Source organism: Pseudomonas sp. H11T01 (assembly GCF_048515765.1).
Taxonomy (GTDB): Bacteria; Pseudomonadota; Gammaproteobacteria; order Pseudomonadales; family Pseudomonadaceae; genus Aquipseudomonas.
Genome location: NZ_JBLYED010000020.1, coordinates 54,257 through 111,927 on the forward strand (window position 1 = coordinate 54,257; position 57,671 = coordinate 111,927).

At 58.7% G+C, this 57,671-nt stretch carries 50 protein-coding genes and 5 pseudogenes (2 of these 55 running past the window's edge); 16 read left to right on the forward strand and 39 right to left on the reverse strand.

Going from position 1 to position 57,671, the window contains the following annotated elements; translation table 11 throughout:
• From tnpC to ACN1C3_RS24045, 16 genes are all read right to left on the reverse strand, one after another.
• A protein-coding gene (tnpC, locus tag ACN1C3_RS23970) for an IS66 family transposase (protein WP_419118226.1) crosses the window boundary here: on the reverse strand, nt 1-916 show its 5' portion. 884 nt of this gene lie to the left of the window's left edge; 916 of the gene's 1,800 nt are visible here — the first part of the coding sequence; it begins with the start codon at nt 914-916; the stop codon falls past the left edge of the window.
• Nucleotides 917-978: 62 nt separating this feature from the next.
• The gene (gene tnpB, locus ACN1C3_RS23975) at nt 979-1,314 is read right to left on the reverse strand and encodes an IS66 family insertion sequence element accessory protein TnpB (protein ID WP_419118227.1); all 336 of its coding nucleotides are present in this window, start codon (nt 1,312-1,314) and stop codon (nt 979-981) included.
• The gene (gene tnpA, locus ACN1C3_RS23980) at nt 1,311-1,634 is read right to left on the reverse strand and encodes an IS66-like element accessory protein TnpA (protein ID WP_419118228.1); all 324 of its coding nucleotides are present in this window, start codon (nt 1,632-1,634) and stop codon (nt 1,311-1,313) included. The genes tnpB and tnpA overlap by 4 nt, the downstream gene beginning before the upstream one ends.
• 819 nt (nt 1,635-2,453) lie before the next feature.
• Nucleotides 2,454-3,920 (reverse strand): FAD-dependent tricarballylate dehydrogenase TcuA, encoded by a 1,467-nt coding sequence (gene tcuA / locus ACN1C3_RS23985; protein WP_419118229.1) that lies wholly within the window; start codon nt 3,918-3,920, stop codon nt 2,454-2,456.
• Nucleotides 3,921-4,031: 111 nt separating this feature from the next.
• Nucleotides 4,032-4,877 (reverse strand): alpha/beta fold hydrolase, encoded by an 846-nt coding sequence (locus ACN1C3_RS23990; protein WP_419118230.1) that lies wholly within the window; start codon nt 4,875-4,877, stop codon nt 4,032-4,034.
• Nucleotides 4,878-4,905: 28 nt separating this feature from the next.
• Nucleotides 4,906-5,934 (reverse strand): 4-hydroxy-2-oxovalerate aldolase, encoded by a 1,029-nt coding sequence (dmpG, locus tag ACN1C3_RS23995; RefSeq protein WP_419118231.1) that lies wholly within the window; start codon nt 5,932-5,934, stop codon nt 4,906-4,908.
• An 11-nt stretch (nt 5,935-5,945) separates the two neighbouring features.
• Nucleotides 5,946-6,884 (reverse strand): acetaldehyde dehydrogenase (acetylating), encoded by a 939-nt coding sequence (locus ACN1C3_RS24000; protein WP_419118232.1) that lies wholly within the window; start codon nt 6,882-6,884, stop codon nt 5,946-5,948.
• Nucleotides 6,885-6,902: 18 nt separating this feature from the next.
• On the reverse strand, nt 6,903-7,661 hold the full coding sequence (gene dmpE, locus ACN1C3_RS24005) for a 2-oxopent-4-enoate hydratase (RefSeq protein ID WP_419118289.1): 759 nt from the start codon (nt 7,659-7,661) through the stop codon (nt 6,903-6,905).
• 60 nt (nt 7,662-7,721) lie between these two features.
• Nucleotides 7,722-8,189 (reverse strand): GlcG/HbpS family heme-binding protein, encoded by a 468-nt coding sequence (locus ACN1C3_RS24010; protein ID WP_419118233.1) that lies wholly within the window; start codon nt 8,187-8,189, stop codon nt 7,722-7,724.
• On the reverse strand, nt 8,186-10,606 hold the full coding sequence (locus ACN1C3_RS24015; protein ID WP_419118234.1) for an efflux RND transporter permease subunit: 2,421 nt from the start codon (nt 10,604-10,606) through the stop codon (nt 8,186-8,188). Before ACN1C3_RS24015 ends, ACN1C3_RS24010 begins: the two co-directional genes overlap by 4 nt.
• A 27-nt stretch (nt 10,607-10,633) precedes the next feature.
• Nucleotides 10,634-11,704: a WD40/YVTN/BNR-like repeat-containing protein gene (locus ACN1C3_RS24020; protein ID WP_419118235.1), complete on the reverse strand. Its 1,071-nt coding sequence runs from the start codon at nt 11,702-11,704 to the stop codon at nt 10,634-10,636.
• A 61-nt stretch (nt 11,705-11,765) separates the two neighbouring features.
• Entirely contained in the window at nt 11,766-13,136 is a 1,371-nt protein-coding gene (locus tag ACN1C3_RS24025; protein WP_419118236.1) for a DUF1329 domain-containing protein, read from the reverse strand.
• Between the two features lie 9 nt (nt 13,137-13,145).
• Nucleotides 13,146-14,828, reverse strand: a complete 1,683-nt coding sequence (locus tag ACN1C3_RS24030) for a DUF1302 domain-containing protein (RefSeq protein WP_419118290.1) — start codon at nt 14,826-14,828, stop codon at nt 13,146-13,148.
• Between the two features lie 104 nt (nt 14,829-14,932).
• Nucleotides 14,933-16,153 carry an acyl-CoA dehydrogenase family protein gene (locus ACN1C3_RS24035; RefSeq protein WP_419118237.1) on the reverse strand — a complete coding sequence of 407 codons (1,221 nt, stop codon included), beginning with the start codon at nt 16,151-16,153 and terminating at the stop codon, nt 14,933-14,935.
• 55 nt (nt 16,154-16,208) lie between these two features.
• Nucleotides 16,209-16,745, reverse strand: coding sequence for a flavin reductase family protein (locus tag ACN1C3_RS24040; protein ID WP_419118238.1), 537 nt, complete (start codon nt 16,743-16,745; stop codon nt 16,209-16,211).
• An 84-nt stretch (nt 16,746-16,829) separates the two neighbouring features.
• Complete coding sequence (locus ACN1C3_RS24045; RefSeq protein WP_419118239.1) at nt 16,830-17,720, reverse strand: VOC family protein; 891 nt, start codon at nt 17,718-17,720, stop codon at nt 16,830-16,832.
• A gap of 422 nt (nt 17,721-18,142) precedes the next feature.
• Here ACN1C3_RS24045 and ACN1C3_RS24050 point away from each other — a divergent pair, with 422 nt between their 5' ends.
• Nucleotides 18,143-19,993, forward strand: a complete 1,851-nt coding sequence (locus ACN1C3_RS24050) for a sigma 54-interacting transcriptional regulator (protein ID WP_419118240.1) — start codon at nt 18,143-18,145, stop codon at nt 19,991-19,993.
• Nucleotides 19,994-20,037: 44 nt separating this feature from the next.
• Here ACN1C3_RS24050 and ACN1C3_RS24055 read toward each other — a convergent pair whose 3' ends face one another.
• From ACN1C3_RS24055 to ACN1C3_RS24065, 3 genes are read right to left on the reverse strand one after another with little or no spacing between them, the layout of a single operon-like run.
• The gene (locus ACN1C3_RS24055) at nt 20,038-20,631 is read right to left on the reverse strand and encodes an isochorismatase family cysteine hydrolase (protein WP_419118241.1); all 594 of its coding nucleotides are present in this window, start codon (nt 20,629-20,631) and stop codon (nt 20,038-20,040) included.
• 23 nt (nt 20,632-20,654) lie between these two features.
• A complete protein-coding gene (locus ACN1C3_RS24060; protein ID WP_419118242.1) occupies nt 20,655-21,386 on the reverse strand; it encodes an SDR family NAD(P)-dependent oxidoreductase in 732 nt (243 codons plus the stop codon).
• The gene (locus ACN1C3_RS24065) at nt 21,383-22,837 is read right to left on the reverse strand and encodes an FAD-dependent oxidoreductase (protein ID WP_419118243.1); all 1,455 of its coding nucleotides are present in this window, start codon (nt 22,835-22,837) and stop codon (nt 21,383-21,385) included. The genes ACN1C3_RS24060 and ACN1C3_RS24065 overlap by 4 nt, the downstream gene beginning before the upstream one ends.
• A 99-nt stretch (nt 22,838-22,936) precedes the next feature.
• On the opposite strand from ACN1C3_RS24065, the gene ACN1C3_RS24070 reads away from it, so the two are divergent.
• Nucleotides 22,937-23,887, forward strand: coding sequence for a LysR substrate-binding domain-containing protein (locus tag ACN1C3_RS24070; RefSeq protein ID WP_419118244.1), 951 nt, complete (start codon nt 22,937-22,939; stop codon nt 23,885-23,887).
• Between the two features lie 69 nt (nt 23,888-23,956).
• Here the strand turns inward: ACN1C3_RS24070 and ACN1C3_RS24075 are convergent, their stop codons facing one another.
• Genes ACN1C3_RS24075 through ACN1C3_RS24090 form a run of 4 tightly spaced genes read right to left on the reverse strand, consistent with a single transcriptional unit; the run spans nt 23,957 to nt 27,913 of the window.
• On the reverse strand, nt 23,957-24,922 hold the full coding sequence (locus tag ACN1C3_RS24075) for an electron transfer flavoprotein subunit alpha/FixB family protein (RefSeq protein ID WP_419118245.1): 966 nt from the start codon (nt 24,920-24,922) through the stop codon (nt 23,957-23,959).
• A complete protein-coding gene (locus ACN1C3_RS24080; RefSeq protein ID WP_419118246.1) occupies nt 24,919-25,707 on the reverse strand; it encodes an electron transfer flavoprotein subunit beta/FixA family protein in 789 nt (262 codons plus the stop codon). The genes ACN1C3_RS24075 and ACN1C3_RS24080 overlap by 4 nt, the downstream gene beginning before the upstream one ends.
• Nucleotides 25,708-25,720: 13 nt before the next feature.
• Nucleotides 25,721-27,091 carry a flavocytochrome c gene (locus ACN1C3_RS24085; protein WP_419118247.1) on the reverse strand — a complete coding sequence of 457 codons (1,371 nt, stop codon included), beginning with the start codon at nt 27,089-27,091 and terminating at the stop codon, nt 25,721-25,723.
• Nucleotides 27,092-27,094: 3 nt separating this feature from the next.
• Nucleotides 27,095-27,913 (reverse strand): aspartate/glutamate racemase family protein, encoded by an 819-nt coding sequence (locus ACN1C3_RS24090; RefSeq protein ID WP_419118248.1) that lies wholly within the window; start codon nt 27,911-27,913, stop codon nt 27,095-27,097.
• Between the two features lie 300 nt (nt 27,914-28,213).
• On the opposite strand from ACN1C3_RS24090, the pseudogene ACN1C3_RS24095 reads away from it, so the two are divergent.
• Nucleotides 28,214-28,408 (forward strand): annotated as a pseudogene (locus ACN1C3_RS24095) (transposase); the annotation flags it as partial.
• Here ACN1C3_RS24095 and ACN1C3_RS24100 read toward each other — a convergent pair.
• The 9 genes and pseudogenes from ACN1C3_RS24100 to glcC all read right to left on the reverse strand — a co-directional run.
• Nucleotides 28,409-28,522, reverse strand: a pseudogene (locus tag ACN1C3_RS24100) (homogentisate 1,2-dioxygenase domain-containing protein); the annotation flags it as partial.
• A 16-nt stretch (nt 28,523-28,538) separates the two neighbouring features.
• A complete protein-coding gene (hppD, locus tag ACN1C3_RS24105; protein ID WP_419118249.1) occupies nt 28,539-29,615 on the reverse strand; it encodes a 4-hydroxyphenylpyruvate dioxygenase in 1,077 nt (358 codons plus the stop codon).
• Between the two features lie 78 nt (nt 29,616-29,693).
• Nucleotides 29,694-30,980 (reverse strand): OprD family porin, encoded by a 1,287-nt coding sequence (locus ACN1C3_RS24110; protein ID WP_419118250.1) that lies wholly within the window; start codon nt 30,978-30,980, stop codon nt 29,694-29,696.
• Between the two features lie 54 nt (nt 30,981-31,034).
• Nucleotides 31,035-32,351 (reverse strand): MFS transporter, encoded by a 1,317-nt coding sequence (locus ACN1C3_RS24115; protein ID WP_419118251.1) that lies wholly within the window; start codon nt 32,349-32,351, stop codon nt 31,035-31,037.
• 65 nt (nt 32,352-32,416) lie between these two features.
• The gene (locus ACN1C3_RS24120; protein WP_419118252.1) at nt 32,417-32,941 is read right to left on the reverse strand and encodes a gamma carbonic anhydrase family protein; all 525 of its coding nucleotides are present in this window, start codon (nt 32,939-32,941) and stop codon (nt 32,417-32,419) included.
• 12 nt (nt 32,942-32,953) lie between these two features.
• Nucleotides 32,954-34,144: a CaiB/BaiF CoA transferase family protein gene (locus tag ACN1C3_RS24125; protein WP_419118253.1), complete on the reverse strand. Its 1,191-nt coding sequence runs from the start codon at nt 34,142-34,144 to the stop codon at nt 32,954-32,956.
• Between the two features lie 25 nt (nt 34,145-34,169).
• Nucleotides 34,170-35,099: a hydroxymethylglutaryl-CoA lyase gene (locus ACN1C3_RS24130; protein ID WP_419118254.1), complete on the reverse strand. Its 930-nt coding sequence runs from the start codon at nt 35,097-35,099 to the stop codon at nt 34,170-34,172.
• Nucleotides 35,100-35,211: 112 nt separating this feature from the next.
• Nucleotides 35,212-36,123, reverse strand: coding sequence for a LysR family transcriptional regulator (locus ACN1C3_RS24135; protein ID WP_419118255.1), 912 nt, complete (start codon nt 36,121-36,123; stop codon nt 35,212-35,214).
• Nucleotides 36,123-36,890 (reverse strand): transcriptional regulator GlcC, encoded by a 768-nt coding sequence (gene glcC / locus ACN1C3_RS24140; protein ID WP_419118256.1) that lies wholly within the window; start codon nt 36,888-36,890, stop codon nt 36,123-36,125. Before glcC ends, ACN1C3_RS24135 begins: the two co-directional genes overlap by 1 nt.
• 234 nt (nt 36,891-37,124) lie before the next feature.
• On the opposite strand from glcC, the gene ACN1C3_RS24145 reads away from it, so the two are divergent.
• On the forward strand, nt 37,125-38,138 hold the full coding sequence (locus ACN1C3_RS24145) for an FAD-binding protein (RefSeq protein WP_419118257.1): 1,014 nt from the start codon (nt 37,125-37,127) through the stop codon (nt 38,136-38,138).
• Nucleotides 38,138-39,115: pseudogene (gene glcE / locus ACN1C3_RS24150) on the forward strand (glycolate oxidase subunit GlcE); the annotation flags it as partial. The gene ACN1C3_RS24145 and the pseudogene glcE, both read left to right, overlap by 1 nt.
• A gap of 1 nt (nt 39,116) precedes the next feature.
• Here glcE and ACN1C3_RS24155 read toward each other — a convergent pair.
• Nucleotides 39,117-39,416 (reverse strand): annotated as a pseudogene (locus ACN1C3_RS24155) (group II intron maturase-specific domain-containing protein); the annotation flags it as partial.
• Between the two features lie 5 nt (nt 39,417-39,421).
• Between ACN1C3_RS24155 and ACN1C3_RS24160 the strand changes: the two are divergent.
• Both ACN1C3_RS24160 and ACN1C3_RS24165 read left to right on the forward strand, forming a co-directional pair.
• Nucleotides 39,422-39,759: pseudogene (locus ACN1C3_RS24160) on the forward strand (integrase core domain-containing protein); the annotation flags it as partial.
• Nucleotides 39,760-39,866: 107 nt separating this feature from the next.
• On the forward strand, nt 39,867-40,310 hold the full coding sequence (locus tag ACN1C3_RS24165) for a hypothetical protein (RefSeq protein ID WP_419118258.1): 444 nt from the start codon (nt 39,867-39,869) through the stop codon (nt 40,308-40,310).
• A 527-nt stretch (nt 40,311-40,837) separates the two neighbouring features.
• Here ACN1C3_RS24165 and cysQ read toward each other — a convergent pair.
• Nucleotides 40,838-41,602 (reverse strand): 3'(2'),5'-bisphosphate nucleotidase CysQ, encoded by a 765-nt coding sequence (cysQ, locus tag ACN1C3_RS24170; RefSeq protein ID WP_419118259.1) that lies wholly within the window; start codon nt 41,600-41,602, stop codon nt 40,838-40,840.
• Nucleotides 41,603-42,654: 1,052 nt separating this feature from the next.
• Here cysQ and cysD point away from each other — a divergent pair.
• The 9 genes from cysD to ACN1C3_RS24215 all read left to right on the forward strand — a co-directional run bounded on the left by cysD (nt 42,655) and on the right by ACN1C3_RS24215 (nt 51,089).
• Entirely contained in the window at nt 42,655-43,641 is a 987-nt protein-coding gene (cysD, locus tag ACN1C3_RS24175; protein WP_419118291.1) for a sulfate adenylyltransferase subunit CysD, read from the forward strand.
• A complete protein-coding gene (gene cysN, locus ACN1C3_RS24180) occupies nt 43,641-45,551 on the forward strand; it encodes a sulfate adenylyltransferase subunit CysN (protein WP_419118260.1) in 1,911 nt (636 codons plus the stop codon). Before cysD ends, cysN begins: the two co-directional genes overlap by 1 nt.
• 165 nt (nt 45,552-45,716) lie before the next feature.
• Nucleotides 45,717-46,829 (forward strand): DUF1214 domain-containing protein, encoded by a 1,113-nt coding sequence (locus ACN1C3_RS24185; RefSeq protein ID WP_419118261.1) that lies wholly within the window; start codon nt 45,717-45,719, stop codon nt 46,827-46,829.
• Nucleotides 46,826-48,013 (forward strand): sulfotransferase family protein, encoded by a 1,188-nt coding sequence (locus tag ACN1C3_RS24190; RefSeq protein ID WP_419118262.1) that lies wholly within the window; start codon nt 46,826-46,828, stop codon nt 48,011-48,013. The genes ACN1C3_RS24185 and ACN1C3_RS24190 overlap by 4 nt, the downstream gene beginning before the upstream one ends.
• Before the next feature lie 18 nt (nt 48,014-48,031).
• Nucleotides 48,032-48,748 carry a hypothetical protein gene (locus tag ACN1C3_RS24195; protein ID WP_419118263.1) on the forward strand — a complete coding sequence of 239 codons (717 nt, stop codon included), beginning with the start codon at nt 48,032-48,034 and terminating at the stop codon, nt 48,746-48,748.
• Between the two features lie 22 nt (nt 48,749-48,770).
• Entirely contained in the window at nt 48,771-49,226 is a 456-nt protein-coding gene (locus ACN1C3_RS24200; RefSeq protein ID WP_419118264.1) for a nuclear transport factor 2 family protein, read from the forward strand.
• A gap of 20 nt (nt 49,227-49,246) precedes the next feature.
• Nucleotides 49,247-49,714, forward strand: coding sequence for an SRPBCC domain-containing protein (locus ACN1C3_RS24205; RefSeq protein WP_419118265.1), 468 nt, complete (start codon nt 49,247-49,249; stop codon nt 49,712-49,714).
• A gap of 40 nt (nt 49,715-49,754) precedes the next feature.
• Nucleotides 49,755-50,546 (forward strand): SDR family oxidoreductase, encoded by a 792-nt coding sequence (locus ACN1C3_RS24210; protein ID WP_419118266.1) that lies wholly within the window; start codon nt 49,755-49,757, stop codon nt 50,544-50,546.
• A gap of 87 nt (nt 50,547-50,633) precedes the next feature.
• Nucleotides 50,634-51,089, forward strand: a complete 456-nt coding sequence (locus tag ACN1C3_RS24215; protein ID WP_419118267.1) for a nuclear transport factor 2 family protein — start codon at nt 50,634-50,636, stop codon at nt 51,087-51,089.
• A 248-nt stretch (nt 51,090-51,337) separates the two neighbouring features.
• Here the strand turns inward: ACN1C3_RS24215 and ACN1C3_RS24220 are convergent, their stop codons facing one another.
• The 5 genes from ACN1C3_RS24220 to ACN1C3_RS24240 all read right to left on the reverse strand — a co-directional run.
• Nucleotides 51,338-51,511: a hypothetical protein gene (locus tag ACN1C3_RS24220; RefSeq protein ID WP_419118268.1), complete on the reverse strand. Its 174-nt coding sequence runs from the start codon at nt 51,509-51,511 to the stop codon at nt 51,338-51,340.
• Nucleotides 51,512-51,648: 137 nt separating this feature from the next.
• Entirely contained in the window at nt 51,649-52,689 is a 1,041-nt protein-coding gene (locus ACN1C3_RS24225; protein WP_419118269.1) for a Rieske 2Fe-2S domain-containing protein, read from the reverse strand.
• Nucleotides 52,690-52,870: 181 nt separating this feature from the next.
• On the reverse strand, nt 52,871-54,283 hold the full coding sequence (locus tag ACN1C3_RS24230; RefSeq protein WP_419118270.1) for a DUF1329 domain-containing protein: 1,413 nt from the start codon (nt 54,281-54,283) through the stop codon (nt 52,871-52,873).
• A gap of 122 nt (nt 54,284-54,405) precedes the next feature.
• The gene (locus ACN1C3_RS24235; protein ID WP_419118271.1) at nt 54,406-55,602 is read right to left on the reverse strand and encodes a LuxR C-terminal-related transcriptional regulator; all 1,197 of its coding nucleotides are present in this window, start codon (nt 55,600-55,602) and stop codon (nt 54,406-54,408) included.
• Between the two features lie 72 nt (nt 55,603-55,674).
• A protein-coding gene (locus tag ACN1C3_RS24240; protein ID WP_419118272.1) for an efflux RND transporter permease subunit crosses the window boundary here: on the reverse strand, nt 55,675-57,671 show its 3' portion. The gene runs 412 nt beyond the window's last position; the window shows 1,997 of its 2,409 coding nt (coding positions 413-2,409); its start codon lies off the right edge, out of view; the stop codon is at nt 55,675-55,677.

The following is a 57,671-nucleotide window of genomic DNA, read 5'->3' on the forward strand; positions in this document are numbered from 1 at the left end:
TACCGCTCCAGGAGCCGAGGAAGTTACGCGCATGCTCCCCAGCTCGGCTTGGGCTGAAGTCATAAACCACAGCCTTGAGCGCCGAAAACGGCGTAGTGCAGTAAGCCCAGACATAGGCGCGATGGGTTTTCTTTTCACCGGGTGCGAGCATCTGCACCGGTGTTTCGTCGGCGTGAACAACGCGTTGTGCCAGCACGGCTTCTCGTAGAGCATCCACCAGAGCCTGAAGCTGTACTCCCGTATGTCCAACCCATTGGGCCAGTGTCGAACGGGGGATCGCTAAACCGGCTCGTCCAAATATTTTTTCTTGTCGATAAAGCGGCAAGTGGTCAGCGAACTTGGCCACCATCACATGAGCCAGCAGCCCTGCGGTGGGAATTCCCTTATCGACGACTTGAGCCGGTACCGGTGCCTGGATCAGGGTTTCACACTGGCGGCAGGCCCATTTTCCACGCACATGTTGTTCGACGGTGAACACGCCCGGCGTGTAATCCAGCTTCTCGCTCACATCCTCGCCGACGCGCTCAAGTTGGCAACCGCAAGAGCACTCGGTGTTTTCCGGTTCGTGACGAATCACGGTACGTGGAAACTGCGGTGGCAGCGGTGCACGCTTGGGTTTTTTAGGCGGCTCACCTGGGGCTGGAGCCGGCCGAAGTGCTTTCAACTCGGCATCGATAGCCTCAAGATCAGTATCAATCAGATCGTCGAGCAAGCTGCCTTGTTCAGGGCTGATCTGCTCGCTGCGCTTGGCAAATCTGTGCCGCTTGAGGATGGCGATCTCGTGAGTCAACTGCTCGATGATGGTTTGATCGCGATGGATCTTGATGCCCATGGAGTCGACCTTCGACATCAACTGCGCAGCTAACGTGCGTAGTTGATCGGGAGTCAATTGGTCGAGGTTGGGGAAGGAAGTCATGCTTTGGATTTTACCAAAGCAGATGGCTGGCGACAGCCAGCCAAGAAGCTATTCACTGCTTTCTAAAGCAGCGTGATGGCGCCGCCAGCACCTACACATTGCCAAGGAAGGCCGAGCACCAAGGCCTGAAGTTGTTCGGCATCCAGTTCCATCTCGCAGCCACGCCGGATTCCTGGCCACTGGAACTTGCCTTTATTCAAACGCCGTGCAGCCAGCCAGACACCAATGCCGTCATGAACCAGGACTTTCATCCGGTTGGCACGGCGGTTAGCAAAGAGATAAGCACAGTGCGGCTTTGCCGCACCGAAAACCGAAATGACTCTGGCCAGCGCCGTCTCGGTGCCGGCGCGCATATCCATCGGTTCGGTCGCGAGCCAGATGGCGTCGATGCGGATCACTGGGCAAGCTCACGGATAAAACGAGCACATCCCTCAGGATCTGAGGATGGCCAATTCACGGTAAGTTTTTGCTGCCCGAAAGGGATCAAGATGCTGACAAGCATTTGCTGATCAGGCCGAGCCGCAGACTCCAGTTTCAGCGGAACGAAAGCGGGCAACACCGACGCTTCTGGATCACGATGAACGGGTATCCACTTTCTAACCAGATTAGCGTTGATGCCGTGGCGAAGGGCGACACTGGCCATGGACACGCCAGGTTGCAGGCATTCCTGGACGACTTGAGCTTTAAAAGGTTTGGGATAGGAGGTTCGTTGGCGCATAGCAATCCCCCTTATGACTGGGATCGGGAAGGTGACTTGGCCGGACGCTTACAAACCTTCCAGCCCACACCCAGGATGAAGTATTGAATTTCGACCAGCGGCTAATTTTTCGAATGGTCTCTTGCCTACACCGACAGGCCTCAAGAACGGGTTTAGAGGCAGCTTCGGCAGGAAGGAAAACAGAGGCTGTGATCTCTCTTCGACGCAGCCCAACAAAACTACACGCAAACAAAAACGCCGCTCAGTGAGCGGCTTTTTTTTACGTTTTTGGAGAGGGAAACGAGACTCGCATCTAGCGTCCTACCCATTGTAAGGGGTTTCTTCTCTTGCCGAAGCAGGAAAAGACTCAATTCTGGACTTGTTTTCAGGGTGTATCAAGAACAAGAAAGGGAATAACTCCAAGCCATGCTATCGAGTTCTATCTACAGCCAATCGGAGGAGCAGTCATCAGGCCGACGGTATCAATTGCACTGGATTGGCTCGAAGGGCTCAGACCTCAACGAAAACGTGCCGGCTCAACGCCACTAAACACTTGGATATTTGTCGTAGGCCATGAGCCGTTCTTTCTATTGCGGCCATCCCTTAAACGTAACAGGCAGGCTGCAGGGGACGTTAAGGACTTGGCATATATATACCTGCCCTGCGAGGTTTTGCTTAGGTTCGAGACTTCCCAGCCAGAATGGCAGCGCCAACAATGCCAAGGCAAGTAACGTCAGAATTATTTTTTTTATGTTCATCCCTTATATCCAGCATGTAGTGCCCGGAAGTCGGGCCTTACTTGGCTAACTAAGGACCTGGGCAAGACATCCCTCTGGTCCGTCAAATCTGCAATCGGGCAGCTTCGGCACCGGCGATACGTCCCAGTACCGAGCCGGAAGTCAGGCCAGCGCCGCCAGCATATTTGACGTAGTAGAGGTTGCCGACCAACTCACCGGCGGCGTACAGGCCAGGAATCGGCTGGTCTTCCTCATCGATGACCTGCGCCTGGTTGTTCACCTTCAACCCACCGAAGGTGAAGGTGATGCCACACGTCACCGCATAGGCGACGTAGGGCGGTCGATCCAGTGGGTTTGCCCAGTTAGACTTTGGCATCGCCAGCCCTTGAGTCGAGCGACCATCACGCACTGCCGGGTTGAAAAGAATCTCCTGGTTCACCGCCGTGTTGTATTCACGGAGGGTTTCGAGCAGTGCATTGGCATTGGCGCCTTCGAGTTTCGCAGCCAACTCTTCGAGGGTGTCAGCCTGGATGCGCGTGGCCTGACGTACGCGATATTCGTCCGGCAGCAGGTCGTGGCTGTGTTGGTCAAATATCTGCCAGGCGACACCACCCGGCTGCTGCATCACTTTGGCGCCCATCCCCGAGTAGGTGTAGTTGCGAAAATCCAGGCCTTCGTCGATAAAACGCTTGCCGTCGCTGTTGACCACCACGCCAAGGTGGAAATAGTTTTTCTGCTGGTTGAGCCGGTTGATATCGCCAATTTCCGGCGCATTGACGTCGTAGAACACCGCGTGGCAGCCGGACCAGTTGCCATGCGCCACAGCCCCGCTCTCCAGGGCCATGCGGATTCCGTCGCCGGTGTTGTAACGTGTCCCGCGCACCTTGGCCAGATCCCAACCCGGTCCCAGGTATTTGGCGCGCCACGCCAAATTGGCATGGAAGCCACCCGTGGCGATCACCACGGTTTTGGTCAGGAAGCGTCGACCATCGGCGCAGCGGATCATCCACTTCCCCGACTCGTCGCGAGCCAGACCCTGCGCTCGACAGCCGTAGTGCAGCTCAACACCGTCTTGTTCGGTGCGTCGCAGCAGCGCCTCGACCAAACCCAGTCCGCCGCCGGAGACCTCGATAGTCAGGCCTCCCCAGAAGCGGTACTTACCCTCCACTTTGAATGCCTGGCGACCGTAGATCGGCATGAACCGCACGCCCTTTCCGGTCATCCAGCGCAAGGTTGGCAAGCTCTGGGAGACGACCGTATCGAGGACTTCCGGATCGGAGCGGTACTGACTCAACGTGGCCAGTTCACCGAAGAACTCGTCCTGGGTGTAGCTGCCGAAATCGCTGTTTTCGATCTCGCTGTCGAGCAGGTCCGGCATCAACTGGCGCAGGTCATCCACGCCTTGATAGGCGACGCGAAAGGCGCCACCCGTGTGTGCTGAATTTCCCCCCCGATGCTCATGGGGCGCTCGTTCGAGCAGGGCCACTCGAGCCCCTTGTTCACGTGCGGAAAGTGCCGCGCAAAGCCCGGCGTTGCCACTGCCCAACACTATTACGTCGTAGTGGTGCATATCCGTTCCTGGTCTATCTGCTTGTGATGCAGGAGGTAAGTCATCCGTGCTCGATGCCCCCCTGCACGCAAGCGCACAGGGAGGCTTGAACAGCACTGTTCAGGCGAGGGTTTAGTGCTTGAGGAAGTCGATGACCAGACGGTTGAACGCAGGGGCATGTTCCCACTGCGCCCAGTGCCCGCATTGACTGAAGACGTGCAGACGCGAGTCAGGAATCCCGTTGAGCAGCTTCAGACTCCAGTCGATAGGTACAAAGCGGTCATCGCGGCCCCAGGTGATCAGGGTTTTGGCCTTGATATCGGGCAAGTTGTCGGTGAAATCACCCATCTGGAACTTGCTCAGGTCGACACTCTTCAGGAAATTTTCCAGGTGATGCGGTTTGTCCAGAATGCTCTTGAGGCGCAGGTCAATCAGCTCTTCGGTGAGAGCGCTCGAATCGTAGACAAAAACATTGAGCATTTTTTTCAGATTTACCAGGGTCGGCTCGCGGTAAACACCGAACAACAGCTTGATACCTTCCATGGGCAATGGCGTGAAGATACTGGTACGCCCTACCCCGCCCGATCCCATGAGGATCATTTTGTCCAGGCGCTCCGGCGAGGCCACGGCAAAGCCCAGTGCGGTGCCGCCGCCCATGGAGTTGCCAACCAAGTGTGCCTTGTCGATGTCCAACCCATCCATCAGCGCTTTTACCGCCCGGGCATTGATCACGAAACGTGGTTCGGCGGTGACCAAGGGGTCGGATTTACCGAACCCAGGGCAGTCCATGAGAATGACCCGATAACCCGCGTTGACGAAGTCATCCACGTTGCGATGGAAGTTGGCCCAACCTGTTGCCCCGGCGCCAGAACCGTGGATCATGATGACGGTTTCGCCCTCGCCGGCTTCGTTGTAGTGGATGTTCCACTCGGGGGTTTGCACGAACTTGCTGGTGGAGGCTTCGGTAAATGTGCTCATTGTTGTTTTCCTATTGTTGTGAGTGGATTCAGTGAGAAACGCTGTTGCGCAGATCGAGAGCGACATCAACGATCATGTCTTCCTGACCGCCGACCATGCGCCGCTTGCCTAGCTCAACCAGGATGTCGACGGTCTTGAGTCCGTACTTGGCGGCGGCGATTTCCGCGTGACGCAAGAAGCTCGAATAGACCCCGGCATACCCCAGCGCCAGGGATTCGCGGTCGACCCGCACCGGGCGGTCCTGCAGCGGACGAACGATGTCGTCCGCCGCATCCATCAGGGTGTAAAGGTCTGTGCCATGGTTCCAGCCCAGGCGTTCGGCCGCGGCGATGAACACTTCCAGCGGCGCGTTGCCGGCACCGGCGCCCATGCCCGCCAGGCTGGCATCGATACGATCGCAGCCCTCTTCCACCGCAGTGATCGAGTTGGCCACGCCCAGGCTCAAGTTATGGTGAGCGTGCATGCCGGTTTCGGTTTCCGGTTTGAGCACGGCCTTGAACGCACGGAAGCGCTCGCGCACGTCTTGCATGTTCATCGCCCCGCCGGAGTCGGCCATGTAGACGCAGGTGGCACCGTAGCTCTCCATCAACTTGGCCTGTGCGGCCAGTTGCTCGGCCGGGATCATGTGGCTCATCATCAGAAAGCCGACGGTGTCCATGCCCAGTTCGCGGGCGTATTCGATGTGCTGTTTCGAGACATCCGCTTCGGTGCAATGGGTGGCGATGCGCACCACCCGGGCACCGGCGTTGTAGGCCGCTTTCAAGTCATGCACCGTGCCGATGCCAGGTAACAGCAAGGTGGTGATCTTGGCGTGACTGATGACATCGGCCGCCGCTTCAATCCACTCCAGGTCGGTGTGGGCAGCAAAGCCGTAGTTGAAGCTCGAACCCTGTAAACCATCGCCGTGGGCGACTTCGATCGAGTCGACCTTGGCCTTGTCCAGGGCGCGGGCAATGTCCTGCACGTTCTGGATCGAATACTGATGGCGAATGGCATGACTGCCATCACGCAGGGTCACATCGGAGATGTAGAGTTTTTTGCCGGGATTGAAAGTCATCAAATAGCTCCTCAGGCGTTCAGCATCGACTGCGCCATGCGCTCGGCGGTGGCCAAGGCAGCGGAGGTCATGATGTCGAGGTTGCCGGCGTAGGCTGGCAGGTAGTGGGCGGCGCCTTCGACTTCGAGGAAGATCGAGGTCTTCAAGCCCGAGAAGCTGCCCATGCCCGGGATATGCAGCGGCGCGTCTTCTGGAATCACGTCGAACTGCACCTGCTGCTTCAGGCGATAGCCTGGTACATAGGCCTGCACGGCCGCCGCCATCTCGACAATGGAGGCTTCGACCAGCGCCTGATCAACGGCCTCGGACAGCACGAAAACCGTGTCGCGCATCATCAACGGCGGCTCGGCCGGGTTCATGACAATGATCGCCTTACCCTTGGCCGCACCGCCGATCACTTCGATAGCTTTGGAAGTGGTTTCGGTGAACTCGTCGATGTTGGCGCGGGTACCGGGACCTGCCGATTTACTCGCAATCGAGGCGACGATTTCGGCGTAGTGGACCTTGGCCACCCGAGACACCGCCGCCACCATTGGAATGGTGGCCTGACCGCCGCAGGTGACCATGTTGACGTTGAGCTGGCCCAGGTGTTCTTCCAGGTTAACCACCGGCACGCAGTACGGGCCGATGGCCGCCGGGGTCAGGTCGATCAGGCGGATATTCGGCTTGATCAACCGCAGGAAGGCATCGTTCTTGACATGAGCACCGGCCGACGTGGCGTCAAAGACAAAGTCGATTTCGTCGAATATCGGTAAGTTGACCAGCCCTTGAACCCCCTCATGGGTAATCGCCACGCCCATGCGGGCAGCGCGGGCCAGCCCATCCGAGGCGGGGTCGATACCGACCATTGCGCCCATTTCCAGGTACTTGGCATTACGCATCACTTTGATCATCAGGTCAGTGCCGATATTGCCCGGACCAATGATCGCGACCTTGAGTTTCTTACCCATCAATAATCTCCGAAAAAATCAGTCAAAACGCACAGAACAACCACCGATTCCGGCGATGCTCACACGCAAGTTGTCACCGGCGATAACCGGCACCATGGCTGAGAGTGCTCCCGACAGGATCACTTCCCCGGCCTTCAGACTCATGCCCAGGCGGCCGAGTGTGTTGGCCAGCCAGGCCACGGCAATCACCGGCGAACCCATGCTTGCAGCGCCGGCACCACAACCGACTACCCGACCGTTTTTTTCCAGGACCATGCCGGTGGTGTAGAGGTCGAGCTTGCGTGGATCGACCAGGCGATCACCCAGCACGATCACGCCACAGGAGGCGTTGTCGGCCACGGTGTCTTGAATTTTTATTTTCCAGTCGCGAATCCGCGAATCGACGATTTCGAAACACGCCATGACCCCCTCGGTCGCTCGCAGTACATCGGCAACCGTTACGCCAGGGCCGGCCAGATCGTGTTTAAGGATGAAGGCGATTTCCCCTTCGGCCTTGGGCTGAATCAAGGTGCGCATCGCTACTGATGTACCCTGCTCGACCACCATGGCGTCGGTCAGTTGACCAAAATCCGGCTGGTTGACGCCCAGCATGTCCATCACGGGTTGGCTGGTGACCCCGATTTTTTTCCCGATGATCCGCTCACCCCGTGCAAGGCGAAGGTCAATCAAATGCTGCTGGATGCGATACGCCTGTTCGATCGTCAAGCCTGGACAGGCTTCGGTCAGCGGCGCGATGGGCGCGGCCTGATTCAGCGCGGTGAACAGTTGACGGCCCATGCGCTCGATTTCTATGTCTAATTCGCTCACTCGATTGCTCCTGCCATGTCTGGCGAAAATTCATTGCTTATTCAGGACGACGGCCCGGTAGCCAGCGGCGGCGCATTCGTCGTCTTGCTCTTCGCTGGCACCGGAAACACCAATGGCCCCCACCAGACGTTCTCCAACCCTGAACGGCAGCGCCCCGCCCATCGGTACCAGGCGCGGACGTAACATCAAACAGCTGCGCACGTGATCCGGGGCATTACGCAGGCGCTCGCCAACGTCTGCGGTGGACATGCCGAACGAGACCGCCGTCAGCGCCTTGTCCTGAGCAATGTCGATGGTGTGCAACGGCGCCCCGGCACCCCGACCGAAGGCCAGCAGGTGCCCCCCGCCGTCGAGTACCGCAACACTGACCAACCAGCCATTTTTTTCAGCGTGTTGCAGAGCCGTATCCAGCGCCCGTCGGGCGACGCAGAGACTCAACGGGTCGGCTGCTTGCAGCTCGATATTCCGGCTTACCTGGTTAATACGTTCCTGGTTCATACAGTGGCTTCCTTGATGACCGTGATGGGTTCAGCAGCGGGCTTGGCGGGTGACAACAGGTAGCAGGCCAGTGCCGGCACCAGAATCAGCGCGACCAACATGTTGCAAAGGAACATGAAGGTCAGCAGAACGCCCATGTCGGCCTGAAACTTGATCGGGGAGAACACCCAGGTGACCACGCCCAGAGAGAGGGTCAAACCGGTAAACACCACCACTCGCCCGGTGAATAGAAGTGCCTGGCGGTAGGCCTGAGCCAGGCTGGCGCCACGCCGTAACCAAAACAGCGTGACGCTGAGGATGTACAACGCGTAGTCCACGCCAATGCCGACACCCAATGCCACCACCGGCAAGGTCGCGACCTTCAGGCCCATGTCTAACTTGACCATCAGCGCTTCGGCCAATAACGAGGTAAGGATCAGAGGAAGCACGGCGCAGAGCACGGCCCGCCAGGAGCGAAACGCAATGAAACACAGCAGCGTCACCACCAGATAAACGCCCAGGAGCATGTGCTCGTTGGCCGTTTTCACCACGATATTGGTCGCGCTTTCGATGCCCGCATTCCCCGCAGCCATGACGAAGCGCGCGTGTTCGTCGCTGTATTCACTGGAGAAGCGCTCGGAGGTCTGCACCACGGACGCCAGGGTGTCGGCCTTGTGGTCTTTGAGAAAGGCGTAGATCGACAGCAGGTCGCAGTTACCGTTAAACAGCTCGCGAGGCGAGCGCATGGCGGCCGCATTGATCATCGACTGGTTAGGGGGCAACTCGTCCCACTTAAAGTTGCCCTCGTTCATCCCCACGTTGATCGTGCGTGCCAAACCCGCAATTGAGTGGGTGGTCTCAACACCCGGCAACTGCCGCAGACGCCACTCCAGTTCCTCGACTTTGCGCAAGGTGGAATAGTCGACGCACTGACCCGGTGGGGTTTCAACCATGATGACGAACACATCGCTGCTCGCCTGGTAATGCTCGATCATGAAGTGGTTGTCGCGGTTGTAACGCGAGTCAGCACGTAACTCCGGGGCGCCAGGGTCGAGATCGCCGACCTTGAGGTCCTTGCCCACCCACAAAGCCCCCGCGGCAACACCCAACGCCAACACAATGGCCGCCGCGGCAGGACGCGGTCGCGTGAAACGTTCCAGCAGGCGCACCAGCAGACGTGGCCGGGCACCCTGTTCAACCGACTCCTGCTGCAGACTGCGTGCCGCGGCCCGAGGCGAAACACCGGTGAAGGACAGCATGATCGGCAGCAAGGCCAGGTTGGTGAAAACCAGGATGCCCACGCCGAGACTTGCGATCAGTGCCAGTTCTTTGATGACGGGTACGTCGACGATTGTCAGCACAGCAAAGCCGACCACATCGGCCAGCAACGCAGTGATACCTGCGGCGAACAAACGACGGAATGTGTAGCGCGCAGCGATCAGTGTGTGGGTGCCGCGTCCGACGTCCTGCATGATGCCGTTCATCTTCTGCGCCCCATGACTGACGCCGATGGCGTAGACCAGAAAAGGCACCAGAATCGAATAGGGATTGAGTTCGTAACCGAGCAACGGCAACAGGCCGAGCAGCCAGATAACCCCGATTAACGTGCAGACTTGAACCACCACTGTACTGCGTACACAACGGGTGAATAAATACAGGATAAGCGAGGTGATCAGCACCGCCACGGCAAAGAACGCCAGAACCGCATAGAGCCCTTCGATCAGGTCACCCATGACTTTCGCGAAACCGATGATGTGGATGTCGACACCCTTGGCCTGATAACGCTCACGCAGCTGCTCAAGACTGTCGGAAAGCACTTTGTAGTCCAGCGCTTGATGGGTCTTCGGATCGACCTCAAGCAACGGCAGATAAACAATGGTCGAGCGCAAGTCCTGCGCCACCAGTTGGCCGATTTCGCCGGAGCGCTCAACATTGACGCGCAGAGAATCCAGGCTCTTGGCGCTGCCGTCGAAGCCGTCGGGTACCACCGGGCCACCGTCGAAGCCCTCCTCGGTCACGCCCTGCCAACGGGTCGCCGGTGTCCAGAGCGAGCGCATGAAGGCGCGGTCCACGCCTGCCACCAGGTACAGGTCATCGTTGATCTGACGCAGCGTTTCCATGTACTCCGCACTGAAGATATCGCCTTCACCGCGCAGCGCCACGGAGATGCGCACAGCATTGCCTGCGCCCTTTAGATCATTCGCGTGCTTGAGGTAATTGAGCGTAAACGGGTGATGCTCGGGAATGGTCTTGAGGAAACTGGCGTTGAGCCGTACCTGGCTGGCGGCAATGCTCAACAGCAGGGTCAGCAGCAGACAAAATCCAATCACCCAGAATCGATGATTGAACAACAACCGCTCCAGGCGATTGCCAGAGTATTTGTCGAAGTCCGCCAGGGAGGCGATGGTGGTGAAGCCATCGGAAGAGCTGATAGCCATAGTCAGTAACCTTCTCTAGATGCGGGCTCAGCGCAAAGCGCCTGGCGAAAATCGAGTGATGCCCTGAATGCCGACCGCAAGGCTTCCACCATCACGGGTGGCCAGCAGGGCGACCAGGGGGAAGCGTTGTTCCGGGCTGACCTGTCTGAACGATCGGCCATCGTCGCGACTCAGCCAGCCCGCGCCAGACTCATCCGCCAGCAATACGCTGCCATCGGACAACAGGGTCGCGGCGGTGAGGCTTTTGCTGGTCGCCAGCGCCACCGCGTGCCAACTCGATCCACGGTCATCCGAGCGGAACAGGTGCCCCCGCAGGCCCAACGCCAGCAAGGTGTTGGATGGGGTGGCAAGCAGGCCAAAGAAGCTGCCGTCATAAGGCTCATCAAGCCGGGTGAAATGTTGTAAGTCGGCGTCAATACGCATCAGCCCGCCCAGCTCGCCCGCCAGATAAACCTGGCCGCCAAGCAGTTGAACGGCATTGAGATGGTGCGAATCGCTGCCAGCAAGTACCGAAAGCGCAGGCGTCCAATGCTCGCCATCGCCGGTAGCGAACGCCAATCCATAGGCGCCAACCGCCAGAGCGCGACCTGCGCCCATGCATTGCACAGCGAGGAATGGTTTGTCGGCCCCCTCATCGACCAGGCGACGAGCGTCATCCACATGTTCGGGATCGTCGTGGTATTGCTGCAGAATCGCTTGGGCGGCGCGAAAACCATCCAGTTGCCGCACCCAGTTCTGACCACCGTCCACGGTCTTCAGAATCACTCCGCGATGCCCGACCGCCCAACCGACAGCCTTGTCGTTGAAGCACAGGCTGGTCAGGCTGACCGATACGGGTACGTTGGCCTGTTTCCAGTGTTGGCCCTGGTCGTCGGAATACAGAATGGTTCCACGCACACCGGCCACCACCAGTCGCTCGCCAGCCGAGGCGGCGGTGTTCAGTGCCACACGGGACGTTTGTACAGAAATCACTGCTTTCTGTTCCAGCGTGTCCGCTACATCCCTGGACGTCGCAGTGTGGGCAAAACTCATCTGCCCGATCCAGCCGACCAGACACAGGGAGAGCACGCACGCAGCAGCATGATTTTTATTATTCAAGGCAAACCTCCGGTAAAGCAGACAGGCACTTTTCCTGAAAAAGAGAGCCTGTCCGCTCAGATCAACGTGCGCTCATTTTCGTCAGCGACTCTGGGGAAAAGTACGTTTCGCGACGACGCTCGACGATTGAAAATTGATCGTTACCGGAGTCGCCCATGGCGCAGTTGTACATCCAGGCCTTGGTACGATGATCGTGGAAGAAACCGGTACAGAAGTTCACAGTGGCCGGAATATCCGGGGCAACAAACGGGGTGCTCAACGAGGTGCGCCACAAGGTGCCTTCGGCATCCCAACCATCAATGATCGCGTTACCCCAGTTGTCTTCGTCGTAGTAATACATTCGCTTGGGCACCGCATGACGCTTGCCAGGTTTGAGCGTTGCCTCGACTTCCCAGACACGGTGTAGCTCCCAGCGCATGAATTCCGGTTTGACGTGCCGCTGCCCCATGACCTCCTCATCACCGTGCACCAACAACTCGTTGCTGTTGTAAGGAATGATCATTTCCTTCTTGCCCAACAGCTTCCAGTCGTAGCGTTCCGGAGAGCCTGTTCCGCCGTAGTTCTCATCGACGAAGTTAACGCCCGAAGCGACCATATTGGGCGTATCGAAGTTGATGCTCGGCGCGCGACGTACTCGGCGCTGTCCAGCCAGGTATTGCCAGAGCGTACGACCCTTCACGTAGTCGGTGACGTTGTGCACCATCAACGCCTCACCCGCACGAAACGCCGGGGCGTAAGTCAACTGGATGGCAAGCATGTAGTTCGGCTCCGTCACAGTCGCTGCCGATCCCTCTTTGTAGTAATAAGGGTATTGCGCCTCGTCCTCCGCAGCAGTGGCCAACACCCTCTGACCATCAGCCGTAGTGGTCCAGACCTTGTATTTGGCATGTGTGGACTCACCCCGCCACAGAGTTTGGTGGTTCCACTGCACTTCCATACCAGTCTTGGGTATCGGAAACGGCACACCGCCGTATGCGCCCTTCACCATCAAACCATCGCCATCCAACGTCGCATTGGTCGCGTTCTTGAACGTGTTGTCATAGATCCACTGCGGTGCTGCCGCCGTGCGGCGTGTCGGGTAGACGTCGATCCGGAAGGTCGACGGGTTGTCCTTGAGCATCTGTTTGACACCATCGGCCAACTTATCGGCGTACTGATTCATGTTGGCGGCAGTAATGCTGTACAGCGGTTTGTCATCTTTGAACGGGTCAAATTGACGATGACCCTGTTGGTAGCCAGCAGGTACTTGGGTATAACCACCATTCCATGCCGGGATACTTCCGTCGGCATTACCGGCACGCTCCGCGCCCATCGGCGTCAGGGTACTCTTCAGCGCCTGCGCATCAGCCGAACTGACCTGCGCGTGAGCGGCGCAGACCGACAGCGAAAGGGACAGACAAGCCAGCAACTGGGTGATCTTATTGTTGTGCATGACGAGTCCTCAAAAAGTGTAGGAAGCACTAAGCGAAACAAAATCTCGGTCGGCGTAAACCTGTTTGAACGTCTTCACCCCCGCTGAATCGATAATCGGCCCCGACGGCCCGTAGTAACCGTTGTAAGCCAAGGTGAACGTCACCTTCTTCAGGTACTCAGCCGAGAGTCCTACGTTGTAGTCTCCGGCCTTGTAAGTGCTGAAGGCGCCGACCGCCGAAGAACGCCCATCGATGCCGTAGCTGAACCCCATGGGTACCGACAGATCGATGCCATTGATGACCTGGTAGTACGTTGGTATGAACGCCACGCGAAGCGCCGTCGCATCTCGGGTCGTGTTGGGATCGAGGTTGTCTGCATTCTTCTGGATACTGAGCGTGCGGTTCCAGGCCAGCTCCGCGAGCAAGCTGGCGCCGTCCCACAAGCTGTTGCCAGGCATGACGTAGATAGTGTTGACCTGGGCGTGCGCCGTACGACCTACCGCATACAAACGGTTGTGGTTATTGTCGCCATCGCCCGCCAGGTCAGTGACAGTCAGGCTGACCAGCGGAGCGTTCTCCCGAATCGACGCTTCGAATGCCACGTTGGCATCACCAATGCCCCGGTTGGCACTGAAGCCATACGATCTGATGTCTTCGGGATACACCAGCATGTACTCGCCGATCTTGTCCGGGGGCGAATTCGGTGTAACGCCGCTACCGGGTCGCACCTGCGTCTGAAAGTCCTTGGCGTGATAATTGATTGCATAAAGACCGAAGTCGGTATCTAGAGCTTCGGAGCGGTAACGCAATTGCAAACCCCACTGGCCGGAGTTGCGAGGCTCGATGTCCTTGGCGCGATAAAACGATGCGACAGGGCCAACACCAGGTGCCAGAGCCGCGATAATCCGTTCACCGCCCTCATCGACCAGGTCGGCCGGGCTGAAGTAGCTACCCGCGGCAGGAATCCGCGTAGGTTGCCATTCAAACTGATAATAACCACCGACTGACACTGTCGGTGTTAGTTGCAGTTGGGTGGAGAACTGTTTAACCGGAAGACCCAACTCTTTGTATTGCGAGTTAGGCACTGTCAGCGCACGAACCGCGTCAATGGGTTGTTGCCCGACAGCAATACCGTTATTACCAAAAAATAGACTTTCACCATACACCAGCGAATGCTGGCCAAGACGTGCAACACCCCACATGTCCTCGCCAAGATCAAAATTGCCGTAGACAAAAGCGTCGCGAAATTCAGCCTGGCGACCGTGCAAGTCACGGGTTTCCCGTGTGAACTGGTCGCTGGCAACGCTGACGGAGTTGACCGTATTGGGAGAATCATTGTCATTACGTCTATTGTAGACATCGTCATACCAAGCCGCTCCGCTGACGCGAACCCCCACTTTCTTGTATGACAAATCAAACTCTGAGAACAGATCGAAGCGGTTGGAAATCAAACCCCGATCAAAATTTCGGTCACCGTCGTCCAGGTTTTGATTGGCTACTAACTTCGAGCTCTGTTCCTTGACCCGCCCACCCGCTGAATATTTTACCGTATTATCAAATCGCACTTTAAAATCAGGATTACTCGTATCAAACTCGAATGCCTGAACAGGCGATATCGCACACCCCATTATTGCCGCACTCAACGTAGCCAGTCGTAAGCCCTTGTCAAACGCACAAGCAGAATCAGTACGCCGATCTGTATGTCTGGACATAAACAACCTCAAGGGACGGTAAACCGTCTTTTTATTTTTATTGGGTTGCTGCCGAGCAGAAAGTCGACAGCGGAGATCAAGCCAGAGAAACTGATTCACCCCAATCAATCGTTGATCGATACCGGTTCAAGACCGAAAACCATCGGTGGTAATTGTTGACCCAGCAGATAAGCGCCGAGCATTCCAGCAGTGTCATCGGCGTTTTGAGTAATGTGATTAGACGCTGCAATGACATCACGCAAGATTCGCTGCAGAGGGTTGTTTAAATAAATTCCACGCGCCGAAGTAGCCTTGAACAGCAGCATCACCGCCTCTTCGCAGTCACGACCCACACGGGCGATATCCAGCATGTAGTGAACCCGGTCCAAGGTCGGTACCAACTCACGACGCTCAACCACCGCCGTGCTTTCAGCCATCATTTGCAACAGCCGAGCCCGGGCCGATCGCACGCGGACGACAGCATTGCCAAGGCGATCCTTGACGTAGGGACTAAGCGCGGCCCCGCCACCGTCGGTGGTGTTAGTACGCACCTGCATCTGCCGGACGTACTCGTCGATAGCCCCTTGGCCCATACCCACGATCATTGCCGAAACAGCGCCGAAAAAGATTTGGCTGAACGGATAGAGATAGTGGGCCGGACGATCGCTGTACTCGTATTGGATCAGACTGTGAGCCCGGTGATAGGGAACAAAGGCTTCCTTGATCACCAGGCTTTTGCTACCGGTTCCGGCCAGGCCGAACGTGAACCAGTCATCTTCGATTTCCCAAACCGAACTGGGTACCAGCATTGAGAGACGGTCAATGACCTGACCACTGGCATCACGCCGCAGACCACCCAGGAAGGCCCACTTGCCATGGTCGCAACCGCTGGAGGTTTTCCACGTCCCGCTAATGTTGTAGCCGCCATCGACTTCTTCGACCTTGCCGAAAGGCGGGTAAGACGAGGCGGTAATGACTGTATTATCTTCGCCCCATACATCCTGACAGGCCTGGTCATTGAGGGAGCCATATTCCCATTGGTGAATGCCGAGGATCATCATGTTCCAGGCGCTGCTGCCGCAGCCACGGCCAAGCTCCATCAGTACCTTGTAGAATACCGCCGGGTTCATTTCCCAGCCGCCATAAGGCCGGGGCTGCAAGATCTTGAAGAATCCCGCCTCGACGAAGGCATCAATGGTTTGCGTTGAAACCATTCGGTTCTGTTCCACCGATTCTGCCTTCTCCCGTAGCATGGGTATCAGCGCGCGAGCTCGCTGCAACAACTCTTCTTCGCTCGGCACTTCGTGAGTGCCCAATGTCTCGGTCTGCTTGACGAAATTATTCATGGCCTGTTTTCTCTGGTTTCTTGTTATACCGGCGTAGTGAATGCCCCTGCGGGCCTTACTTGAGCGCGGCGAACTGGCTGTTGAAGTACATCAGCGGTCCGTCCTGCTCCGGCAGGCCACAGACGCCAATCACTTCCCCGATAAACATGTCGTGGGTGCTGGCCGGAATCACTTGGGCCAAACGACACTCAAAACTGACCAGGGCGTCTTCGAGTACCGGTACACCGGTCACACCCGACTCCCAGTGACCTTCGGCAAAGCGCGCCTCACCGGACACGCCTTCCACCATCCCGGCGAAGCGCTTGGCGATGGACTCTTGCCCATGGGCCAGTACGTTGATGCTGAAAGCGGCCGCACGCTTGATGACCGGGTTGGCCCAGACATTGCGGTTGACGCAAATCAACAGGCGCGGCGGGTCGGCAGTGATCGAGCAGACCGCAGTGGCCGTCAACCCTGCCCGTTCCTTGTCATCACCGGTGGCGATCACCACGCAGGTACCGGCCAGTTGGCGCATGGCACTGCAAAAATCGGCGGTTGCGACCGCCACGGGCATATTGACGGGCGTGCTGCTGGATTGGATGGCATTAAGCATCAGGTGACCCTCACGGTGCTGCGGGCGCACACGGCCCTTCGTTGGTGTTCAATGGCGCGACCACTGGCGGTAGCGCTGTTGCGATCAGAGGACAATGTTTCGCTTGTGGCCCCAGTCGCTCATCTTGGTGAAGGCCTTGACCTCCCAATGGTCTTCATCGATGACCAGACCGCCCCAACCCATCTCGAAGTTGAATCCCGACGGGCTCTGGGCATAGAAGGAAAAGGTCTGGTCGTTCGGGTGGTGGCCCAGCTCAAGGATGATCGGGATACCGGCTTTCACGCAGCGGTCGTAGGCCAGACCAACATCGTCCATCCGCTCGACCTGGACCATGAAGTGGTTGAGTACCTTAGGCATCGGCGCCTGAGCGGTGGCGATTGAGTGGTGGCGCCCCGTGGCGGTGTGAAAGAACGTGGCGTCCACCACGATGCCGGGTTTGATCTCTTCGCGGATGTAATCGCTGACCCGCAGGTTCAGCACGTCCTTGTAGAACTTCACCGTCTCAGGGCCATTCTTGGCGAATGGCAGGATGTGCCCGATACCCAGATCACCCGTGACGAAACCGCCTTTGAGCACCTTCGAGCGAAACACATCGTTCAACCCGGCCTCGGCGTGACCGAAGAAGAACTCATGAGCGAAGCCATTCGGGTCCTGGCAACTGTAGGCTTTTTCAACCATCCGCCGGCACAGGAGCTCGTCAGACAGGACCTCGACCTGAATACCTTTTTCCCGTAATTGGGCAACGTAACTGTCCAACTGCTGCTCGGTGCGAAACTGCCAACCCGCTACCAGAATGTCGTCGATGGCATTCTTTTCGAGGAAGACACGCTGGCAGTATTCGTCCATGCGCAGACTCATGCTCTGCTCATCACGGCGACTGACCTGCATACCGATGATTTCGGTCGCCAGCCATTGCCACTGATCGAGGTCGCTGACGCCAAAACCGACGTAGGCTAACGAGTGAATTTCTGCCACTTTGTCTGCACCCCTTATTGTTTTTGGATGACTGCAATTCCTGGAGAGCTCGAGGAAAAACAGATTCAAGAGGACAAGAGCAAGCGCAATGCCAACTTGTTAAACAGGTTGGAATTAAAAAATTTAGCTATCTAATTCAATTAGTTAACAAAGGTCACCATGAGAAAAACCTGACACCGGTTAACCGCTCGGCGAGGAACAGCTATTGCGAATTTTCGAAAATCTTTGAATTTTGGTAAGGAATATTCGTACATTCCCAATCCGTGCCACCCTCATTCTCACTGGCAAACAATCTCGGCGTCGTGCCGAACAGGCTGAGCAGCCGCGATCGAGGCAGATTTACCGTTCTGCGAGACCTTTGGCACAGACTTGGCATCCGTTTCAGGTTGGAATAATGACAATAATAAAGGCAGGCCAATTACATGACTCATGAAGAGAAAGGCGCAGGCCAGGCCGATCATCACTATCGCAATCAGCACGGCATCAACATCATTACTGACCTGCGTTTTCCAGACATGCAGGACCTGACTGACCGCCTCTATTTCAATCCGAAAGAAGGACGCATCTGGCTCGGTGAAAAACGCATGATGCTGATGCACGTCGAAGCCTTTGGGGCGATGCGTCAAGAGTTGCTGGAAAGCAATGGCGTCGAGTTCACCCGAGGCTTGTTTACCCGAATCGGTTATCTGACCGGGTTGCGCGACGCCGATTTAGCGATCCAGGCACGCGGTACTGGCAGTGAGCTGGAAATCCTGGCGGCCGGCGGACAGCTGCATGCGCTTTCCGGGATTGTCGAGGTCTCACCGATCTGCATTGAGTTCGATCAAGCCAAAGGCCATTTCTACGGCGAGTTCACCTGGAAGCACTCGGTTGAAAGCGAAGTGCATATCGCTGCCAACAAGATCAGTACCGACCCTATCTGCTGGATGGAAGTGGGTTACAGCTCCGGCTTCATGACACGCTTGATGGGTCGACGCTTTCTGGTGCGGGAAGTGGAATGCCAGGCGTGCGGCCACGAACACTGTCGTGTCATCGCAAAGCCGGCGGAGGCCTGGGACGATGCCGAGCAAGATCTCAAATATTTCCAACCTCGAGCAACCGACCACCGTCGGACGGTACCTGTCTCACCGTCGAAACTCCGAGCAATCGCTCCCCAGCCTGCGCCATTTGGTCTGGAAGATCTCGCCCGCTCTGCCGACGGGCTTGATCGTCCCGTTGGCGGTTCAGCCGCTTATCACTCCGCGCTACACAAGATCCTGCGCGTCGCCGGTACCAACGCGACTGTGCTGTTGCTCGGGGAAAGTGGTGTAGGCAAGACCATGTTTGCCCATGAAGTGCATGCCAACAGCCAGCGCGCAACAACACCCTTCATCGAAATCAACTGCGCTGCGATTCCTGAACAGCTTATCGAATCAGAACTGTTCGGCGTTCAGCGCGGCGCCTATTCCGGCGCCACCGAACCGCGTCCCGGCCGCTTCGAAATTGCGCATGGAGGGACCATCTTCCTCGACGAAGTCGCAACCCTGAGCATGACTGCGCAAGGCAAGTTGTTGCGCGTATTGCAGAGTGGGGACCTGGAGCGCCTGGGCAGCAACAAGACCATAAAAGTCGATGTACGAGTCATCGCCGCCACCAACGAAGACTTGGCTGGAGCGGTCAAAGCCGGACGTTTTCGCAGTGATTTGTTCTATCGGTTGAACGTGTTCCCCGTCACCATCGCCCCTCTGCGCGAGCGCAAGGACGACTTGCCTTTGCTGCTCGATACCTTCATGCGCAAACTCTGTACGTTGCACGGCCGACACCTCACCGGCATTAGCCCACGAGCCTTGCAGATGCTCCTTGATTACCATTGGCCGGGCAACATTCGTGAATTCGAAAACGTGATCGAGCGGGCAGTCATCCTTTCCGATGATGGCGATGCCATCGACATTCGTCATCTTTCCGGGCTTGATGCGTTGGGGGGCCAGCTTGAACGTATCGGTACTGTCGGATGGGACGCAGGCCCCACCATCGGCATCCGCCTGCCGGACGCCACATCCCCCAGTGTCGGCATCGCCCAACAGGAAAAAGCCAGCCACGATCAGTTGCTCGCTGTGGCGCAACGTACCCTGCAACGTGGCCCGGTGCGCCTGAACGAGATCGAAGACGTGTATATCGAAGTGGCGATGCGGCTCAGCGAACACAATGTGTCCCGAGCCGCTACGCTGCTGGGTCTGAGCCGGGCGCAGCTGGACTATCGGCTGAAGAAAACGGCTCAGGAAGAAAAGACCTGATCTGGTCGCCAGCAAGCCAGCTCACAAGATTTTGTCGCTGCTGCCTATAAAAGCGCCGCAGAATCCTCGAACGCTGCATCGGCGCTAACGCTGGTGCAAAAGCGTGCGATGCTGCCCATGGAATTGGTGTGCTCTTGCGCCGAAGGCGAGGCACAGCAATCCTCCAGAACCACTACGTCGAAGTCGCGGTCATGGGCATCGCGAACGGTGGCTTGAACGACCGCCTGAGTACTCACGCCGCTGCAATAGATGCGCTCGATACCTTCGCGGCGCAGCAGCAGTTCCAGGCGTGTAGCGTAGAACGGCGAGACGCGGTGTTTAACAATGTCCCAATCCTGCGGCTGCGGGGCCAATGCCTCATGCACCGCGCCACCCCAGGTTGACGCTTTCAAAATGCCATTCCTGGCAATCGGGCCGAATACCTGAGAGTTCGGATTAGCCTCACGATGATCGTCAGAAAAGGCGACACGGACGTAGGCGACTGGAATGCCCTTGGCACGCGCTTTGGCGATTGCGGCAGCCGTACGGGCGATCACCTCACGGCTACGGACTTGTTCACCCAGCGGGGATTTGCCGCTGGCGCCGTCCGGGTGTACCAGATCGTTCTGCATGTCCAGGACAAGGTAGATACTTTTCATTGTCATTTTTTCCTTGGATTGAATCAGTCGCACCAGAGTGCGCCGTTGATGTCGAGAATTTCCCCGCAGATAAACCCCGCTTTGTCTGAAAGCAGAAAGCCCACTGCTGCCGCCACTTCGTCAGCGCGACCCAACCGGCCCAGCGGAATCAGCGCACGCAAGTTGTCGGGAAACGTCGTGGTCATATCAGTGGCGATCGGTCCTGGTGCCACGGCATTGACTCGCACGCCACGGCCCGCCAATTCTTTGGCCAGGAATAGAGTCAGGGTGTGCACTGCCGACTTCGACATGCCGTAAGCCACATTGCCCGCATTGTTCTGCTCGCTCGGGTCCAGCCAGGGTCGGGCGTTGCCACCATTTTTTCCAACCACCGAGCCTATGTTGACGATGGCTCCCTGCTGACGCTCAGCCATTAGCTGTCCGATCACCTGACAAGGAATCAAGGTGCCCAGGACATTGATCCGCATGACCCGTTCGAACTCGCTCACGCTTAGGTCCAGAGCGCTGCCCTTGGAGACGATACCGGCGACGTTAACCAACGCAGTGATCGGCCCCAACTGCTCTTCAATCTCTTCGACCACGTTACGCACTGCATTGCGCGCCGCCACATCGCACGCGAAGAAGCGCATCCGAGCACCCAGTTCAAGAGGCTCAACCAGATCCAGCGCTGCTATTTTGTAGCCTTCGGCGGCCAGGTATCGGCATACCGCACTGCCAATTGCCCCACCGGCTCCAGTCACCACTGCAACACTCATTGTTCACCCCGCTGATCCGCCGCGGCATAACCGGCCAGACGTCCGAACACGAGCCCCTTGAGCACTGACGTACCGCCCGCGTAATTACCGAAGTACAGGCCGACAGTCTCGCCGGCGGCATACAGGTTACCAATCGGTGCACCATCAGCATTGACCACACGAGCACGCTCGTCGACTTTCAAACCGCCAAACGTGAAGACGTTGGCAGAAATGATCGGATAAGCCAGGAATGGTCCCTCGTCCAGCGGCAATGCCCAGTTGCTTTTGGGCGGCACCAGACCTTCAGTGGCGACGCCATCCAGTTGCAAAGGCTTGTAGTTACCCGGTCGGCAAGCGGTGTTGTAGCGCGCAATACTGTTTTGCAGGGCAATTGTCGGAACGCCGATCTTACCCGCCAGTTCGACCAGACTTGACGCTTCGATGGCCGGTTGGTCAGTGCGAATACCCAGACGATAGTTGGGAATGTTTTTGACCTTCTGATCGAGGATCACCCAGGCAATGCCTTCGCTCTGCTGATAAATCTGTCGAGTCACTCGCTCATACCAGGCATCAACCGTACCGGGCGCTTCGTCGGTGAAACGTTCGCCCTGTTGGTTGATCAGCACGCCGTAGGGAAAAATAAAGATTGAGGGTTCGGAAACCCCGGAGCGAGGATCCACCGGCTCGGCGTGATAGCTGCCATATTCTCCGCAGGGCGCCGCGCCGACATCCAGCGCCATCTGGATGCCTTCGCCACGATTGTAGTAACCGCCCTTGCACACTGGGCGCAAGTAAACTGAACGCGGCCCGAGATAGCGGGTGAGCATTTCCGCGTTACCCTCGAAGCCGCCACTGGCAAGCACCACCGCGCCACGAAAAACCAACTCACCGCGCTCACGGGACAAAGCCCGCAGCCCTATCACCCTGTCATAACCTTCGGTTACCAGATCACGCCCAGTGGTTTCATAGAAAAAGTGTGCACCGAGCGCTTCGGCCTGGGTCGCCAGCGCTTCCACAATGGCCTCGCCACCGCCCACTGGCAGTAAGCGTGGTTGAGTGCTGGTCAGGAATTGGGTCGGCAAAAAGTCGAACTTCACGCCGTTGCTTTTCAGCCAATCAATGGTGGCCGGGACCTCAGAAGAAAAGGTGCTGATGACGCTGGCATCCACAGATGCCAGTGAGCGGGTCTGTGCCGACCAACTCTCTCGATCACGGAGGCTCTCGACAACAAAATCCGGATCCTGGTAATAGCCCGAATGCTCAGCAAGAAAGGTGTCGAAGTCGTCGGTCACTTCGTCATGTCCCTTCATGCGCAGATAGGCTTCAGTGAAACGACTCTGCCCGCCGCGCTCCTCACGCGTCGCACGCTCCAGCACCGCCACTTTTAGTCCACGTTCGGCGCCCGCCACTGCCGCCGACAATCCGGCTACGCCGCACCCCACGACAATCAGATCGAAATTCAACTCAGCCATTTTCAGTGCCTCCCTTTAGTGGCTGGTACTATAAGATTCGCTGTGAGTGCGTTCGAGCGAGGCACGGCTAATGGGCTATTAGGAAAAGGTGAAGAACCAATGGACAGACTCTGGGCCATGCAGGTGTTCGTAAGGGTGGTGGAGTGCGGCAGCTTCAGCCGAGCGGCCGAGTCCCTGGACATTGCCAATGCCACGGTGACCTCAAGCGTGCGTAATCTGGAAACCTACCTGGGGGTGACCCTGCTGTCGCGCAACACTCGTTCGTTGCGTCTGACCGACGAAGGCGAGGGTTATTTCGAACAATGCACCCGACTGTTGCGACAAATAGAGGAAACCGAAGCCTCGGTACGCCAGAAAAAAGGCGAAATTAGCGGTCAGCTGTGCATCGAATCACCCGCCGCTTTCGCTCGAGCGTTGCTCTGCCCGGCCCTGCCCGCGTTCACCGCTCAGCATCCTGGTTTGTCAGTGGCCTTGCGCTTGACCGATCATGCCGAAGACCTGATCGCCAGCGGCACCGATATCGCGATCCGTATCGATTCAGTGAACGATGCCGACCTGGTCGCCCGCCCGCTTTATCAGGCTCACTATGTGGCCTGCGCCTCTCCTGGTTTTCTGGCCAGCATCGATACCCCGTGTCATCCGCAGGAACTCGACCCACAATGCTGCCTGGGTATTTTCGGTCCCGGACGCTACGCCGTATCCAACTGGTCATTCCAGCGTGGGGTTGAAAACCACACGCTGACTCCCCGTGGCAGCCTGCACTTCAACAGTTCTGATGCACTGATCGAGGCCGCCCTGGCCGATCAGGGCTACATCTATGTGCTGGATGTGTTCGTCAACGGCCTTATTTCACGCGGCGCATTGGTGGAGTTATTCCCTGACTGGGGCACCAGTAGCCGCAGTTTTTACACCGTTACGCCCAAAGCACGATTTGTCGCGCCGCGCACCCGGGCGTTTATCGACTTTATACTCGCCACCCTCGACGCTCAGCGCCGACCGCCAGCCGATGCCAGCATCGTCCTGCGCCAGGGACGACGTGGTCTGGTATAGCGAGGCGGCGTGGAGCACAACGAAAAATGCCAGTCAGCGGACTGACTGGCATGAGTATTTACCTCTGTCTCAAGCGTTACGCGTTTCGGCCAGCAACGCAGGCAAGAGTGTTTCCCAATCGCCAATTATCCCCAGCGTCGCGACCTTGAAAATATCCGCATGAGCATCCTTGTTGATGGCCACGATACGACTCTCCAGGCTGACCCCGGCCAAATGCTGTGCCGTGCCAGAGATGCCCACCGCCAGGTAGATGTCCGGGCTGACGTACTTTCCGGAAATACCGACCTGACGCAGCACCGGCACCATGCCGGCGTCGACCGCTGGCAAACTACCGCCGAGGGTGCCCCCCCACGCAACGGCCAGGGTTTCCAGCAGGTTAAACCCCGTCTCGTTCACACCTCGCCCCCCGGACACGATCAATCTGGCGCCATCAAGCGGTGGTAGATGCTGGCCACTCTTTCGACGCTCCAGCGTCAGCGCTTGAGGCAATGCCGCATGCAGAGCCAAGGTATAGACATCGGTCGCAACCGGGCCGGACAAATGAGGACGGCCTGCGCGCAAGCACGCGAATGCCGGACCCTCCTCCACTTGCAACATCACGCGCATGCGGCCTCCCCAGCACGATCGCTCGGCCAGAAGCATGTCACCATCGCGGCTTAACGCGATGCAGCGTCCCAAGGCTCGGCCATTCAATTTATCCGCCAGTAGCGCACAGAACTCTTCGCCCACCGGGCCGGGCGGCAGCAACACTAGTGATACGCCACTGGCAAAAACCGGGATCGCACGCAGGGCTTCGCTCGCCGCCACGGCCAATACAGCGGGCTCCTCGCAACTAGCCAGTTCTGCATGAAAGGCGTGGTAAACCTGCTTGGCGCCAGCCCTGGCGGCCCGTTCTGCTGCGTGCGAAGCAGGTTCAGCGCCCAGCAGAACAACAGCGAATTCTTCGTTGACGGCCACGCTCTGAACCGCGGCCAGCGCGGCATCGAGTGCTTCATCACCCCAGGCCTGGGGAATCAACGCCAACAGCCTGCTCATAGATTCACTCCCTGTTCTTTCATCCAGATCAGCAATGACTTGGCCTGCTGCATGGCATCGCCTTCCAACATTCGACAAGCCCCCCCGCGCTCAGCGGCCTGGGCGGCGACCAGACCGTCCAGCGACAGTGCACCGGGACTATCGGACGGGGCACTCGCTTTGGCAAAGTTCATGCGCTTGGCTTCCATCACGTTTTTCAGCAACGGATGGCGCAATTTATTGCGTTTGTCGTTGGTGACGCTGGCAAGCAGCGGTCGATCAACGTCCAGCCACTCCTCACAGGTGCCGCGCTCACGTATCAGTCGTACGGTGTCACCGCACCATTGCGCGTACTGGGCCAGGGAGAACTGCTGCTGATCGAGACGACAGGCCAGCAGCACCGGGATGCTGCCTTCGTCGAGATCACCAAACTCCCGACCAATGAGTAGCAGGTCGGGCGCCAGTCGCTCGCGATCGATCAGCGCTGCGATTTGCTGCGCCGTCAGCCGTGCATCCCAGAGACAAGCCGGCACCAGCTCAAGGCAGCGCAACGAATGCGGACGAAATGCCGCCACCGTGCGCAATAGGTTTTCGCTGTTCGCACCGGCAAGCAGCAAGACATCAATCTGTGTCTCGGGGCGTTCGTCGCGCAACTTCAGGGCCACTTCCAGCGCTGCCTCATCGAACGGGCCGAGCACTCGACGAGCGCTGGCAGGCTCTTGGATTTGCCCATCGTCATCGAGACTCAAGGTATGCAAGGGGAAACGGATATCCGCCACCCCGGCCAGCAAAACCAGAATGTTCATGTCTGTCCCCCTGTCATTCGGTACCGGCGGTTGCGGCTGCGATACGACCGAAGACCGCCGCCTTGCCCAGCGCCGAACCGGTCATATAGGCAGCGCCATGAAAACCACCGATCATCTCGCCAGCCGCCAGCAACCCCTCAATGGGCTCGCCAAATACGTCCTGGACGCGCATCTGCGTATCCACCACCACACCGCAGTAGGTACCAAACACCGCAGCCGTGGAGGGATAGGCATAAAACGGCGCACGTTCGATCGGGCACAACTGGCCGTGCTGATGCACCAGATGACGGCGACCGAAAGCGGGCGCCTCACCCTTGCGTACCGCCTCGTTATAAGCCGAGACCTCTGCCAGCAATACGTCCTCAGGGACTTCGATCAAACGCGCCAGTTGCTCCAGGCTCTGCGCTTCGACGAACAGGCCCTCCTCAAGACGGCGAGTGAAATCAAGAATGCGCACCTGGTTATCACCGCTGTCCATGATGCTCTGGTCGAGAATCTGGTACGCCACGCCATAGGTCTGCTGCATCACCGCATCGCCAAGCAGCTTGTAGGACTGCGATTCATCGACGAAACGATGGCCATACTGGTTGACCGCAATAGCGCCCTTATAGACGACAAGGCAGGCATGGTGATTGTTATCGTCGGTCGGATGCTTGCCGAATGTGCCTTTGATATAGGCCAGATCGCGCACGTCAGCACCCAACGCCCAGGCCATGCGCAAGCCATCCCCTTCGTTGCCCTCGCCACCGATGAACACCGCGTTGTCGTACTGGGGTGCGAAACGATGGATCAACGCCCGATCCTGGACAAAGCCACCACTGGTCAGCAGCACGGCCCTACGCGCACTGAACGTGATGACCTCGCCAGCTTGCTCGGCCAGTGCGCCGGTCACCCGGCCCGCCTCTGATCGGAGCAGACGACGGGCTCGGGTCCCCATAAAAACATCAACCTTGCCGGTGGCTCTGGCAGTCTGCTCCAGCAAACGCACCATGTCTGCCGGATCGACATTGTGCACGCGCGGCACCGACTGCCCGGAGGCGGCTTCGATCACATCCGAGAACACCACGCCATGGGTGCGCAACCATTCGTAAGTAGCCAGTTGATTATCCGTATAGAGCCGGACGAGGTCCGCGTCGCACTCGCCTTTGCCCACCTCGATCAGGTCAGTGAACAACAGTTCGGATGAATCAGTGATGCCATGCTTGCGTTGCAAATCGGTACCGGCGAAGGCCAGGCAGCCACCACTCATCGCCGAGGAACCGCCGGTCTGTGCAGTCTTCTCCAGCAGCACAACGTGTTGGCCCGCCTCTGCAGCGCTGAGCGCGGCGCAAAAACCAGCCAGGCCGCCACCGATCACCAAGAGATCACATTCAATCGTGTTCATGGCTTAAATTCCTTGTTCCAGAAAGCGATCGAGGCCGTAAAAAGCGAAAATCTCTTCAACCCTTTTCCGCTCAGGACGTGCCGAGAAGTAGCCACGATTACAGGCTTGCATGCCGTTGGCGCGGCGCAAATCGACCATTGCCTCCGCCTGTTTGACCCAGGCGCCAAGAGAATCAAGTACCGGAATGCCATCCACCTCACTCACCCCATGGGTGGCAAGCAGGACATTGAGCGGTGCCTCGCCAGGGATGATCACCTCAGCACCATCTTCGATCAGGCGCCGGGCCGATATACGGAAGCGTTCAATCAGTGCCGTCGGATCGCTGAAAGCAGCCAGCACATCCGCGAAGCGAAAGCCGACATGCCGAACGCCAGCCAAACGCTGAGCCAGGCCGTGACGGGCTGCGTTCTCAGTGACCAACTCGACCAGCTCATCAATGAATACCAGCACGCCAAAACGGCGGCCCAGCATGCAGGCAGTGAGCATTGCCGACTCGCCATAACCCACCACCGGGATCTGCAACAAACTGCGAATGTCGCGCAGGGCCGGCTCGGGAAGCGTGCTGAGGGCATAGGCATCAAAACCCTGCGCCTCGGCATTCAGCCCGGCGACCACAAATTGAAGGCTATGCAGATACTGCAACGCAGCGTGCTTGATGTCGTCGCCAGGATAATTGCTGCGATAGGTTCCCGGCCGCATGCCATGCAGATGAATTTCGGTGTCGGCGCGTGCAACCTTGCGAAAATGCGCGCGTAGCGCCTCGTCATAAGGGCCCAGATCGCTCAACACAGTGAAGCTTTGATGCCAGATGCGAATAGTCATATCCATCCTCAAGAAGGGCCAGGCAGACGTCATCACTGTTGGGGCAGCACGCAAAAACTGTGGGCTGCATCACGAGACTTCGGCCGCTGGTTTGTCTGGTTCGAGAGGGATTATCTGCAGGACATCGTCGCAATGAGTAGGTCATGGGACCGAAGGGGCTTTTCAACAAAGCCGCAAGACGCGGCTGGACCCTTCCTGGAGCATTGCCTCCAACCTGGCCTCTTCAACATCATCAATGTAGTGGTCTAATGAAACCGGCCCCCCATTTAGGCGAGAATGCTCGCCAGATCGAGGTGTCTGATGACCAAGCAACGTCATTCCTTTTCCGCTGAATTAAAACGCGAGGCCGCAGGCCTCGTGCTCGATCAAGGCTATAACCACATCGAAGCCTACCGCTCGCTCGGGGTTGTCGAGTCCACGTTGCGTCGCTAGGTTAACCAGCTCCAGCAGGAGCGCAATGGCGTAATTCCACAGAGCAAGGCGTTGACCCCGAAAGGAGAACATTTTGGCCATCCCGGACCAACACGCGTCGTAGTCCGGTTGCAGCTGAAGGCATTGCAGCGCATGGCGCGAAGGATGCAACACACTACTGGTCTCGAACATGAAGGCATAGATGATTGATGCGTTAGTCCGCCATCAATACTCCACGTCGCACCTGATCGCGCTCGATCGACTCGAACAACGCCTTGAAGTTGCCCTCGCCGAAACCATCGTCGCCTTTACGCTGGATGAATTCGAAGAACACCGGCCCCATCAGGGTTTCCGAGAAGATCTGCAGCAACAGGCGCCTGCCACCGTCGTCCGAAGTTCCATCCAGCAGAATCCCACGCGCCTTAAGTTCGTCCTGTGGTTCGCCGTGGTTCGGCAAACGACCTTCGAGCATTTCATAGTAGGTTTCCGGTGGCGCGGTCATGAAGCGCATACCCAAGGCCTTCAACGCATCCCAGGTCTTGATCAGGTCGTCGCTGAAGAACGCCACATGCTGGATGCCTTCACCGTTGAACTGCATCAGGAACTCTTCGATCTGCCCGGCGCCTTTGGATGATTCTTCGTTCAACGGGATGCGGATCATGCCATCCGGCGCAGTCATGGCCTTGGAAGTCAGGCCGGTGTATTCGCCCTTGATATCGAAGTAACGGATCTCGCGAAAGTTGAACAGCTTCTCGTAGAAGTTAGCCCAATAGGCCATGCGTCCGCGATAGACGTTATGGGTTAGATGATCGATGAACTTCAGGCCCGCTCCGACAGGGTTACGATCCACACCTTCGATGAACACGAAGTCGATGTCGTAGATCGACGTGCCTTCGCCAAAACGATCGATGAGGTACAGCGGCGCGCCACCGATGCCCTTGATCGCCGGTAGGCGCAGCTCCATCGGCCCGGTGGCGATTTCAACGGGTTGCGCACCCAGCTCCAAGGCACGACTGTAGGCTTTTTGCGAATCCTTGGCCCGAAACGCCATGCCGCAAACCGAAGGACCGTGCTCAGCCGCGAAGTACGACGCTTCGCTGTGGGGTTCATTGTTGAGGATGATGTTGATCGCCCCCTGGCGGTACAACGACACATTCTTGGAACGGTGGTTGGCCACTTTTGTGAAACCCATGATCTGGAACACGGGTTCGAGGGCGCCTGGTGTGGGTGACGCAAACTCGATGAACTCGAAGCCCATCAGGCCCATTGGGTTTTCATAGAGGTCAGCCATGGTCAAGCTCCTGCAAACTGGAAAGTGTGGTGAAACAAAGCCCAATTGAACTGCGCAAAACGCAATCCGGGTGTCCGACTAGAAAGCGAGGGTGTAGCCAACAATGACCCGGTTTTCGTCCGCTGCATCCACGAAGTTCGAGCGCATCGTTGCGTTACGCCAGCGCAGCGAAATATTCTTGAAAGCACCGGACTGGATGACGTAGCTGAGGTCGGTCGTCCGTTCCCATTCCTCACCCTCCCCACCCGAAGCCCGCAAGGTCCTGGCCTTGACGCTGCTGATACGCGCCGGATCAACCTGATCACCCTTCACATAACGCACGTTGAAGGTCAGCCCGGGAAATCCAAGCGCAGCGAAATCGTAGTCATAGCGCATCATCCAGGCGCGTTCATTGGCCAACGCAAACGTGCTGACCTGCTGTTCGCTGAACAGGTAGGTGTCGGTGCCGCCCACATAGGCGTAAGCCGTATCGCCGCGGGCTTTCTGGTAGCCGCCACTGAACGAATGTCCCTTGATCGAATAACCGAAGTTGGTGCTTAACGTTCTGTTATCGACTTTACCCAATAACTCACGTCCTTCTTCACGGGCGGAAAAATATCGCCACTCGGTGAACACGTCTCCCGGCCCCATTCCAACTTTGTACTTGAACCCCGCGAAATCGCGCCGAAACAGGTCTTGCAACTGGCTAGTGTGCAGGCTCAACGTCAAGTTCTTCAGCGGTTGATAATCAACCCCCGCGTAGTACAACCGATCACTGGTGACCGTTGCGGAGTAAGCACCCTGTTGCGCCATGGCCGTCAGGTCTTCGAAATCGGTGGAGTCACGTAGCTTGGTTGAATCCACTTCCAGAGCGGTAAAGGTGAAGTTCTCCAGATCCTTGCTCACCAATTGGGCACCGTTGAACCATTGCGGGAACAGCCGACTGTAGTTGGAGGCCAGCAACGGCAGCTGAGGGCTGAGACCTCCCACACGGAGCTCTGTCTCCGAGAGTTTGGCTTTGAACGTGCCGACGGCCTTTGAATAGTCATCGACCGCACGTTTATCCGTACCACGAGGCAACAACCCGGTACCGGAGCGATCCGGACTGGAGTCGAGCTTGATCCCCAACATGCCAACGGCATCCAGACCAAAGCCCACCGGGCCCGGTGTAAAACCGGATTGCAACTTCAACATGAAGCCTTGTGCCCACTCGTCGCGCCGGGACTGTGTGGCTGAGTCACCGTGAAAATCACGATCAAAATAGAAGTTACGCAGCTCCAGACTGCCTTTTCCTTCGTCTAAAAAACCTGCCTGAGCCGCCGAATGAAAGGCGCAGCAAAGCGTCGCGAGCATCAACGATGCCCGTTGGGTGGTAAATGAAGTCATGTTTGTGCCTGTCTTATTGTTGTTATCAGGAGTGAAGGTCGATTCGAAATTCCGTCAGGACTTGGGATTCTTGACGTAGCGCATAACGACGAAGCAGGCGATCACAATCAATGGTGCGATGGATAGCATGCCCATATAGGTGGTGCCGGAAACATCGTTGATCTTGCCCACCATGACGGGCGCAATCATGCCGCTGAGCTGGCCAATGGAGTTGATCGCTGCAGTCCCCGTGGCAATTGCCAGCCCTGAAAAGGTCGATTGCGGAATCGTCCAAAAGATCGGGATGGCGATGAAGGTGCCCGCAGTGGCGAGGACCAGTGCCGCCATCATCGCCCAGGACGAATCAGAGAACAGGCAGGCCAACAGGTATCCGACGGCTGCCGCCATAAGGCACAGGACAAGATAGGTTTTGCGCTCGCCGGTACGGTCGGAGCGACGAGTGAGCAAGATCATGCCGATACACGCAACGATATACGGCAGAGACGAAAGCATCCCGACCCACAACAGGCTTTGAACACCAGAGGATTTGATCAGGTGCGGCATCCAGAAATTAAGGCCATAGGAAGCCGTCTTGATCACGAAGTAGATGAACGCCATGATCGCTACTTCCCGCGTCAGTAACACTCGCCACAGCGACCCAAGCACCGGCTTTTGGTTGGCTTTGTCATGTTCCAGATTGGCGGCGAGCAGATCTTTCTCTCCCCTTGTCAGCCACTTGGCCGACTCGATATCACGATCGAGTTTCCACAACACCAACGCACCCAGCACCACACACGGCAGCCCCGACATCAGGAACAGCCAGTGCCAGCCAGCAAGGCCGAACACGCCATCCATCGTGCCCAACAGGATTCCCGCAGCCGGCCCTCCGACCGCACCCGCCAGAGGCACTGCCAGGAACCAGAGGCCGTTCATCTTCGCCAAGTGCTTTTTGGGAAACCAGCACGCCAGATAGAACAGGATCGCCGGGCCGAAGCCGGCCTCCATGACGCCGATCAGAAAGCGCAAGAAGTAGAGGGTGTATTGGGTGTAGGCGAACATCATCGCCGCCGTGGCCAGGCCCCAGGAGACCATGATCCGGCAGATCCAGGCCGGCGCCCCGTAGCGTTTGAGGCCCAGGCTGCTGGGCACTTCGAACAGGACGTAGCCAATGAAGAACATGCTCGCGGCCAGACCATACGCCGCGTCGGACAAGCCCAACTCATGCTGCATCTGAGTCTTGGCGAAGCTGATGTTGATCCGGTCAAAATAGGAAAACAGAAAGCAGATAATGGCCAGCGGCATAATGCGCCAGGCCACGCGCCGATAGAGCAGCAGTTCGTTGATCGTTTCTTCGCTGCGCGCAAGCGCGATTTCGCCAGTCATGGCAACCATGATGTTTCTCCATTGTTGTAGTTATTGGAGAGAGGCAACGTCCTTCAGGACCTTGCTCAACGGGTTTAGCTGATTCGAATCAATTTGTCCCTGTAAATCTGACCCTTGGCGACATAGTCCCGGGCGTTACGCCGCATATCGACGATGGCTTCAGGCGTCAGCTCTCGCACGACCTTGGCAGGCGCACCCAGAATCAGCGAGTTGTCCGGGAACACCTTGCCTTCGGTGACAATCGCGCCAGCGCCGACCAGGCAGTTCTTGCCGATGACCGCACCATTGAGGACAACCGCCTGAATCCCGATCAGCGCGCCATCGCCGATGGTGCAGCCATGCAACATGGCCTGGTGGCCGATGGTGACGCCCTCGCCCACCGTCAACGCAAATCCGGGGTCGGCGTGCAACACCGCACCTTCCTGCACGTTGCTGTGCTGACCGATTCGGATCGGTTCGTTGTCTCCGCGCAGAACAGCCTGGGGCCAGACACTGACGCCCTGCTCCAGCGTGACATTGCCGATGACGGTGGCATCCTCCGCGACGAAGGTTTCGGCGTGGATGGCGGGGATAAGCGTGTCGTATTGATAGATAGCCATGGCAGCTCCTCCTCAGGCCTGAGCATCAGTTTTCAGAACACCGGCGGCACACAGTTCGGCAATGTGTTCGTCGCTGTAGCCCAGTTCGCGCATGACCTTGCGGGTATGCTCGCCGATGCGTGGAATCGATCGACGGGGTTGCAGACGCTCGCCATCCAGGGACAACGGCAGCAATGGCATGGCGGTGAACGATCCGTCTTCGAGTTCCAGATTCGCCAGCCCACCGCTTTGCAGCAGGTGAGGATCTTCGAACAACTCCTCCGGGCGACGAATCGGCGCGAATGGAATGCTGTGGGCTTCGAGCTGTATAGCCAGCGCCTGAGCATCCATAGTCGCGAAGACTTCAGCCAGGTGAGCCAGCAGCCGTGGGCGCTGGAGCACGCGTTCGTTGTTGGTGGCGAGGGTCTGGTCGTCGAGCAACGCGGTCTGACCCAGCAGGTGACACAAGGCGTTCCACTGACCTTCGCCGGTGGCGGCCACGAACATCTGCTCGCCCCCGGCGAACTCGAACACATCATAGATCGCCCAGGCGCTGATGCGGTTCGGCATCGGCGCGGCGGCCTGGCCGGTCACGGCGTACTGCTGCATGTGCTGGGCGGCGAGCAAGACGCAGTTTTCGTAGAGCGCGCTCTGCACCTCACGGCCGACGCCGGTGACGTTGCGGTCATTGAGCGCGGCAAGCACGCCGATGGCACCGAACATGCCGCCCATGATGTCATTCACGGAACTGCCGGCACGCAACGGCCTGCCGACAGGGCCGGTCATGTAGGCCAGGCCCGCCATCATCTGCACTACTTCATCCAGGGCCAGACGATTGTCATACGGGCCGTTGAGAAAACCTTTGTGCGAGGCATAGATGAGGCGCGGGTTGCGCTCACGAATCGCTGCGTAATCGAAGCCCAGCTCCTGCATGCGGCCGGGTTTGAAGTTCTCGATAAACACGTCAGCGGTGTCGATGAGCTCCAGCACTGCGTCTCGCCCTTGAGGGGTGTTGACGTCAATGGCGATGCACTGTTTGTTGCGGTTGAAGGTGCGAAAAAACCCGGCACCGGCACCCAGCAGACGGCGTGTACCGTCGCCGCGGGTCGGCTCGATCTTGATCACCTCGGCACCGAGGTCACCCAGGATCATCCCGCAGGTCGGCCCCATCACCATGTGAGAGATTTCGACGACACGAATGCCGTCCAATGGAAGTCTGGACATTAGCGTTTCCCTCGATCGGACCGGCTCAAGTGCGACTGGCGGCTGACGTGTAATTGAGTGGCAGTCCGGCGCGGGCAATGCAGCCGTAAAGGGCTTCGTCAGGCAAGGCGGCGCGCAGTACGTCCCGCGATTCGATCAGTGCAGCCAGATCGATTCCGGTGTCGTAGCCCATGCTTTGCAGCATGAACACCAGGTCTTCGGTCACGGTGTTGCCGGACGCACCCGGTGCGAACGGGCAACCACCCAGCCCGGCCAGGGACGCATCCAGTTCGGTGATGCCTTGCTGCACGGCCACCAGGCTGTTGGCCAGCGCCAGACCGCGGGTGTCATGAAAATGCGCGGCCCTGAGCTTGTCACCGGCAATGGCTCGAATCGCTTGCAAGGTGGTCGCCACCTTGCCGGGATTGGCGTAGCCGGTGGTGTCGCCGAGGGAAACCAGATCGCAACCGGCTTCCAGCACGTGGCCGGTCAATTCGCACAGGTCGCTCAACGGCACATCGCCCTGGCGGGTGCAGCCGAACGCAACGGACATCCCGGCGATTACTTGAACGTTGTGCAAACCCATTTCGGTCCGCAGTTGGCACATCCGCGCCAGTTCCTCGACCATTTCCAACGGCGTGCGACGCACATTGGCCAGGCTATGGGCCGCGCTGACGGAAACAGGCGCAATGATGCGGTGGGCGCCAGATTCAAGTGCATTGCGGCAACCACGCAGGTTCGGCGCCAGGACCGTGACGACCAGATCCGGGTAACTCAAGGCGTGGGCCACGACTTCTTTGGCATCGGCCATTTGCGGCAGCAGTTTGGCGGGCACGAAGGACGCGACTTCCATATGGCGTACGCCAGCCGCATAGGCGGCATCGATCCATAGGCATTTGGCGGCGGTAGGCATGATAGTTTGAAGGCTCTGCAAACCATCGCGCATGCCGACTTCGTTGATCGTTATTGTTGTCATGAAGTTCTCTCACAGGCTGAAGCACAGACTCAGACTAGAGGGACACTCACAGGCCGAAAAGACGTGATTTACGGCCTGATCCATCGTCAACCACGATGGATAGACGCCGTGGTCAGATGACGAATTGTCGTGGTGGTGCACGTAGCAGCAGGTGATCCAACAGCCGGCGTGCTGAAAGCGACAGTGCATCACGATCACGCACGCAAATCACAAACTCACCCAAGGCCCAATCGTCGGTCAAGGGAATGATGCGCAGGTCGAACAGTTGCGCGTATCGCGCCACCGCTTCCAGCGGGAACACCGCCAGTCCCAGACCGAACTGAACCAGGCGGAACGCGGCATCGAATGACGACACATAGGATCGGAAGCGCAGCTCCTTGCCGTGTTTTTCCGCGTCTTCGCGCATGAAGGTATTGAGTGTGGCGAAGGCGGACAGGCCCAGATGATCAAAGGCCAGCGTGTCTTCGAAGGCAATACTGGTGTGGTCGGCCAAGGGATGACTCGCGCTGACCACCACGGCCAGGTGGTCCTGGCGATACGGCAAAAACTCGAGATCGCCCACGGCCATCGACCGCCGGCAAATGCCCAGATCGGCATTCCCCTCGGCTACGCCGCGGACCACATCGGGGCTGAAACGCTCTTCGATGTCGGCCTGAATTCTGGGGTTGTCCAACATGAAATCCGACAGTTCCTCCGGCAGAAACTCCATGATCGACGACACGTTCGCCAATACCCGGACATGCCCGCGTGCCCCTTCGGCGTACTCGCTGAGTTCACTGTCGAGCCGTTCCATCGCTCGGGTCAGCGACCGGGCATGGCGCAGCAAGGCCTGCCCCGCTGGCGTCGGCTCAACCCCGCGCTTGCTGCGCTTGAGCAGCGGCGTACCGAAGCGCAACTCGATATCGGAAATCCGTTTACTGACCGCCGACGGTGCGATGAATGCCCGCTCGCTGGCCCGTGCGATGGTGCCTTCCTCACAGACCAGAATGAACAGGTGCAAGGAGAAATGATCCAGGTGCTGCATTACGCCCACCCCTCAAGTCGCAGCGTCGCTCGTACCAAACGCTGCTCCTCGTTTTCAATTTCCTTGAGGTTTTCACAGATGCTCTGGATGTGCGCGATGGCCGCCTTGCGCGCCTGTTCCGGCATGCGGCCGGTCACGGCGTTGTAGAGTCGAGCGTGTTGACGGTCGATCTGGCGCTTTTGCGGTTCGCGGTGGTAGAGGTTGTTGACCGAGGCAAAGACCGAGTTGAGCAGCAAATCCGTCAACGAACGCAAGGTCTGCACCAGCACCGGATTGTGCGAGGCCTCGCAGATCGCGAGATGAAACGCGTGATCGAGTCGGGCATGGGCGGACGCATCCAGCGAACGGCTATGGGCATCGAGCAATGCCTCATAGCTGCGGGTGATGAGGACGAAATCAGCGTCGGTGCCGCGCAAGGCCGCCAGGCGTGCGGATTCGCCCTCGAGCAGGCTGCGGACTTCGAACAGATCGTAGAGCGTGCGCGGCTGTGAGCTGAACAGGTGCATCAGCGACGACGCTGCACCATGCCCCGACAGGTCGGCCACGAACGAGCCCTTGCCTTGCTCCGTGTTGATAATCCCGCGAGCGCGCAACAGCTTCAGACCTTCGCGAAGTGCGGTGCGGGATACGCCGAGCTTTTCGGTCAGACGCCTTTCCGAAGGCAACAGCTGCCCGGTCTTGAGCACCCCGTCGACGATCAGGCGCTCGATGCGCTCAGAGACCACGTCGGCGACTTGTGGGTTACGGCCCGTTTCTGCGCTGCCCATCGAATCTCCAACTGGTATGACCAGCCTCATCGCCAGAATCACACCTGTTCAAATACAACAATAAACCGCTGTTTTTAATATTCTTTTTTTAACAAACAAAAAAACAACGAGTAAAAAACTGGTTCGACCAGCCAAACAACGCATAGACAGTAAAACGCCTCAGGCCAATGATGCAAGTCCGCCGCATCCGGAAACAGACCTCTAATAAAAACAACTGAGCGTCGTCCACCGACTATGAATATTCTCTACGATGAACGCGTCGACGGCGCTCTGCCTGACGTTGATAAGAGCGCCCTGCTCCAGGCCCTGCAAGAACGATTGCCCGATCTGGATATCCTGCACCGCGAGGAAGAACTCAAGCCTTATGAGTGCGACGGCCTGTCCGCCTACCGCACCACGCCGATGCTGGTGGCGCTGCCGCGAAACATCGAGCAGGTACAAGGCCTGCTCAGACTCTGCCATGAACGCCAGGTGCCGGTGGTCGCACGCGGTGCCGGTACCGGGCTTTCCGGCGGTGCGTTGCCGTTGGAAAAAGGCGTGTTGCTGGTGATGGCGCGCTTCAACAACATTCTGCATATCGACCCCGCCGCCCGTACCGCACGGGTCCAGCCGGGGGTTCGTAATCTGGCGATATCCCAGGCCGCCGCGCCGTTTGGCTTGTACTACGCGCCGGACCCCTCTTCCCAGATCGCCTGTTCCATCGGCGGCAATGTGGCGGAAAACGCCGGTGGCGTGCACTGCCTGAAGTACGGTCTGACCGTGCACAACCTGCTCAAGGTCGACATCCTGACCGTCGACGGCGAACACCTGACATTGGGTTCGCAGGCACTCGACTCATCCGGTGTGCTGCACGCTATCGCGGCGTTATCGGCCGAGTACGACCTGCGGGTGGCCAATGTTTTCCACGCCGGCGACGGCAACATGCATCCGCTGATTCTGTTCGATGCCAATCAACCGGGTGAACTCGATCGCGCCGAAGCCCTGGGCGGCAAGATCCTCGAATTGTGCGTGAAAGTCGGCGGCAGCATTACCGGTGAACACGGTGTGGGCCGCGAGAAAATCAATCAGATGTGCGCGCAGTTCAACAGCGATGAGCTGACCGTGTTCCATGCCGTCAAAGCCGCGTTCGATCCGAGCGGCCTGCTCAACCCCGGCAAGAACATTCCGACGCTGCACCGCTGCGCCGAGTTTGGCGCCATGCACGTACATTTGGGTCAGATGCCCTTCCCTGAACTGGAGCGTTACTGATGCGCAGCGAACACGATTTCGACGACAGTGGCTCGCTGCTGGAGCAGGTCAACCAGGCGCTGCAAAACGCCACGCCGTTGCGCATTCAAGGCGCCAACAGCAAGGCGTTTCTTGGGCGCATCGTAGCGGGTGAAGTGCTCGACACCCGCTCCCACCGGGGCATCGTCAGCTACGATCCGACGGAACTGGTGATCACCGCCCGCTGCGGCACCCCGTTGGCAGAACTGGCTGAAGTGTTGGATGCAGCGCAGCAGATGTTGCCCTGCGAACCGCCCTCCTTCGGCGACGGCGCCACGGTCGGCGGCATGATCGCCAGCGGACTGTCGGGACCGCGACGCCCTTGGTCGGGATCCGTCAGGGACTTCGTCCTCGGGACACGGGTCATCACCGGACAGGGCAAGCATTTGCGCTTCGGAGGCGAGGTCATGAAGAACGTCGCCGGCTACGATCTGTCGCGCTTGATGGCCGGCAGTTACGGCTCGCTTGGCGTGGTGACCGAAGTGTCCCTCAAGGTCCTGCCAAAACCGCGGCAAGCCTTAAGTATCAGCCTGGAGATGGACAGCGATCGTGCCTTGCTACGCCTGGCGGAATGGGGGCAGCAACCGCTGCCGATCAGGGCCGCGTGTCACGATGGCCAGCGCCTGCACCTGCGGCTCGAGGGTGGCGAAGGCTCGGTGGCGGCGGCCCATGACCGTTTGGGCGGCGAGTTGCTGGACTCTTCGTACTGGCAAGACCTGAACGAGCATAAATTGAGTTTCTTCGATGAGGATCAACCTCTTTGGCGCCTATCCTTGCCGAACAACACTCCGAGGCTGGCCCTGCCCGGCCGTCAACTCATCGATTGGGGCGGCGCCCAGCGCTGGCTCAAATCCGACGCCGAAGCGACCTTCATTCGCTCGGTCGTGGAAGAGGTCGGCGGGCATGTGACCTGCTACAGCCACGGCCTGATCGACAGCCCGTTCCAACCGCTATGCGCTACCAACGGTGAGAGTTACTAGCCACTCTCTGCGCTACCTGTGCGCTCGCTCCCAGCGCCCGAAGCTCTCGATAGATCGTAGGGCCACGCTTCCACTGCCTGAGCTGGATCGCTCTCAATCGATGTCGTATCCATTCGTCCAGCTTGCGCCAGACTGCCGGTGTTTGCGACAACGTGAAGTAAGCTTTCCAGCCCAAGAGATAGGGTCGTAGATTATCTGCGACCTGTTGCAAGCTACGACCGCAGGATCGGCGGGTAAGCCAACAGATGCGTTGCTTGAATTGCTTCTGCGCCTTGTAAGAGACCGTTATACCTGGCCGTGGTGCTGGACTTGTTCTCGCGCAAGATAGTGGGCTGGTCCATGGCCCCGAACATGCCGGCTGAACTGGCGCGCAATGACATGCAGCAAAGCATGAGCCGCAAAGGTAACTGCTGGGACACTCAGTGATGGAGCGTTTCTTCCTGAGCTTGAAAATGGAGCGGGTATGGCGGCGCGATTACGCCAACCACGCCGAAGCGATCCGTGACATTACGGAATACCTCGTTGGGTTTTACAACAACGAGCGACTGCACTCGAAACTGGGATATCTGCCACCGACCGTTTACGAACGGGCGATGGCGTCGAAATCACCTACACTTGTCTGATTAAGCTCTGCCGATGACCACCCATCAGCTAGATCCTGCGCCCGCAGCAGGCTACTAGACTTCACAAGGGGGATGAAATCAACGCACCTCAATTCAGGAGATCTGTGATGAACAGAACATCTTGGCTGGCGTTGGTAGTGGCGGCAGGGGCGATTTCAGGTTGCGCGAGCAGAACCGAGATTGTCGATGTTCCCCTCGATGCTACCCCGCAAAACGCAGAGCATATCGCTCGAGCCACCCTCAGCCCGGTGGGCAACCAAACCAGCATCTGGCTCACCGTCGGTGGTATCCCCCACGACCTGGCCGTACCTAGCCGCCTCGACACCGCTATCTACGCTGGCTCGTGCCAGCAGTTGGGCGCACAACCTGCGTACAAGACCCGTCAGGCCAACAGCGTCGACTATCCATCGCTGGCCCCGCGAACCCGGCATTGGGCCCTGGCACCAGTGGCGCTGAGCGAACTGACCAAGGGTGACTATGCCTTGCTCGTTCGCACCAGCCCGGCAGACGGCAGCCGACCTCTTTTCTGCGGCAACATCAGCGCTGGCTAGGGGCGCATCAAGCAAGCTGTTCGGTACCGTGGCCTGCGCAACTTCCGCCAGGCCACGGTGACGCCTCCATCAGTACTGCCGCCGATACCGGACCAGCCCCTGCCCGCGGCTCGCTTGCGCTCTTACTAACGGTGACGCTTTCACGCCGCTCGGCCATCTTGGCCTCATCCGTGAAACCTCTGCCAGCACCGGATGGATCCTGAAGCCAAGTCATCAATATCCCGTCTTCCACCGTCGAATACCGCCGGGTCAGTGATTGCCCTGCCGGACACCGATACTCGTTCGACGCGTCCATTGGAGTCAGCCTGCCGATCTATCGAACAACGACGAGTTCCGAGCCCCGAGACAGATAGGCGTGGTAGCGAAAGTTATCAACCTCAAGGGCCGGTATTTTTTAGTGAGTCGCTGGCGGCGCTGATGGCTGTCGAAGCTCGAATCACCCACCACATCGCCAGCCTTTAAACCACAGAGGGCCTGCCTCCCTCTCTGGAAGCGGGCCCCGTGCGCAAGCTGGAGTTGGCGAGGATCTATAGCCCGCGAGCGTAGAAGTGAGGGTTGTCCAGACCGGGCTTGCCATAACGCAATGCATCGCCGGCCAGGGTGCAGACCTGTCCGCCGGCGGCGACCAGCACCGCATGCCCCGCGGCGATGTCCCACTCCATGGTGCGCCCCAGACGCGGATAAAGGTCTGCCTCGCCGGCAGCCACCAGGCAAATCTTCAGCGATGAGCCGGCACTTTTCAGTGAGCGCACCTTGCGCCCGTCGAGGAATGTATCCAGCGCCTCGGCATCGCCATGGGAGCGACTGGCAACCACGTCCAGGCCCTCCTCCGTCACCGCCCGGCAGTGGATGGCCTGACGCTGTTCGGCCTGTTCGATAAAGGCTCCGCAACCACGGGCACCGGCGAACAGACGCTCCAGCGCGGGTGCCAGAACCACCCCCAGCACCGGTTCGCCATTGTCGATCAGGGCGATATTGACGGTGAACTCGCCGTTGCGATTGATGAACTCCTTGGTGCCGTCGAGCGGGTCCACCAGCCAAAAACGCTGGCCCACCTCGGGCACCTGACCGGCAGCGGCGGCCTCTTCCGAAATAACCGGAATCTCCGGTGTGCGCGCTGCCAAGGCTTGCAGAATCAAGGTCTCGGCGCGCTCGTCAGCCTCAGTCACCGGAGAGGTATCAACCTTCCCGCGCACCTCGAAATCCGAGCGGTACACCTCCAGCACCAGTTCGCCCGCTGCGCGAGCAATACCGATGACGTCTTCGAGCAGAACAGCCATTGACTCGTTCATGGGATTTCTCCTGTTTTTGTTCTTCGTATGGTCCATTCGGCCTATGCGCCGTTTTTCGGATAAGGGAACAGTACAGACATCCACATCACCGCCAATCAGCAATTGGATGTTTAACAGGAGTTCCTGTGCCACACGGCAATCAGTTATCCGTTCCTCAGATCAACAGCCTGCGCCTGCGTGCCGTGCAGTTGCGCATTGCCGGCAGTACGCTCAAGGCCATCAGCCAGGACACTGGACTCTCTTCGCCGACCATCATCGCCGCTTACAAGGCCTGGCAAGCCGGCGGCTGGAATGCCGTGCCTGTGCGCGACCGCGGGCGCAAGCACGGTGAAGGCCGCAGCCTCTCGGCAGAGCAGGAGAGGAACATTTACCAACTGCTGGTCAGCACACTGCCGGAACGGCACCAGCTGCCGTTCCTGCTCTGGCAGCTGGAGGCCATGCAGGCACTGGTCAAGCGCCTGCACGCTATCGACTTGCCAGAACGCACCGCCGCCCATTATTTGCAACGCTGGCAGCTCAATGCCGAGCGTCCGGCCAAGCGCGTCGCCAATGCTTCGCTGGCGGTACAGCGCTGGTACCGCAGCACCTACCAGCACATTCTCGAGCAGGCTCGCACGCAGAACGGTGAGATCCACTGGATCGACGACTACGGCGCGCGCAACGACCAGGGCAAGCTCAGTTACGGCGTGCTGCGCGCAGTCAGCAACCGCGGCAAGGTGCTCTGGATGCCTTACGAAGACAGGTTGCGCGCGCCCCACCTGGAAGTATTCTTCGACCGCCTGCATCTCTGCACCGAACGCAAGGTGTTCGCCCTGCTCTCGGGCATGCATTGGCAACGCGCCGCCACCTTCATCACCTGGGCCGGCGAGCGCGCCGATCGGCTGCACCTGTTTCACCTGCCCGAAGCCAGCGAAATGCTCAGCGGTGCCCGCGAACTGGCGACCCACATCAGTCAGCAAGCCGCGCGCGTCAGCAATGACGATGTGCTCGACCACGCGGCAGCTGTCGCCGCCACCCTGCCCCGCAACCCCATGCTGCAGATGTTGCGCCTGATGTTAAAACATCAAGTCGCGCATAAGTCCGAACCGCGGCAGTTGTACGTTGATAAGCGACAACAACAAAAAGCGAAGGAAAAATCTATGACGCTTACCCACTTACAACGACTGGAAGCCGAAAGCATCCAGGCAATGCGCGAGGTTGTCGCCGAATCCGACAACCCGGTCATGCTCTACTCCGTCGGCAAGGACAGCGCGGTCATGCTGCACCTGGCGATGAAGGCCTTCTACCCGGCCAAGCCGCCCTTCCCCTTACTGCATGTCGACACCACCTGGAAGTTCCAGGAGATGTATCGCTTCCGCGATCAGATGGTGGCCAAACTGAACGTGGACCTGCTGACCCACACCAACCCCGAAGGCATTGAAATGGGCATCAGCCCGTTCAAGCACGGATCGCAAATCCACACCGACATCATGAAGACCGAAGGTCTGAAGCAGGCGCTGGATCACTACGGCTTCGACGCAGCCTTCGGCGGCGCACGCCGCGACGAGGAGAAATCGCGGGCCAAGGAACGGATTTTCTCCTTCCGCTCCGACCAGCACCGCTGGGACCCGAAGAACCAGCGCCCGGAGCTCTGGCACCTGTACAACACGCGTAAACACAAAGGTGAGTCGATCCGCGTCTTCCCCCTATCAAACTGGACCGAGCTGGACATCTGGCAGTACATCCACCTGGAAAACATCCCGATCGTACCGCTGTACTTCGCCGCGCCCCGCCCGGTTGTCGAGCGCGACGGGATGCTGATCATGGTCGATGACGAACGCATGCCGCTCAACCCTGGTGAAGTGCCGATGATTCGCAACGTGCGCTTCCGTACCCTGGGTTGCTACCCGCTCACCGGTGCCGTCGAGTCCGATGCCGATACCCTGCCCAAGATCATTCAGGAAATGCTGCTGACCCGCACATCCGAGCGTCAGGGGCGAATGATCGACCACGACTCGTCCGCTTCGATGGAGAAGAAAAAACAAGAGGGGTATTTCTAATGGCACACGTATCTGACCTGATTGCCGAGGATATCGAGCAATACCTCAAGGCCCACGAGCACAAGAGCCTGCTGCGTTTTATTACCTGCGGCAGTGTGGACGATGGCAAGAGCACCCTGATCGGGCGCCTGCTCTACGATTCGAAAATGCTCTTCGAAGACCAGATGGAAGCGCTGGAGGCTGACTCGAAAAAAGACGGCACCCAGGGTGGCGAACTGGACTTCGCCCTGTTGGTGGATGGCCTGGCCGCCGAGCGCGAACAAGGCATCACCATCGACGTGGCCTACCGTTTTTTCTCCACTGACCGGCGCAAGTTCATCGTTGCCGACACCCCCGGCCATGAGCAGTACACCCGCAACATGGTGACCGGTGCCTCCACGGCCGATGTGGCCGTGGTGATGATCGATGCCCGACGCGGCGTGCTGACTCAGTCCAAACGCCACAGCTATCTGGCGTCGCTGATCGGCATTCGCAAGGTGGTACTGGCCGTCAACAAGATGGACCTGATGGACTACTCGGAGAAAGTTTTCAACGCCATCGTTGATGACTACCGCGCCTTCGCCAAGCAGATCAATCTGCAAGATTTCACCGCTATCCCGATGTCCGCGCTACGGGGTGAGAACATCACCGAACAGAGCGAGCACATGCCTTGGTACCGCGGTACCACGCTGATGGGTTACCTGGAAACCGTCGAGATCGACGAGGCGCACCAGCAGAAACTGTCATTCCGCATGCCGGTGCAGTGGGTCAACCGCCCCAACCTGGATTTCCGTGGCTTCACCGGCACCATCGCCAGCGGCGTGATTCATCCCGGTGACCGCATACGTGTGTTGCCAGGCGGACAAGAGAGCCGTATCTCCCGCATCGTCACCCTCGATGGTGACTTGCAACAAGCCGTGGCCGGACAGTCCATCACCCTGACCCTGACCGACGAAGTCGATTGCAGTCGCGGCGATGTGCTGTCCACCGCAGAAGACCCGACCAGCGTGGCCGACCAGTTCCAGGTCAGCCTTATCTGGATGCACGAGCAGGCCATGCTCGCCGGTCGCCCCTACCTGATGAAGATCGGTGGCAAAACCCTGTCAGTGACCTTGTCGGTGCCCAAGTACAAGGTCAACGTCAACACCATGGAGCACTTGGCGGCCAAAGAGCTGGCGCTGAACGAGATCGGCGTGTGTAACCTCTTTACCAGCCAGCCGATCGCCTTCGATGCCTACAAGGACAACCGTGAAACCGGCAGTTTCATCCTCATCGACCGTCTGACCAACTCCACCGTCGGCGCGGGCCTGATTGAGTTCTCCCTGCGCCGTTCGCAGAACATCCACATGCAGCACGTGGATGTGAACAAGGAAGCGCGCGCCGAACAGATGGGCCAGAAGCCCGTGCTGCTGTGGTTCACCGGTTTGTCGGGTGCGGGCAAGTCGGCCATCGCCAACCTGCTCGAGACCCGACTGTATGCCCGCGGCCGGCACACCTACTTGCTCGACGGCGACAACGTGCGCCACGGCCTGAACCGCGACCTGGGCTTCACCGATGCCGACCGTGTGGAGAACATCCGCCGGGTGGCCGAGGTGTCCAAGTTGTTCGTGGACGCCGGGATGATTGTGTTGACGGCCTTCATCTCGCCGTTCCGTTCCGAGCGCGAGATGGCGCGCGGGCTGCTGCAGGAAGGCGAGTTCATCGAGATCTTCGTCGACACGCCGCTGGCCGTGGCCGAGGAGCGTGATCCCAAGGGCCTGTACAAGAAAGTCCGCCGTGGCGAACTGAAGAACTTCACAGGCATCGACTCGCCCTACGAGGTGCCGAACAAGCCGGACATCCATATCGAGACCAGCAAACTGACGCCGGAGAGCGCAGTGGATCGCATCATCGCGGTGCTGACCGAGCGCGGCATCATCGGTAAGGAGTAGCACCATCGCCCGGTTCGCCGGGCGTTTAAGGGTCGCCTCGAGTAGTCCGAAAGGATGACGCGAGGCGAATAAAACAGTGGTCCTGTTGTGGGCCGATGAATTCGGTTCGGGCGCCTCTGCGGGGGCGTTTACGATCCGGGTTCGACTAATCAAGAGCGTCTAACAATGACAATCAGCTCGATTGACGAACAACAACTGTTGAGTGGCCAGACCTGGTCCACGTTTTGCGATCACCTCAAGCGCTGCGGCGAGCAGATTCTGCGTCCCGAAGCGCCAGCCGATGCAGCCACCCGCGCCGAAGGTTTTCGCTACCTCACGCGCCTGCTGCGCATCGGCCTGGAGATGCACATCGAGTTTGCCGACCCGGCCTTTCCCAGCTTCTTCAAGACCTCCCACGAAACCGCGAAGATCGGTGCCGACAACCCGGACAACCTCTACGAGTACTCGCGCCTGGACGGCACGCTGGAATACCGCATCAAAGGCCAGCGCGGCAGTGTCGCTTACCTGAGCTTCGGGACCCAGAAAGGCGGTTATGAAACCGACGGCACCCTGATCCAGACCGGTTTCATCGATGCCAGCCAGTTACAGGTCGATGCCCAGGGCAATTTTGAAATCATCCTCAGCCGCGAGTCGCAACCGGGCAACTGGCTGAAAATGGAAGACGCCACCAACGCCCTGATCGTGCGCCAGACGTTTCTTGACCGTCGGATAGAAGTACCGGCCAAGCTGAGCATTGAGCGCATCGGTACCAATAGCAAGCCGAAGGCCCTTGATCCGGCGACCTTCCAGCAAGGCCTGGCGCGGGTGTCCAGCTTCGTGGAGAACACCGCCAGGCTGTTCGCCGACTGGAGCGAAAGTTACCTGCCCCACAGCAATCAGCTGCCACCGGCCAACCAGGCACTCTGCCAGTCAGTGGGCGGCGACCCGAACATTTTCTACTACCACTCGCACTGGGCGCTGGCTGAAGACGAAGCCTTGGTCATCCACATCGACAAAGTGCCGGAGTGCGACTTCTGGAACTTGCAGATCAACAACTACTGGATGGAGTCGCTGGACTACCGCTACCACCAGATCTGCTTCAACAAACACCAGGCCCAATACGACGATAACGGTGGCGTGACCCTGGTCCTCAGCGAGCTGGATCCCGGGGTGAGTAACTGGCTGCAAACCGCCGGCGTACGCCAGGGCACGATGTGCCTGCGCTGGGTCGGTGCCCAGGAACAATGTCACCCCACCACCCGGGTTGTAAACGTGTCTGCAGTCGCGGAGGCCCAATGAACGCGCATACCCTGATTGAAGAGTTGACCGTCGAAAGCCTGTTGGCCAGCGCCATCGCGCGCACCAACGGCCTGAGCAATTTTGGCGATGACAACTATCGCGAGTCTCTGGAGGCACTGCTGGTTGCCTTGGCCGCCGAAGCCGAGTTGTCGCAGACCGGCCAGTACTTGCTGCAGGAAAGGCTGGTGGGACAACTGGTCAATCGCCTGGTGATCGAGGACTACCTTGTCCGCTATCCGCAAATCACCCAGATACAGATCGACGATCCGCTGGTCATCGTAGGCCTGCCACGCACTGGCACCACCATGCTGCAACGCACGCTGGCGGTTGACCCGCGCTTCTACTCGGCCGCCTGGTGGGAGACCCGCTTTCCGGCACCGCTGGAAGACGAAACCCTGGCCGTGCCGGGCAAGCGCATCGCCCAGGCCAAGGCCGAGGTCGAGCTGATGGCCCAGGTCATCCCGCAGATCCTCGCCATCCACCCATTGGATGCCATGCTCTGCGACGAAGAGTTCATGCTCATGGAACACTCGTTCATGTGCGCCATGGACGCCTACGTCAACGTGCCCAGCTATACCCGCTGGCTGGATCAGCAAGATCAACGGCCGGTCTACACCCAGTTGAAAAAAATGCTGCAGTTCCTGCAATGGCAGAAAAGCCAGCGGGGTGAGCCTGCGGGCCAGCGCTGGTTGCTGAAAGCCCCCCAACACCTGCACACCCTGCACCTGTTGCTGGATGTTTTCCCCAAGGCGCAGGTCATTCTGACCCACCGCGAACCCGCCCAGACTATCCCCTCCATGGCCAGCATGGCCCACACCCTTTGGCAGATGTACAGCGACAACCCGGATCCGAAAGCCGTCGGCGAGCAGTGGAACAGCCGCATGGCACGTGGCATCCGTCACACCATGCACGTGCGCGAACAGCACGCTGCCGAGCGCTTTCTCGACATCAACTTCGCCGACACCGTGACCCAGCCGATGGAAGTGCTGGAAAGGGTTTACGCCTTTGCCAATCTGCCGTTTACCGACAAGGCCCGCGCCGACGCGCAGGGATGGCTGTCGCAAAACAGCCGGGAAAAACGTGCCAGCCACGACTACAGCCTGGAGCGCTTCGGTTTGAACGAAGCGCAGATGACTCAGGACTACAAGGAATATCGCGCCCGTCATCTGAGCGCCAACCACTAAACGCAGGCCGGAGGATTCATGGAAAAACTCATGTTGACCTTGTGGAAGCCGCCACAGCACAGCGCCGAGCAATGGCGCCAGACGCTGCTCGGCCTGCACGACGACTTGGCGACCGTCGGCGCACGCACCCTGCGTGTCATGGTGGTCGATGAGGCGGTGGCCGCCGCGTCCACACAGCGCATCACCAACAGCGCCGTCCCGCTGGACGGGTTGCTCTCGCTGTGGCTGGACAGTGCCTCGCAATGGCCTTCCATCAAGGATCTCCTGACACCGTTGACCAGCCGCCTGGAGGCTTATCTGGTTCTGGAATCCGAGCCCTACCCCGAGGAGCGCCGGGCGCGCGTAGCCCAATACCGGGTGCCGGTTGGCGAGCGCACACCCGGCATGAATCAGGTGGCGCTGCTGCACAAGCCACATCGGATGAGCTACGAGCAGTGGTACGACACCTGGCGCAACGGGCACGGGCCTAATGCCTATCCGCTGCAATCGATCTTCGGCTACCGGCAGAACACCGTGGTACGTGCGCTCACCTACGGTGCGCCGGTGCTGCACGCGATCGTCGAAGAAAACTTCCCGCCCGAGGCCATCGGCAATCCGCAAGGATTCTTCGCTGCCCTGGGCGACCCGGACAAATGCGCGCAGCGCCAGCAGGCCATGTACGAATCGACCAGCAAATTCATCGACTTCGAGAAGATCGACTGCATCCAAACCAGCGAGTACCAACTCAGTGCCTGAGCAGCCCATAAGGAGGTTTCCCATGTTGGATCTAGAAGCAATCGAGCTGATCAAACAGCTCAAGGCGCGCTATTTCCGCGCCATCGACACCTGCAACATCGAGATGCTGCAGGGCATGCTCACCGAAGACGTCGCCCTGTCGTTCAAGAGCCCTGCCTACGAGTTTCACGTCAATGGCCTGGGCGATGCGCTGGACTTCTACCGCACCTCGTTCACCAAAACCCGCCTGGCCACCCACAACGGTCACACCCCGGAAATCGAAGTCGATGGCGACCAGGCCACGGCCCTCTGGTACCTGAGCTACGTGTTCATCAACCTCGAGGACAACACCCACATGCACGGCAGCGCGATCTACCAGGATCGCTACATCAAGCGCGACGAGCGCTGGATGATCGCCGAGACGGGCTACGAAACCCTGCTCGAGACTATCCAGCCTTTGAGCGAACAGCTGCAGATCACCTCCAGACCCATCAACTGAATGCACAACAGGAGACAGTCATGGCTAGAGCAGAAAACATAGTGACCTCCCACTCGGTGGAAATTAATGCCCCCGCCCGGGTGGTCTGGGAAGTGCTCATCGATCTGGACAATTACCACTTGTGGAACAGGTTCTGTCCGAACATTCAGTGCGGTCTGCAGATCGGTGACGAGGTGCATATGCAGGTACTGAACCCTGCTACCGGCGAAACCGTCCCGGTCTTCGAATACCTCGTGGCCTGCGACCCCGAGCAACTATTGTCCTGGGAGCAGCGTCCTGTCCCGGAAAACATGGACGCCGCCCGCCGCGATCAGTACATCAAGGCCATCGATGCCAACCGCTGCAGCTATTTCACCACTGATATTTTCCTGGGTCTGAACCAGGACACGATCATGCTTGAACACGGTGCCTGGGTAAAAATCGCCTTCGACCAGGTGGCCCTGGATCTGAAACGACGTGCCGAAGAACTGCACGCCAGTCGCACCTGAACTTCCCCTTCCCTACCAAAACAATAAGAAGGTAATTGCCATGTTGCTGAAAGATAAAGTCGTCATCATTTCCGGTATCGGCCCTGGCCTGGGCATCAAGCTGGCCGTGCGTGCCGCGGAGTATCAGGCGAAGGCCGTGGTGTTGGCCACTCGCACCCCCGCCAAACTGGACCAGGCTGAAAAGGCCATCCGCGATGCCGGCTACAGCACTCCTGTCCTGAAAGTCCCCACCGACATCGCCCAGGCCGAACAGTGCCAGACGCTCGCCGACCTGACGATCGAGCACTTCGGCCAGATCGACGTATTGATCAACTCTGCCTACGCCCATGGCGCCTGGGGCAGTTCCTCCGAGTCGTCAATGGACGACTGGCGCAAGGCGATGGACGTCAACCTGTTTGGCACCATGCACATGACCCAGGCCGTGCTGCCGCAGATGAAGAAACAGAAGTCGGGCAGCATCGTCATGATCAACACCATGGCCACCCGCACCCCCAACCAACTGGAATCCGGCTATGCCGTCTCCAAGGGCGCATTGAAAACCGCCGTGCAGTACCTGGCCCAGGATCTCGGCCCGTATGGCATCCGCGTCAACTCCACCTTTATGGGCTGGATGTGGGGCGCGCCGGTGATCGGCTACTTCGAAAGCGAAGCCAAGCGCCTGGGCGTCCCGATGGAGTCGCTGGTCGACCAGGTCGCCCAGCAGATTGCGTTGCGCAAAATCCCCGAAGACAACGACTGCGCCATGGCCGCCCTGTACCTGGCCAGCGACTACGCCAAGGTGATTACCGGCGCGCAACTGGACGTCAACGGCGGGCACTTTCTGCCCTGCTAAACACTTCAAGGCGACAGGGATGTCGCCGCTTTCCGACGCTCACACGATGCCAGTCTGGCCATCGCCCTCCCCCTGGAGATTTCTATCATGCTGGATCTCGTTGCCATCGAGCAGATCAAACAGCTCAAGGCCCGCTATTTTCGTGGTATCGATACCTGCAACCTCGAACTACTGCGCAGCATCCTCGCACCCGAAGTGAAGATCAGCTTCGACAGCCCGACCTACCAGTTCGAACTCAACGGAGTGGAGCAGGCCATCGAGTTCTACCGCAGCAACTTCACCAACCGCCGTTTCGGTATGCACAACGGCCACACGCCGGAAATTGCGGTCAACGGAGATGAAGCCACTGGCCTCTGGTACCTCAACGACCTGTTCATCAACCTCGATGAGCAGACCCTGCTGAACGGCAGCGCCATCTACGAGGATCACTACGTCAAGCAGCAGGGCGAGTGGCGCATCCTCCAGACCGGTTACAAGCGGCTGCTGGAGATGATCGGCCCGCTGGATGCCCAGTGGAGGATCACCTCTCAGCCGATCAACTGAGGGGGCATTTTCGGTCCTGCCAAACAGTTCAAGGCGACAGAGATGTCGCCTTTTTTTTGCCTGTTCGGCGGCCTGATAGTGACCGGGGTTGTGGTGTAAGCCAGAATGCCTGTGGCTAAAAATAAGAAGGCGCGCAATGCGCACCCACCAAAAAACCATCGCACACCCGCTCACGTCCAACGGCCGAACACTTCACACCACAAGGCCTCTTCGGCCTTGTGGTGTGAAGTGTTCGATACGCTCCGACCCTAGCGAAAATTCAGCCAGTTCGGAACACTCTGGCTGATGGCGACACAGCCTGCGTATTGTTTGCAGGCCTTGACGCTGGGCGATTGCGCTGGCGGCGAGACCTGCACGGCCAATACCAGGAGGAACAGGATTAACAAGGGAACGTAATAGGCAAGAAGACTTTTTATTTTCATTGTCAGTGTTCTCGTGATCGTTAAGTCGGACCTACGTTATTGCAATAAAACCAAGGGTAGCTTGCCCCTTCTGGACTGCCCCCCACGATTGACAAACGATTGCTGACGGCTTGTCTCTCGAAGGAGGTCGTTACTCTTTAGCGCTCGTCGACCGTGATGAATTCACGACGTTCAGCCATGCTCGCGGGCACTTTATCCTCATCGGTAAAGAACTGTTGGTACCACTCGCGCAGCTGGTAGACCGGGCCGTCGTTTTCCGCCAGCACCGGGTTGTCGATACGGATTTTATGCTTCCAGATATCCACGTCCTGATAGAACGAGGTGCGATTACCCATGATGTACGCTTTGGCCACTTCAATGTTCTGCTCTTCGCTCCAGCCGGGCACACGCTTGACCATGCAGCCGAAACGCAGGTCGAAGCTGTTGGCAGTCACAGGCACATGGCTGTTGAGCAAAATGGCGTGTATCCGCACATCGCCGAACATCGAGCTGATGTGAGTGAAGTGCGTCGCCGGGCCGTAGTAGGCTGACGGTGCGATCAGATCGCCGCCCAGGCGCTCGGAATCGCCGTGGAAGATCTGGTGGCCGATGTGCCCTTCGAAGATATTGGCGAAGTACTTGGTCGGCGTGCCATGCACTGGACCGAAGTGCATGGCGTCCACCAGGTTATCGACCAACTCCCGTGGGTTGGTTTCGATCAGCATGGTGTCGATGTTCCAATCGTGAATCCAGTCCGGGTCGTCCATCTCGGCCAGGTGCGGAATGATCACGCCCTCTTTCGGCGGACGGCCTTCAGGGTTGTTCCAGACGAACAGCAGGTTGTTTTCCTCACAGGTCAACCAGCTGCGGGTCTTGGCCTTCGGTGGAATGCGCTTGCAATAAGGAATCTCAACGCATTTACCGCTGGTGTCATATTTCCAGTGGTGGAACGGGCACACCACCGTGTCGTTTTCAATGGTGCCTTGGGACAGGTCGGCCCCCATGTGCGGGCAATGGGCGTCAAGGATGCTGATAGCGCCCTGGCTGTTGGCAAACGCCACCAGGCGGGTGCCAAAGATATTCAAGGTATGCAACTGGCCATCGCGGTAATCCTCCGCCACGCCCAGACAGTGCCAGCCACGGGCGTAACGGTGAGTACGCTGGGCGTTTTCGACGCTGATTTCAGCGAGTTTCGTCATTGTTATTGTTCCTCGATTGGAAACTTTGGGGTGCAATACCCCCAAAAAAAACAGGGTGAACCCATCGCAGATATCATTGAGCGCCCCGGCAAAGGATTCATCGTTCACTTGGACTAGATCAAACGATATCCGCTCTCAAAGGGTTCACCTGTCAGCTTCTGCCATCCCAAATCTGCGTCGGCTATTGGCCAAACCGACGGGCGGCTTCCGGACCGAAATCCCGCGGGCTGAAGCCCGGCTTGTTCAACTGGTAGCCGTTGCGCTGTTCGTTGATCAGGTTAAACGCCAGGTAGCTGCCGGCGTTCAGGTCGTAGTACAGCCCCACGCCCGCTTGCGGTCGCTGGCTTTCATAGGCGTAGAAGTAGTTGACCATCGAGGTCCGCCACAGCTCGCCACGGCTGTCGTAGTTGTCGGCGAGGATCGGGAACCAGGTGTCTTCGTCGATGTACAACTTGCGTTTGCCATAGAGATGGCGGAAGCCCGGCTTGAGGGTGCCTTCCAGTTCCCATACCCGATGGCGCTCATAGCGCATGGCATCCGGGTTGATATGGCCCGGGGTCAGCAGGTCGGCGTACTTGAGGTTGGCCGCGTGCAGGCGATAGGCGTCGTAGGGAATGAACATCTCGCGCTTGCCGACGATCTTCCAGTCATAACGTTGCCCCGATCCGTTGAACAGGCGCACCTCGTCCACGGTGATCGAACCACCGCTGCCAGGGAACGACATGTCGAAGCCGTATCCCGGCGACTGACGCACACGGCGAGTGCCCGGATCATAACGCCAGGCCTGGCGAGGCTCGGTCTTGTCGTTCCAGAACTCGGTGCCGGTGTTGATTTCGCCCTTGTCCCGTTGCGGCGACAGGGTTTCGTTGAGATAGAACGATGAGTTACCGGCGGTATCGCCAACCTTGCCCGGCTCACTCGCCGGCGCCAGGTTTCGTGAATGTACACGGCCCCAGTTGATGTTGCCGTCCTTGAGTACGTAGGCGTTGTCGGATGTGTATTCCTCGGTCCAGGCGTGCAAGGCGAAAGCCGAGGAATTCTTCAACAGTTCCAGGCCGCTGCGTGGTACCGGAAAGGGTGTGCCACCGGTTTTGGCCACCACCCCTTCACCGTCATCCACCAGACGCGCGACGCTGGCGTTCTCGCGGGTGGCCTGGCAAACCGAGTCGCCGAAACGAAAATCGCGGTGCGAGGGGTAGATCGGCATCTTGTACGTAGCCGGGTAGAGCTTGAACAACGCTTTCTGGCCGTCGGACAGGTAGTTGCTGTATTGCGCCAGATTGGCCGAGGTAATCACAAACAGCGGCTTTTCTTCCGGGTAAGGATCAACCGGATGGTTGCCAGTCCCTTTGAAGTCCACGTGCGGCGGCACACCCAGCCACTTGCCGCTGAACGCCGGGATGCTGCCGTCGGCATTACCGCTCTTTTCGGCACCCATGCAAGTCAGATCCTTGCCCAGGCGCTCCACATCTTCCGGTGCGGCATTCGCCGTGCCGATTGCACTGCATCCCAATAACAACCCCAGCACCCAGGTGGGAGTGGCGTTGGCAGCCCGCGAGACAAGACAACTGGAAGCCAGGTTACTGCCGGTCATTTTTATTCTCCTTGGTTACCGATAGCGGTCGCCCAGTATCGGCAGCCCAAGGATCCAGCAGCATCGTCCGCACGGACTAACGCGTTTTTTCCACGCACCGGCGAACGCCAGGCTACAGCGTGTCATCCTCCGATCCCGGTAGCTGGTTTGGCCAACGCCACGACACTGTTGAGCATGATCCGCACAAGCTCGGTCTGGCGCCGTACACCGGTTTTGGAAAAGATCGAACGCAGGTGCGCACGGGCGGTATTACGGCGGATGTTCAGCGCCTCCGAGGCCTCCTCCAGCGACAGGCCGTTAGCCAGTTCCAGAGCCAGCGAGGTTTCCGCGGGTGTCAGGTTGTACAGCTGGGAGGTCACCACGTTGCTCACCAGCGACTTGCTGACGGCGTCACGCACATACACCACGACGGTCGGTTTCCCCTTGCCCTCGACCAGCTCCTGCGTCGGAATCAGCTCAACCACCACGCCGAGGCTGACTTTCCCGGAGGGTCGAGTAATCGACATGGCCTCGGCCCCCTGTAATCCGCCGCCGCCCTGCTTCGTCCGTTGAAAGGCGTTGCGCACCAGGCGCGACAGTTCACGATTGTCACTCGGATAAGTCGCCTCTAACCGGCCACCGACAACTTTCAGGCCGTCCTGGCTGTCGAGAATCTCTCGGGCCACCGGGTTCAGTTGCACCACACTGCCGTTTTCATCGAGAACGAAGGTCGCCACCGCCATACGGCTGATCGTTTGCGAGTACAGGCTGCCCAACGACTCGCTACGATCCAGTAGCGAATGCATGTGCAGGGCGCGGCGCAAATGCGGCAAGAGCATGGCGCACATGGCTCGCTCGACGTGGGAAAAGCGCGCCTGATCCCGTGGCCGGTTGATTCGAAAGCGCACCGTACTGCCATCCGGCATGCGGATATCGGCGCCGAGCATCTGATGGCAGTCATGTGGCTGACAAAACAACAGGTAAAAAGAAGAACTGAGCCATTCGGCCTCGCTCATCAACTCATCAACGGTAAACACCGTGTCGGTGGGCAGGCTGTCGAACAGCGTGGACTTGGCGTAATAGGCGTAATGGTTGATGCCGCCCTCCCCCAGTTCAATGTCCCCGGCGACCATCATCGGCGACAGCAGCGGCTCATCCTGCACGCGAAGAATCAAGGTCACGAAATTGGCCTTGAACAGCGTCCGGATCTGACGCAACGAATCGCCCATGCAGTGAATATTTATGGCCGAATCGTACATGTTGCCGATGAGGCGTTCGTATTCGGCCAGCTCCAGCCCCAATTCCGCCAGGACCTGCGCATTCGGTACGAGACTTTGCATAACCACTCCCCCAGCAGCGGACACGGACTACGTGGCCCGCATAATTTTAATGGTAATGAATGATATCGGAGCTCAATGCACCGTGAGTGCCTCGGCCACCCGAGGCGTGGCGTTGGCGGTGCCTGGCGTCTTGGATGCGACCAGCGGCTGGCCCTGATTGAACCAGGCGGCGAGTGCCGGCAACAGGAAGATCGCGCCAAACACATTGACCAAAAACATGAACGCCAGGAGCAGGCCCATGTCGGCTTGCAGTTTGAGCGGCGCGAACGCCCAGGTGCCGACGCCGATCGACATGGTCAGGGCGGTGAATACCGCCGCCGTGCCGCGCTGGCACATGGCGCGATAAAACCCTTCGCGCAGGCTCTGGCCCGCGGCCATTTCATGCTGGATGCGCTCATAAAGGTAAATGCCGTAATCGACGCCGACCCCGACGCCCAGCGCCATCACCGGCAAGGTCGAGACTTTCAGGCCAATGCCCAGCATGGCCATCAGCGCATTGCAGAGAATCGCGACAATGCCCAGCGGCACCAGAATGCACAGCACCGCACGCAACGAGCGGAAGGTCAGCAAACAAAACAACGCCACCGAACAGAACAACGCGGCGAGCATCCATACTTCAGCCTGCTTCACCGCCTCGTTGGACGCCGCCATCACCCCGATATTGCCGCCCGCCAGCTTGAACTCCACCTCCGGCACCTGGATGCCAGCAAGGATGCGCTTGGTTTCGCTGACCACATGGGCCACCGTCGCTCCTTCATGATCGTTGAGGAACACCAGAATCTGCATGCGCTTGCAGCCGTCAGTCACCAGTCCTGAGTCCGGGGTGTAGGCCATCGCGCCTTGTTGCAAGCTGCGTGAGGAGCCCGGAATCGCCGACCAGCGCGGGTTGCCTTCGTTATTGCCGGCGATCATTTCCTTGCCCATGCCGGCCACGCTCTGCACCGACTGCACGCCCGCGACATTGCGCATCTGGAAGTCGAAGTTCTCGATGGCACGCATCACCCCGGGATTGAGGCAGGCTTCCTCAATACCCCGGGTTTGCAGGAACATCGCCAACACATCCAAGCCCATCGAATAGCTGTCGAGAATCTGCTGGTTATCCAGGTTGTAACGCGACTCCGCATGCAGCTCCGGCGCGCCGGGGCCGATGTCGCCGACCTGCAGTTCTCGCGCCTTGAACACCCCAAAAACCAAGAGCAACAGGCTAACGGCAAACACCAGCAGCGCCGGGCGCGGCTCGGCCAATGCCGACAGTCGCCACCACAACGGATGGCGTGCCGTTGCATCCGGCGAGCGTCGGGCAAGCACGCTGGAGCCCAGGGACAAATAGGAAATGATCAGCGGCAGCAGCATCTTGTTGGTGATGATCATCAGCATCACGCCAATACAGGCGGTTACGCCCAGCTCATGCACGATCGGAATATCAATCAGCATGATCACCGCGAAGCCCAGGGCGTTCATCAACAGCGCCAGCGAACCGGGAATGAAGATCTTGCAGAATGCAGCACGGGCCGCCTGCAACGAAGTGCTGCCGGCCAACAGATCCTGCTTCCAGGCGTTGGTCATTTGCACCGCATGGGAAACGCCGATGGAGAAAATCAGGAACGGCACCAACACCGACATTGGATCGATGCCCAGTCCCAGCAACGGCAACAAGCCCAGCAGCCAGACCACGGGCAACAACGCCACCGCCAGCGCCACCAGTGTCAATCGCCACGAACGTGAATACACCCACAGCAGCAGCGCGGTAATCACAAACGCCATGACAAAAAACAGCAGGACGGTGTTCAGTCCCTCGACCACATCCCCCACCAGCTTGGCGAACCCCACCACGTTGATCTCAATGTCCCGGCTGTTGTACCTGCCACGGATCTCTTCCAGCCGCTTGGCGATCTCCACATAGGACACCGGCTGGCCGGTCTTCGGATCGCTGTCTTGCAAGTCGGCGCGGACCAGCGCCGAACGTCGGTCATTGGCCAGCAGCCGGCCGATCTGCCCGGCACGGGCGGCGTTGCTGCGCACTTTCTGCAAGTCTTCGGCGGTCCCCGCGTATTGCGGCGGCACCACCA

Coding starts and splice junctions, on each gene's coding strand:
- ACN1C3_RS24185 (WP_419118261.1), top strand. CDS start 45,717: ATGACAATCAGCTCGATTGACGAACAACAACTGTTGAGTGGCCAGACC.
- ACN1C3_RS24225 (WP_419118269.1), bottom strand. CDS start 52,689: ATGACGAAACTCGCTGAAATCAGCGTCGAAAACGCCCAGCGTACTCAC.
- ACN1C3_RS24075 (WP_419118245.1), bottom strand. CDS start 24,922: ATGAGCAGGCTGTTGGCGTTGATTCCCCAGGCCTGGGGTGATGAAGCA.
- ACN1C3_RS24215 (WP_419118267.1), top strand. CDS start 50,634: ATGCTGGATCTCGTTGCCATCGAGCAGATCAAACAGCTCAAGGCCCGC.
- ACN1C3_RS24235 (WP_419118271.1), bottom strand. CDS start 55,602: ATGCAAAGTCTCGTACCGAATGCGCAGGTCCTGGCGGAATTGGGGCTG.
- ACN1C3_RS24190 (WP_419118262.1), top strand. CDS start 46,826: ATGAACGCGCATACCCTGATTGAAGAGTTGACCGTCGAAAGCCTGTTG.
- ACN1C3_RS24115 (WP_419118251.1), bottom strand. CDS start 32,351: ATGGTTGCCATGACTGGCGAAATCGCGCTTGCGCGCAGCGAAGAAACG.
- ACN1C3_RS24025 (WP_419118236.1), bottom strand. CDS start 13,136: ATGCACAACAATAAGATCACCCAGTTGCTGGCTTGTCTGTCCCTTTCG.
- ACN1C3_RS24130 (WP_419118254.1), bottom strand. CDS start 35,099: ATGACAACAATAACGATCAACGAAGTCGGCATGCGCGATGGTTTGCAG.
- ACN1C3_RS24000 (WP_419118232.1), bottom strand. CDS start 6,884: ATGGGTAAGAAACTCAAGGTCGCGATCATTGGTCCGGGCAATATCGGC.
- ACN1C3_RS24030 (WP_419118290.1), bottom strand. CDS start 14,828: ATGTCCAGACATACAGATCGGCGTACTGATTCTGCTTGTGCGTTTGAC.
- glcC (WP_419118256.1), bottom strand. CDS start 36,890: ATGGGCAGCGCAGAAACGGGCCGTAACCCACAAGTCGCCGACGTGGTC.
- ACN1C3_RS24055 (WP_419118241.1), bottom strand. CDS start 20,631: ATGAAAAGTATCTACCTTGTCCTGGACATGCAGAACGATCTGGTACAC.
- ACN1C3_RS24015 (WP_419118234.1), bottom strand. CDS start 10,606: ATGGCTATCAGCTCTTCCGATGGCTTCACCACCATCGCCTCCCTGGCG.
- ACN1C3_RS24010 (WP_419118233.1), bottom strand. CDS start 8,189: ATGAACCAGGAACGTATTAACCAGGTAAGCCGGAATATCGAGCTGCAA.
- ACN1C3_RS24040 (WP_419118238.1), bottom strand. CDS start 16,745: ATGCTTAATGCCATCCAATCCAGCAGCACGCCCGTCAATATGCCCGTG.
- ACN1C3_RS24230 (WP_419118270.1), bottom strand. CDS start 54,283: ATGACCGGCAGTAACCTGGCTTCCAGTTGTCTTGTCTCGCGGGCTGCC.
- ACN1C3_RS23990 (WP_419118230.1), bottom strand. CDS start 4,877: ATGAGCACATTTACCGAAGCCTCCACCAGCAAGTTCGTGCAAACCCCC.
- cysD (WP_419118291.1), top strand. CDS start 42,655: ATGTTAAAACATCAAGTCGCGCATAAGTCCGAACCGCGGCAGTTGTAC.
- ACN1C3_RS24205 (WP_419118265.1), top strand. CDS start 49,247: ATGGCTAGAGCAGAAAACATAGTGACCTCCCACTCGGTGGAAATTAAT.
- ACN1C3_RS24210 (WP_419118266.1), top strand. CDS start 49,755: ATGTTGCTGAAAGATAAAGTCGTCATCATTTCCGGTATCGGCCCTGGC.
- ACN1C3_RS24070 (WP_419118244.1), top strand. CDS start 22,937: ATGGACAGACTCTGGGCCATGCAGGTGTTCGTAAGGGTGGTGGAGTGC.
- tcuA (WP_419118229.1), bottom strand. CDS start 3,920: ATGCACCACTACGACGTAATAGTGTTGGGCAGTGGCAACGCCGGGCTT.
- dmpG (WP_419118231.1), bottom strand. CDS start 5,934: ATGACTTTCAATCCCGGCAAAAAACTCTACATCTCCGATGTGACCCTG.
- ACN1C3_RS24200 (WP_419118264.1), top strand. CDS start 48,771: ATGTTGGATCTAGAAGCAATCGAGCTGATCAAACAGCTCAAGGCGCGC.
- dmpE (WP_419118289.1), bottom strand. CDS start 7,661: ATGGGCCGTCAACTGTTCACCGCGCTGAATCAGGCCGCGCCCATCGCG.
- ACN1C3_RS24125 (WP_419118253.1), bottom strand. CDS start 34,144: ATGTCCAGACTTCCATTGGACGGCATTCGTGTCGTCGAAATCTCTCAC.
- hppD (WP_419118249.1), bottom strand. CDS start 29,615: ATGGCTGACCTCTATGAAAACCCAATGGGCCTGATGGGCTTCGAGTTC.
- ACN1C3_RS24050 (WP_419118240.1), top strand. CDS start 18,143: ATGACTCATGAAGAGAAAGGCGCAGGCCAGGCCGATCATCACTATCGC.
- cysQ (WP_419118259.1), bottom strand. CDS start 41,602: ATGAACGAGTCAATGGCTGTTCTGCTCGAAGACGTCATCGGTATTGCT.
- cysN (WP_419118260.1), top strand. CDS start 43,641: ATGGCACACGTATCTGACCTGATTGCCGAGGATATCGAGCAATACCTC.
- ACN1C3_RS24080 (WP_419118246.1), bottom strand. CDS start 25,707: ATGAACATTCTGGTTTTGCTGGCCGGGGTGGCGGATATCCGTTTCCCC.
- ACN1C3_RS24035 (WP_419118237.1), bottom strand. CDS start 16,153: ATGAATAATTTCGTCAAGCAGACCGAGACATTGGGCACTCACGAAGTG.
- tnpA (WP_419118228.1), bottom strand. CDS start 1,634: ATGCGCCAACGAACCTCCTATCCCAAACCTTTTAAAGCTCAAGTCGTC.
- ACN1C3_RS24090 (WP_419118248.1), bottom strand. CDS start 27,913: ATGACTATTCGCATCTGGCATCAAAGCTTCACTGTGTTGAGCGATCTG.
- ACN1C3_RS24145 (WP_419118257.1), top strand. CDS start 37,125: ATGAATATTCTCTACGATGAACGCGTCGACGGCGCTCTGCCTGACGTT.
- ACN1C3_RS24110 (WP_419118250.1), bottom strand. CDS start 30,980: ATGACTTCATTTACCACCCAACGGGCATCGTTGATGCTCGCGACGCTT.
- ACN1C3_RS24085 (WP_419118247.1), bottom strand. CDS start 27,091: ATGAACACGATTGAATGTGATCTCTTGGTGATCGGTGGCGGCCTGGCT.
- ACN1C3_RS24065 (WP_419118243.1), bottom strand. CDS start 22,837: ATGGCTGAGTTGAATTTCGATCTGATTGTCGTGGGGTGCGGCGTAGCC.
- ACN1C3_RS24195 (WP_419118263.1), top strand. CDS start 48,032: ATGGAAAAACTCATGTTGACCTTGTGGAAGCCGCCACAGCACAGCGCC.
- ACN1C3_RS24135 (WP_419118255.1), bottom strand. CDS start 36,123: ATGCAGCACCTGGATCATTTCTCCTTGCACCTGTTCATTCTGGTCTGT.
- ACN1C3_RS24165 (WP_419118258.1), top strand. CDS start 39,867: ATGAACAGAACATCTTGGCTGGCGTTGGTAGTGGCGGCAGGGGCGATT.
- ACN1C3_RS24120 (WP_419118252.1), bottom strand. CDS start 32,941: ATGGCTATCTATCAATACGACACGCTTATCCCCGCCATCCACGCCGAA.
- ACN1C3_RS24220 (WP_419118268.1), bottom strand. CDS start 51,511: ATGAAAATAAAAAGTCTTCTTGCCTATTACGTTCCCTTGTTAATCCTG.
- ACN1C3_RS24060 (WP_419118242.1), bottom strand. CDS start 21,386: ATGAGTGTTGCAGTGGTGACTGGAGCCGGTGGGGCAATTGGCAGTGCG.